The following is a 57671-nucleotide window of genomic DNA, read 5'->3' as shown; positions in this document are numbered from 1 at the left end:
GCCACAGTTTAACCTTGTTCTGATAGCGCTCAAACACGCTACGAGCATAGCGTTCAAAGAACCCAATCAGCTTACGGCTTGCCCAACCATCATAGTTTTCTACCAACGCATAAGGCATCTCGTAATGAGACAAGGTGACAAAAGGCGTAATGTCATGTTTCGCTAGTTCGTCGAAGATACGATCGTAATACGCCAATCCCGCTTCATTAGGCTCTGATTCGTCACCATTCGGGAATATACGCGTCCAAGCTATGGACAAACGCAAACAGTTGAACCCCATTTCATTAAACAGAGCGATGTCTTCTGGGTAACGCTGGTAAAAATCTATCGCCAGATCTTTGATACCATCAGTGCGTTGCTGACGCGTCTGATGCGGACTGAGAATCCCATTGGGTAACATGTCAGACGTCGATAGCCCTTTGCCATCGAGGTCAAAACTGCCTTCCACCTGATTCGCCGCAATCGCGCCGCCCCACAGAAAATGCTTAGGAAAAGTTGTCATCATATTCTCTCACTTCGAGCCTGAACTGAGTGTAACTCACATTTTAGGAACAAAATGAGGCTGAGGTGCCTGAGCATTATTTCCTAGTTTTACTGACTATCAATACGCGCCAACCAATGCAATTTGTCGCATTTCCGCGATCTCTTAGACAACATTTTTCGGTAATTCGCTCTATGATGAAATGAGTCAGTTCAATAGGAGGACATGGTAATGAAATATCGACATATTCTGGTCGCGCTAGAGCTTTCTGAAGAGAGCAATGTGTTGATTGAAAGAGCGGTATTTATGGCTAAGCAGCATGACGCGGAGATATCGCTCATCCACATTGATGGCACCCATGGAGAAATCTATCCAGAGCTGGTCGACATTCACGCCGACGCCAGCGTCAGACCACTCAATGAACACTCAATGGAATGGTTGCGAGCGTTCCAAGCCAAGCTAGATTTTCCTGTGAAGCATTTTTTAGTCGGGACTGGCGATCTGGGCGATAAGCTTAATGACACCATTACAGAAAACGGCGTTGATTTGCTGATATGTGGCCACCATCAGGACTTCTGGAGCAAGATCATTTCTTATTCAAGGCACCTGATCAACAAATCTCCGGTCGACATTTTGGTTGTGCCAATTCCAGATTAAATCAACGAGTAAGAGAACCAAAAAGCCATCCTTCACGGATGGCTTTGTCATTTTATGTGCGGCTACACAAGGGCTTGCTCAGTATCGATATCAAAAATATGACACTCAGAGACATTAAAATTCAATAACGTCTCTTCACCATTAAACACCATGCGATCTGCATCAAACGGCACACGAGCAATCAATTTATCTCTGCCAACTTGGAAATAGAGGTATAGTTCATTGCCCATCGATTCCACAACGTTAATAGAGTGGTGCTGAGTGTTAACATCTGAGAGTGGCGCATCATGGTTCGCCAATTGAATATGCTCTGGGCGAATACCAAACCACACCCACTGGCCGATTTTTTGCCTTGCTAAGTCTTGCTTACTTTCTGGCAACGTCCATCGAGTACCGCTTTCTGCGAGTACATTGATGACACCATCAATTTCCTCAATACGCGCTTTAATGATGTTCATCGCCGGAGAGCCAATAAAACCTGCCACAAATTTGTTGGCTGGATAGCGGTATAAGTTCATTGGGGTATCCACTTGCATGATTTCCCCCTGATTAAGCACACAAATGCGATCCCCAAGCGTCATAGCTTCCACCTGATCATGGGTCACATAAATCATGGTTGCATTCTGCCCCTCCGCTTTGAGATCAGAGTGCAGCTGAGCAATGCTCACTCGGGTAGACACTCGCAATTTAGCATCAAGGTTCGACAACGGCTCATCAAACAAAAACACATCTGGCTTGCGCACCATCGCACGTCCAAGTGCAACACGCTGTCTTTGACCACCCGACATCTCACCGGGTTTGTTTTGCAACAAGTGTTCAATCTCTAACGTTTTTGCCGCCTCAAAAATACGCAGTTCAATTTCTGACTTTGCCAGTTTTTGCTGTTTAAGCCCGAATGCCATGTTTTCATACACTGACATATGTGGGTATAACGCATAATTCTGAAACACCATTGAGATACCACGATCTTTCGGAGGTAAGTCGTTGACGCGTTTGTCACCGATATAGACATCACCGTGAGAAATCTCTTCTAGGCCAGCGATCATTCTTAAGGTCGTCGACTTAGCACAGCCAGACGGCCCAACAAACACCATAAACTCGCCTTCGCGAATGTTCAGGTCAACACCATGAACCGCTTTGAATCCATTGGGGTAGGTTTTTTCCACCCCTTTAAGCGTGACTTCCGCCATAGCTTATCCTTAAATCAACTCGTTAAATGCGTGTGGGTCAAAATGGGCTACCGATGGAATCACCAGATCTGCAACAGGCGTCAGTTCGCTTTCCAATGCGGTTCCAGTTAGAACACCGATTTTCTTCGCGCCCGCATTGGTGCCAAATTCCATATCTGACACCGTATCGCCAAACATGATCACTTCGTGTGGCTCAACACCGCATTGCTGACAAAAAGCATTCAGCAGTGCAGGGGCTGGCTTTGGTTCGATGTCACCATCCGAGTAACCGACATAATCAAACATCTCGCTCAAACCAGATTGCTGTAAGGTGTAGAGTGTTGAGTCCTTGGTATCCGCGGTAGCAATGCCAAGAATCATGCCCTGCTGCTTAAGTGAATCCAGTTTTTCTGTTACCCCTGGCAGTGCTTCAACCCATTCGGGATGATTAGCGACATGATGGTTAAACGCCTCTTTGGTCACACGCGTAAACATTTCCAGAGAAACGACTGGGCGTAGGATCTCGAACCAAGCTTTGGCCGTGTCTTCCACCGGATTGGACGCCAACAGACCATGGTTGTCGACTGAGTCGCCCTCTACGCCGATGGCTAAGAGTAACTCCGTAACTGTGACGTTTTGATGACCCTGGTTTGTGTCACTGAAATCCTTTACGGTCTGGCACGCACTGCGTGAAGCGTTGAGCCACATATTGTGGAATTCCAGCAGAGTGCCATCTTTATCAAACAATAGTGCTTTAAACTTCATCACTATTTAATCGCTCCATAAGTTCACCCCAGGTTTTGACCAGAGGCGTAGTAAAAATGGGTTGGTCGCCGTCATAAACGGCGTTAATACAACCTTCAAATTCATCATTCTCGGCGCGGCGGATATCGATGCGGCACCAAGAGTAGCCTGCTTCTACAAACAGCATTTGTTCGGTGTTGTGCAGCGTGACTTTGGCAACAACAACGCCATCGACAACACATTCGGCGTAATAAGTATGCTCAACATCGTCCACAGCTAACTGGTAGCACAATGCCTGCCCTTTAGAATCGCAGCCGGGTAATAATTCGTTGCTGTTGATGGCAAAAGATAAACCGCAGCGACGCTCTAAATAGACATATCCGTTCCGAAGCCCAGCGAGAATGCCTTCACCACACAGTCCATGACTAAACACAAAGGTCGACGGGTCACCGTAGAGTGAAGGCTCCGTCGCTTTCGGATTGCGCTCATGAGGCTCTAGGTGGGAATCACTGCCGCCAATGGCGCTGATTCTATGGCCGCAATTCCACATTTCGCTCAATACGTTAAGCGCTGAGTTTGTCGCTTTAGGTGATGTTGACCAAGTCGGATCGCAACACACCTCAAACGTCGACACTTTGTCGAGTTCAAGCGGTGCATAATGCCAGTGCCATGGCTTCATCATCGGGTGGTTAACACTAATAGAGCTATGAGAAGCGTTGGCCAATGCCAGTCCTGCTTCCATCACACTTTGGCTGCTATGCTCAACATCACGCAAATCCAGCGCAGATTGTGGACCATGAACATTGAAGTGCCCAAGGTCTGTAGTCACCTCAAGGGCAGGCATAAACAGGCATTGCTCAGACAAAGGTAATCTTGGCTGGCAGATGTTGTGTTCAGTAAGGAAGAAGAAATCTAAGCCCTGCGCTTCGACTATCTGCTTGGCTGCCGCAAGGGTGTTGTGTCCATCAGATAACTGAGTATGTGCATGCAGATCACCTCGATACCAACGAGAATCTGAGCTCAATAACCGGCTGTAATCAAAAGAAATCTGATGATCCAACCCTACAGTTGCGACACTGTCTATAGCTAGAGTATCAACCGGTTGATCAAACGCGATAATCACCTGATACTGCATCGCCCGCTCGGAACGAAACTCACCTTCAAAGTTGTACAGCTCCAGAGACCATTCTCCAGCGGCCAAATCTCCATCAATCGCGCCAAACCCTGACTGCTCTGCACAAATATTCAGCGACTTATGCGCTTTTTCAAACAATACCTTTCCGCGAAAATGACCATGACTATCGTACGCCGCTGCGTATAAGAACCCTTTGGTCACGGTCGTGCCCGTAATTTGAACGGCCTCAGCACCGTGCGGAACCATAAACGACAACGACACTCTGCCGAAGGTCAGTTCACCTTGAAATTCTGTCATCGGTTTCACCAATTAAACCCACTATAGGATGGAGCCTACCCAGGCAGGCTCCTTATCAAGATTAAGAGCGGTTGACTCTGTCCAGCGCACGCTGCGCTTTCTTCGCCGCTTGTTTCAGCGCTTTCTCAGCAGGTACGTTCTGAATTTGAATCTGATCGGCGGCCACTTTCAGCGCATCCATGATCTTGCCATTGGTTGGGTCTAGGAAATCCTGGCTGGCGAAGCTTGCCTGCTTTAACGGAATCAGCGCTTGTGGGTTATCTTTGGTGAACGCCTGATACTCAGGCACGCTTTCTACACTCATACGTACAGGGATGTAACCTGTGAACATAGACCAGTTCGCGGTGTTCTTAGCGTTGGTATAAAACTCCATAAACTCAAACGCACCTTGTGCTGCCTTGTCGTCGGTCCCCTTAGGCATCACGTAGACAAGAGCACCAGCTTGAGGTGCGGATGGGTGAGAGCCCCATCCAGGCTGCGTAGTTGCAGCAAGTTTAGTGAAATCGAGATCACCCTGATCACCCGATGAGCCTGTATAACCAAGGGCGTTGTCTTTCATAACATCATCAATGGTCTTGTACCAGTACTCCCAGCCCTGACCACCGTGGTGAATACGCATGATTTGGTCTTCGTGAATCCATTTGCGGAAGCTGTCCCACACTTCAACCCATTGCTTTGAGTCAATCAGTACTGTTTTGCCATCATCGCTGATCACCTTAGCGCCATTAGAGAAAGCGGCGTCGATCATATTGTCCTGACCCCACATCGGTTCCCAGCCATAAAAAGTCGTGTTGCCTTTCGCATCTCGCTGAGTCACTTTCTCAGCAACTTTAGCCACATCCTGCCAGGTACTCAGGTCTTTCTCCGTAAAGCCATTGTCTGCCAACACTTTCTTGTTGTAGTAAAACACCTGGGTCGTACCGTAAGCTGGTAAGCCAATCACTGTTCCATCTTCAGCCGTCACCTGATCTTTAAACGCCCCGACAAAGTCCGAGAAGTTGAACTCTGCATCCATATACGGTTTAAGATCACGACTCAAGCCACGCTCATACATCGCCTCAGCTCGGACTGAATCAAGCAGAACCACTTCCGGAGCGGTTTTTGAAGCCAAACCTGCCTGCAGTTTCTGATACGTTTCGGTGTAGTTTCCTTGCAATGCTGGCTTGATGACATATTCATCTTGGCTGGCATTAAACTCTTCAATCAGCTGAGTCATCAGCTTCTGAGGTTTTGTACCGCCGGAATACCAGAAATTCACTTCCGTTTTTGCCAGAACGCTACCCGAGACCATTGAAGCGCTCGCTGCGCCAGCACACACTAGTGCGAGAGTTTTTAGTTTCATTTCCATTTACTCTTTTACGCCGTTATCGGCGATACCTGAAAGAATCGTCTTTTGACACAAGACGAATAGAATCAACAAAGGCAATACGGCAATCGTGCTGGCTGCCATAATTTGCGACCAGTTAAGACCGTAATTGCCTTCGGCTATGAAGTAGTGGCGAATCCCGGTTGCAATCAGGTTCAGCTCTTGTGAAGTGATCACCAGACTCGGCCACATATAACTGTTGTAGTTCGTGATAAAGGTAATCAGGAACAAGGTTGCGACCGCTGCTCTGCATTGAGGCAGCAAAATCGCCCATAAGATTTTCAACTCACCGGCACCATCAATGCGTGCCGCTTCGATCAGTGACGGATGGATTTTGATGAAGACCTGACGCAGGTAGAAAACGCCAAAAATAGACGCGGCATTGGACACTACTAGCCCCATGTGTGAGTCGAGCAGCCCCAACTTCGCCAGCGTGATGTAAGATGGAATGTAAGTCACCGCCCCCGGCAACATGTAACAGCCCATCACAACAAAATAGAGCACCGTCTTTGAGCGGAACTTCAGCTGAGTCAAGGCATAAGCGAACATCGCAGAATTGATGATCACTAGCAATGTCGTAAAAAGCGCGACACTGAAGCTGTTGAAAATGTATAAACCAAATGGTGCACTTTGGAACGTCTCAACAAAGGTCTCCCAGCGAAATTGCTCCGGAATCAAATTCAGTGGGCTGGCGAAAATCTCATCGTTCGATTTCAGAGAACCAGACAACATCCAGAGAAAAGGGAACACCATTAATGTGCCGCATGCAGCGAGAAACAGGTGTTTACCTATCGAAGTCAGTGTTTGTATTTCCAATCGCTTGCTGGTCTTTTCCTGAGTAGCCGGTATTGAATTGTCAGTTATCACCGCTTGAAGTGATCCATTTGTCTGGCGTAATCGTGGCGCGCTACCCATAACTTGTGTCGTCATATTCCTATCCTCAGTAGTAAACCCAGCGTTTACCAATGTAGGTATTTGCCAAGGCCAATAATCCAGTGATCAGGAAAATCACCAATGATGTCGCCGCTGCCGGCCCCATTTCATAACGCTCAAAAGCTTGCTGATAAAAGAGGTAAAGTAGTGTGCGAGTCTCACCACCAGGCCCGCCTTGTGTCAGGATCTGGAACTGGTCAAACGCCTGAACCGCATTGATGATGTTGACCACCAACAAGAAAAAAGTGGTCGGCGACACTAGCGGTAACGTGATTTTGAAAAAGCGAGTCAGACTGCTGCAACCGTCAATCAGTGACGCTTCATAAAGGGAACTGGGGATTTTGTTGAGCGCGCTGATGTAAAACAGCATGGTCCAGCCGATGGCCTGCCAAATAGTGACAATAATCACCGCGACCATGGCAGTATCGCCCTGCTCCAGCCACGCAATCTTGTCGAACCCCATCGACATCAGTATTTGATTCGCCAGACCGGATTTGGACTCAAACACCCAAGACCAGACAATCGACACCGCAACCGTTGGTGTAATCCAAGGTGAGAAGATCACTGCACGATAAAACTGGCTGCCCGCAAAGTTTTTATGCAGCAGTAAAGCAAAGATCAGCCCCAACACCACAGTCGGAATAACCACACCAAGAGAAAACCAAAATGTGTTGAGTAACGCCTGAGTGAACTCAAAGTCCTCGATCATATACTGATAGTTTTCCAAGCCGATGAAATCGTATTCAGGCGAAATGTAATCCCAATCTGTAAAGCTTATATAAATGGAGTAGCCGAACGGCACTAACCAAAAAGCCACCAGTGGAATCAGCAGTGGTGCAGTGAACAACAGCACTTTGAGGTGGCTCGATATTTGTTGTGAGATGGTACCCATGGTTTGACCTTAGTACTTCCGTGATATGTCAATAAACTAAGTGCGCTATATGACAAGCCTGTTGGAGTGCCCCTCATTTTTTTTATGGGCACTCATAAGAAAATCTTTAAGCCAAGCCATCATCTTTGATCTGATGGTGCAGCCAGTCACAAAAGAAATTAACCTTGGCATTACGACTGTTTTTGGTGATCAGATAATGGCCCGATTCCGCTGGCATAGAGGCATCCACCGCCAATACCAGCTCTCCACTCTTTAACAGTTCTGACACCGCCAGCGACCTTACCAACAACACACCGACACCATGTTTGACCGCTTCCAAAGCATGCAGAGAGTTACTGATTTCGAGTTGAACCTTAGGCAGCACGGCATCGAACTGATTGTGACTGAGCCACTGAAGCCAATTCTCCTGATACCCCTTTACTTGCACGGCAGGAAGCTGTGAAAAATCACGCTCATCAAGCTGAGTTTGATAGCCACGTTTGAACTCAGGACTGCACACCAGTTGCCAGTGTTCCTGAAACAGTCGCTCAGCACTGGTGTCTTCACTTTCCACTTTGCCATTGGTCAATTCGATATCAACGTTCTGGCAAGGGGTAGTTGAAGGCCAATCGACCAACTGAATATCAAGGCGAATGAAAGGGTATTTGTTGTAAAAATGCGGTAAGCGCGGTAGGAGCCAGTTATGGCAAAGGGTGTGGTTTACTCTGAGGCTCAGTACGTCAGTTTCCTTTTCACCAAACAACAGTTGAGTCTGAAGTTTAAGGTGAGCTAGGGAGCCGGAAACAATCGGTTGGTACTGCTGAGCAGACGACGTCAACCTGACGCCCTTTTGTGTTCGCTCGAACAACGTCGTATCAAGAAACGCTTCCAGACTTTTCAACTGTTGACTCACAGCGGCCTGCGTAACACACAGCTCCCGAGCGGCAGCGCCAATTGAGCCAAGCCGGGCAACTGCTTCAAAAGCGACCAAAGCACGTAAAGGAGGTAACATGGCGTTCACCTGATTGAAATAAAAGTGAAAATTACTTCAATCAGGTTGCAGATTTTCGACGCTAAGATGACAGATTAATGACTAATGGAGGTGGAGAACAGATTTATGATCACCGTCCCGCACAGGATAAAGCCGATACCAACCAAAGCATACACATCCAATTTTTGCCCATAGACCAGCCAAGAAAGTGCTGCGACAAGAACAATGCCAGCCCCACACCAGATCGCATAAGCCACGCCTAACGCCATGCTCTGCACCGTCAACGAAAGTAGATAAAACGCTAATCCATAACCCACTAACACGCCTAATGTAGGATACAACGCCGTAAACTTCTGCGTTTTTGGCAACCAAGAAGTAGCAAAGACTTCAAGGACAATAGCGATAATTAGGGTCATTACAGGTGGTAAGGACAACAACATATTTAACCCGCATTTATAGTGTAAATAGCACAGGGTAATGACTTTGCATGTCATTACTGTGTCGAAACTCAATAGAAAATATAAGCCAAGTACCTAAGATTGCTTAGATTAAAATAACACGAATCATACAAAAAGCTCATTTGGTGTTGAATTAATTAATGAACCAATCTACATTTATGAACCATAACATCAAATAAACCATAAATTTCTTTGTATGACTGTGTATCTTTACTCGCGGTTTTCTCCAAAAAACCAGGCTTATGCGCAACACCTAGAGCAAATGCAAGCTACCGCTCCTGAAGCTATACATTTTCAGGACAAGGTATATGGGTATATTCCACCTATGGAAAGACCTGAATTCGTCAAACTTTTCAATGTATTAAAAGCGAATGATACGGTTGTAGTCTGGTGGCTAAGTGTATTTGGTCATGATTTTAGTCAAGCGCTTCATGTCGTAGAACGACTTTATAAAAAGGGCGTTAATGTACAAACCGTATGTGAACCATTACGACTTGAACCAAACACAATACAAGGCCAAACCGTACTCTCCTTGTTGTCTGGTTACGGACAAGTACAGACTCAACACCGCTTATTTGCCGCAGAGATGGGGCGAAAACAACTCAAAGAAAACCCTGAATTATGGAAACAAAAATTCCGCGGTCGCCCTGCTGATAAGCAGAAACACCGACAAATCGCTGAACTCTTGATGCAAGGTGAAACCCTGCAAAACGTCGCCGAACAATGTAGTGTGAGCCTATCAACAGTAAAAAGAGTCAAAGCCAAGTTACAGAGCCATGATGACGAAGGCTGTCTTAAACGTCGTGTAAAAGGCCAGCCTGCTTGTGGAGAGAATGATGAGTAACACAATCCAACCAAGAACCATTCTACTCGCCTGTTTGATCATCAGTATCGGCCAATTAAGCATGGGGTTGGTATTCCCATCCTTGCCTTGGATAGCTCGCGACTTCAATATTTCTCTCGACCAAGCTCAGTTATTAGTCAGTGTGTACTTACTCGGCTTTGGACCTTCACAATTCTTATATGGTCCCATTTCTGATTCACTGGGCCGCAAGAAGGTGTTGCTGGCAGGGCTACTACTCGCGCTAACGGGCTTGATACTCATCCTCTTACTCAGCGACTCCTTCACTGGAATGGTATTCGGAAGGCTACTTCAAGGTTTGGGAACCGGTTGCTGTGCAGTGTTAGCACGCGCTTCGACCAGAGATCGCTACAATGGAGCTCAGTTGCCTACCGCCCTTTCTTATATAGCCATGGTAGCGTCAATCACGCCTTTGATCGCTCCTGTTTTAGGAGGCTTCATCAACTTCCATTTTGGCTGGAGTATGGTGTTTGTCTCATTACTCGGTTATGTGGCGATTGCTTGGGCTACTTTGGCGATATTTTTCGATGAAACATTAAGTCACACTAAACCACTGCTTTCACCGACCAGCATGCTGAGACAATATCGTGAACTGCTCACCTCTCGGTATTTCATAAGTTTCGCCAGTATTGGCTGGTTAAACTTCAGCCTGATGATCACCACAGTCTCCGTGATGCCCTTTATCATGCAAGATCAGATTGGAATGACATCCGATGAATACGCCATGTGGGCGTTAATTCCAGCGTTAGGCATGTTAACGGGGACCAGTATCTGCAATCGGATAAGGCCCGTGACGGGCAGTAAGAAAATGCTCCTGTGTACACCTGTATTGCACCTTGCTTCCGCACTATGGTTTTTCTTCTGTCCGCTTGAGCCGCTCTATTTAATGCTTGGCCAGCTACTGATGATCTTAGGCAATGCAATAGCCCTTCCCTGTGCGCAAGCGATGGTGATGCAGCCATACAAAAAACAAGCAGGGGTCGCCGCCGCTATGTCTGGTGGCGGTCAAATGATCATCTCATCTATCGTCAGCATGGCGCTGGTAACATTGGGCTTGAATCAAGCATGGCACTTGAGTTTTGTCATTATTGCCTTCGCTGTCATTACCCTGAGCAATATAGTGCGTGGATTCAGCACTCAGGAGGCCGTAGCTCAAAATGAGGATCAACTGGCTTAAAATCAAAACGCCCAATGAGGGACATCGGGCGTTTTAGTCAATAATATCAACCCATAATAAATGGGTCATTCTAAGCAAAAGCACTTATTCTTGCTCGAGCGCTTCTTCATCTATAGCGTAAGCACAACGGATCTCATACTGGTTAAAAGAAAATGTACTCGCACCATGTACTCGCTTAGTGATGACTTTTTCATCACCAAACTGAACGGTAACGTGAGTAAAAACTTTACTTTTCACCTCAACAACATTCTCTTCAAGAGCTTGCTCAAACTCTAGTTCATGTCTATCTCGCGCCGCTTTCACTTTCTCTAACCGAGCATTCGATTCTGTCTTGAGTTTCTCGATGTTGGCTTCTTCTTCATCACTTCGTTCAGATTTCGGTGTTTTCTTGAACTCTAACTCCTTGCGAACCACATCCATGGTCGCCTCTTGAGCAAGCTTATATTGCTCTTTGTACTTTTGCTGACGCTCTTTGAAATTTTGATAACGAGCAAAGGCATTGACATAAGTCGGTGTATCACCTTCGACACCAAGGTTTACACAGGTAACTTTGCCACCCACCTTGGCTTGCCCCCCACTTAAGGTGCCTTGCTTCTCTGCCTCATCTGATACCATTAGGTCTTTGCCACAACGGATTTCGTTATTCATGCAATGTACTGACAGGTTAATATTTTCCGCAGCTTGCAGTTCTGAGAATTGAGCATAGTTTGCAGTAATAGAGCCGCCCGCTTTTACATGGCAGCTTTTGGCTTCATCTTCTGAAACATTGTGGCCAATAATACCTTTGGCAACATCAATATTGCCCTGCGCCTGAACATCCGCAGACTCTATAAATCCACCCACAGTTAAATTACCGGTAGCTCGAACCATCATGTCAGACTCGATATTACCCGTAACAACAACATTGCCTTTGAATTTTATGTGCCCCGTAGCAACGCCTATGGTCGGTAAACAAAGCGCATCTTCAACTTCGACGGTACGCTCTTTAATCACAGGCATTCCTGACACCGCTGCAATCAGCACATTCGGGTCATCCGGAGAGATTTCTGAGCCTTTGCCGGCTTTGAGCATTGCATCATTACCAGCTTTGGGAGGAATAGGTTTGCCTTGAACTGTGACACCAGGTGTACCTTTTGTGGCCGGAATGCGCTTCATCAAACGAGCTTTTTCTTCGACCGTTACGGTTCCTCCAAGATCAAGCATATCTACTTTACCATTCTGATCTTGTGTAGGAGCGAGAACTTGCTTGGTGACGTCTTTTACGAGTGGAATAAATTTGGCGTCTTGCCCTTGAACAGGATCCTTACCTTTTGCAACAGGTTGTGTAAAAGTTTCTCCCGGTTTTAGCTGATGGCTCATCATTAGCACTTTTTTGAGGGCTAATTTATTGATTCCTTTCGTGACGTGCGCTTGAGCTAAGGCGTGTACGATCTGAGGGCCTTTAAGTGGTGACCCTCGATAAGCACCGGTGACAACCATACTGGCCAACATGTCATGCTCAGAGAGTACGACTTCGACCATTGCATCTCTGACTTCAGCGATAGGAAAACCTACCTGAGCTTCACTCTTACCTTCCTTTGCACAATTAATAAACCGAGTAATTTCTTCCTCTAATATGCAAAAGTCCGTGGCACCTATCTGCTCTAATGCCTCTTCAACACCCTTACTGTCAAAACGACCGTCAATGTTCATATCTGGTCTTAATTTAGCAATAACCTGTTGATTATCATCAGATAAGCTGACTAATTTTTCCCACATTTACAGCCTACTTAGTCAAATCCCTATAACTTTAGTTTATATAATCCTCACGAATTACAGTATCAAAATTGTGACAAAGTAGGGCGTAGGTCACTTCTAGGCTCCGTTTACAGTGTAAATGTCATCAAACAGAGCTCGGGAAGTGATGCTGAGCATCTAAACTATACACCGCTGTCACGCATTTCCCTTGTTTTGAATACTCCAAAGAGTCACATAATTCAGAAGCAAGAACTATTCCTCTCCCATGAGTGAGTGTTTTCTCATCTGGTTCACGATTTATTTCTTCATAATCGAAGCCAGTACCGTTATGCTCTAAATTCATAACCAACTGCTTCTGCTCTGGCTTATAGTCAATAGCCAAAGAAACCCACAGATCTTCAGGCAACTCTTTCAATTTATCTTCACGCATCTGATAAAAAGTAAAAAATCCGTCCGGTTCCTCCTTAATCTTAGAATCAAGTCGCAATAGACCATGCTCTATCGCATTAGCAAAGAGTTCAGAAAGAACTGAACAGACCAAATCTAAATGAGGTCCAGACATTACTCCTGTTAATATCTGACGAACTTCCGTCATGATCGTTACCGATTTTAATACTGAAGCTGGAAATTGCATCTTAGATTGAGTCGGTGTTTTACTCAGGTAAAAGCTATTTTGCTTAACAACGTGATCATTACTATTAGAGATTGGGAATTCCATATCCAGAATAGAAAGATCATCACCGACATTGCGATTAGCAAATTTTCTCACAGATTCAAACAGGGTAGGAATGAGAGCTCGCCCAGAGGTGATCGCTTCTTCCAACCTTTCTTGACCAAACTGCTCCCCAGTACCATTCCCTGCCTCAATAACACCATCTGTATAACAGACGATTTTCTGATCAGGCTCCATTTTTAAATGAATAAGGTCTGTTTCAAATTCATGAGCTTCGAGCACCCCCAGCGGCATATGCCTAGATACCAACTTGCGGACAATTGAGCCATCTTTATCAAGAAGGTAACCGTCAGGAAGACCGCCCCCCCACCAAGAGACTTCAAATCCATTAGCCCTGACCTCAAACACACTCGCGGCAAGCATCATTCCCATAGGAAGAAAGCGCACCAGTACATCGTTAAGTTCTCGCACAATCTCCCCTAACGATAAACCTTTTGATGCCATTGAAAAAAATGCTCTCGTAGCAGGTATTGCTGATATCGCGGCAGGTAAACCATGCCCGGTTGCATCGGCGATCATGACGTAAACGCCACCATGCGGGCGATTGGCGACAACAATCAGGTCCCCGTTAAAAATCGTAGAGGGTGTAGAAATGTAGTTGACGCCATAGATGCTTTTCACTTGGGCGCTCATTTCATCCATCAAATTGGAGAAAATGGACTCAGCGATGGCATAGTCATAGCGGACCTGTTCATGGAATTTACTCAACTCATCCCTTTGCTCCTTAACCTCATTGTGCATCTTCACGGTTCGATAATGCGCCTGCACTTTAGCTACAAGTACACTTCTTTCGACAGGTTTAGGGATAAAGTCTTCACCTAAGGTCAGGCAACGCTCAAACGAGTCGTGGTCATCTAAAACGGTCAGAAAAATAATAGGGATATGTAAATTTGGAAATGCATCTCGGATTTCCTGAGCAGTAGTAAACCCATCTTTGACTGGCATCATTACATCAAGCAAAATAACGTCAGGAAGCGATGACATCTCCTGCATCGCCTCAACCACACCTTCGCCATTTTCAAATGTTGTGACTTCCTCAGCCATCTCACCAAGCATGAACCGACATAATTCTCGATTTGTCGCGTGGTCGTCAACTATCATGACATGCATACGACCCTCCTTAACCGCTATTCAATAGCAAATTTTTTATCAAAACGAGAAATTGTCAGTATCTTTCGTACCTGTGGTAGCGTATTAGTAATACGGATCATCCCATCATCCTGTTCGAGATAGTTGTGCATATTAAGCAGCATCCCTAGCCCGGCGCTGTCGATATAGTCGACTTTGCGCAGATCGATAGTAAATTGAAAATCTCGTTTATCTGAATAACAGCGACGAAACTCCTGCACTAAGTTAAAACCAAAAGCGCCCTCAATCAGGATGGTAACGTGCTTAGCATTCACATCGACTTCCGACTCTACTGACATAGTATCTCCTTGTTTACGACAAGAGCCTTACTGGCTCATGCACACTCAAACTCACTTGCTTAAAAAAGTTCAACTTCACCTTCTTCAATACTTTCTTGGGAAGCGGCAGGCGCCCCTCTATTCTCAAGGCTGTTCTTTAGCTCATAAACCGCTAGGTTAAATTCTTCACCGCTAATTTTTCCATTGGCGTATTCCACAAAGAGATGGGCCATTTGCTCAAGGAACCCGACACTCATCTTGGCATAATCGCCTTGCTGAACAATAATATCGGTAAACTGAAGAGCTCGGACACCATCTCCAACACGGCGGTGAAGGGTGACACCAATGGATTTAATTTTTTGCACTTCTTGCTCAACGGACTCATTCGCTCTTTGCACTCCCTTCAACATATCATCGACCTTATCTTTAGATTCGATGGCCTCTGTCATGTCGATGGATGCCATTTCACCAACCGTCTTATTCGCTTCCTCGACCGTGTTCTGAGCAATGTTAATCTCTTTCTCAATCTGGCTATTAAGCTCCTCGGCTTTAACAGACAGATTTCTCACTTCTTGAGCGACGACAGCAAACCCTCTCCCAGCTTCCCCCGCCCTTGCCGCTTCTATGGCTGCGTTCAGTGCAAGTAAGTTGGTTTGTTCAGATAACCCTCTAACTTGCGCTAATAATTTGAAAACCGAGTCCAACTTTTCGGACATATCATGGATACTGTGCACCGCAGAGATGCTCTTTTCTGACACATTGATTAGCGTATCGACAAATTGGCGAATAATGCCTTCAGTTTTAGGTAGGACTTGCGCAATGTCGTAATCCCCTTGCTTATTCCCAACCATGTTGCTGACGAGCGCCTCAGCTATCTCATTCTGTCCTTCAGCAAGCTTTTGCACCTCAAAGAAGCTTTCATTCAACGTTTCAACGGACTCATCCACAACGCTATGCTGGTGATCAAGTGGTTCATTAAGCTGCAAGGAGATTTTGCCGAGAAGTTCACTAATATCCTTAGCGGCTGTTTTGGTATTTTGGACCGGTTTAGTCTGTTGAATAGACGGCTTATCTTCATTGTGCTGCGCTTCTCGGCGAGGAATCACAAACCATGGAACCGCAGCAGCCAGTACCATGACAGCGACATGTGCGATCGAGGAAGAAAGGGTCATTCCAATAGACAGCAATATGACCTGCGTGCTAATCGCAATACCATATCGATATTTTGGTGCCCTTATTATTTTGCTCATAGTTCTTTCCTGACGTTGTTTCTCATCACTCAATCGCTTGCTTTAAACAGTCACAAATCTGTTGAGGTATTTTTTTCAGGCCTAATACTTTTTGCGCAGCATTAAGCTCAACAGCGACTCTGGGCATTCCCCAAACAACAGAAGAGGCTTGATCCTGAGCAATGGTCACTGCTCCTGCTTGCCTCATTCTCAGCAAACCTTTTGCTCCATCCTGCCCCATCCCTGTCAAAATGATACCAATCGCATTACTCCCCACCGTCTCTGCCACGGCATCAAACATGACATCAACTGAAGGCTTGTGCCTGTTAACCGTGGGTCTATCATCAAGCTGGCAATACAGGTGCACACCTTGCTTGACCACCACTAAGTGCTTATCTCCAGGCGCCACATACGCACAACCATTAACTAGTGGTGCTTTACTCACAGCCAGCTCCTTGACTTGAATATTGCTGTTGTCATTTAGCCGTTGTGCAAAAGGCGCGCTAAACATAGCGCTAATATGTTGCGTGATCACAATTGGTGGTAATCCTGCGGGTAAGGCTGACAAAACCAACCTGATAGCTTCAGTTCCTCCCGTTGACGCGCCAATGGCGACTAACTCAAACTTGGTTTTTCCACTATGGGCATTCACAAGCTTCGAAGGCATAAGCCTCGCTTTGTCTTGGAGCACATTCGCCCCTGCCGCCATTTTTATTTTGTCATTAACCAAATCTTTATAGGTGACCATCTCACCCGTGTTATAAACCGAAGGTTTAGGAAAGTAATCAACCGCCCCGAGCTCTAGAGCCGTCAATGTTGGTTCCGCACCATGTTGCGTCAAGGTTGATATCATCACCACTGGCATAGGGCGTAAGCGCATCAAATTCTTGAGAAACTGTACGCCATTCATTTTGGGCATTTCTATATCTAAGGTTAGTACATCTGGGTTATGAACCTTGATTAAATCACGTGCTTGATAAGGGTCTCCGGCCATCGCAACTACTTCAAGTTCAGGATCCGAGTTAATGATCTGTTCAAGCAATGATCTAAACACTGGGGAATCATCGACGATCAACACCTTAATTTTTTTCATGAAAACAACTCCACATCGTCGTCATGAGGGCGATGGCTTTCTTTATCCAATTGACTGGCATACTTGTCTTCTTCTTGCTGAAGATGATGAACCTCGGTATAAGGGATTCGCTTGAGCCAAGCCTGACCTGTTAAGGGATTAAAAATAATCTTTCGGGGCTCTAGCCCACCGAGATCTTGAGCAATAACATCTAGGTTCTCCTGCTTTACGTAATTTAAAATGAATGCGATGTTCTTCTCTCCAATCATAGAATGATGTCCCAGCATCTGAGCCCCGCCAAACAGCTTAACTTTGAGAGATGAGCGCGTTGCCCCATAGGCAATCAATGCGTTAATTAACATTTCCATCGCATGGCTGCCATATCGAGAAGCGGTAGACACAACTTCATCAGGGCTCCACGAGTTGATTTCTGAGTGATTATGAAATGGCAGCAGAAAGTGATTCATCCCTCCGACAGCAGCAGATTCATCCCAAATACAAGCTGCGATGCATGAGCCTAACCCCGTTGCAATCAATTCATCTTCTTGTGTCCAGTAGACCCCTCCAGGAAATACCTTAATCATATGCCTCTCTTTTTGAGGGTGATAAAAGCGATTGAAATGGCTATTTTCATATTTTGGTTTCGAATCTTTTAGCCCAATCATAATTCCCCCTACTGTTTCACATAGATGGTTTTGCCTAAGTGACGGAAGATATTGCTACACGAGCCGACACTTTCCGAATGACCAAGAAATAAAATACCATTAGGCTTAAGCTGTTGGTGAAAGCGTCGAATCAATTTCTCTTGGGTAGGTTTATCAAAATAAATCATGACATTACGACAAGAAATCAAATCAAAAGGCCGTTGCCAACCCCATCCATCTAACAGGTTTAACTGCTCAAATTGAACGTACCTCTGCAGGCCATTGGCAATTTTGATTTTTCCTTCCTGAGCCCCCCTTCCTTTAAAAAAACAGCGCTGTAGATACTTAGCCGGAATGGTAGAGATCGCCTCTTCGCTATAAATGCCCTGCTTCGCATGAGACAACACTTTGGTATCGAGATCTGTCGCAGAAATTTCAACTTGCTGAAAACGGCTGAATGCATTTGCACAATACAAAGAAGACACAAAACTGTAGGGCTCCTCTCCAGTTGAACACCCTGCCGACCAGATGTTCACTCTATCGAGGCCTTGCTGCTGCCACTCTTCTAACAAAATTTTTTCGAGAAACTCGAAGTGATGATATTCGCGGAAAAACTGCGTCTTATTAGTGGTGAGGCTGTTGATAAACCTAACGCGCTCTTTATTGTCTTGCTCTATCAGCAGCTTATATTCAGAGAATCGCGTCAGGCCTAGCCGCCTAAGCTGGCGACTAATGCGGCCGTACACCATAGTTCGTTTTCGATCAGAAAAGTAGATACCGGCGTGTTTATGCATGAACCACTGGATAAACTTGAAATCTCTATCCGTCAGTTCAAATTCTTCACTCGGTAGCGCCCCCTCGTCTCGGCTTAGAACTCTTCCCATTCGTCCCCTTCCTCACTGGCCTTAAATCCTGAGTTTGCTACACGCGGTGTTCTTATCTCCCTCACATTACTACTCTGCCCAGAGTCTGCCGTCCTTCTGGAGTCAAATGTCGCGACGTTATCATCTGTCGCGAAAAAGTTCATTAGACGAAGCAGCTGTTTGCCTTCATCTTTCAAGGACTGACTTGCTGCCGAAGTTTCTTCAACTAAGGAAGCGTTCTGCTGTGTCATTTCATCCATCGTCGTGATGGCACGATTTATCTCATCAATCCCCGTCGACTGCTCTAAGCTAGACGAAGCAATCTGAGCAATCAGCTCTGTGACTTTCTCGACGGCATCGACAATTTCATTCAAAGTTTCGCCGGACTCATCAACAAGTCGTGAACCCTCATCGACTTTTTCTACGCTGTCTTTAATCAGCCCTTTAATTTCTTTGGCAGCTGCGGCACTTCGTTGAGCCAAGTTACGAACTTCGCCTGCTACAACCGCAAAGCCGCGCCCTTGCTCACCCGCTCTTGCTGCTTCTACCGCTGCATTCAGAGCTAATAGGTTAGTCTGGAAGGCAATTTCATCAATTACACCAATAATATCGGCAATTTTCTTACTCGCGGTGTTAATTTCGGACATAGCCGACACTGCCTGACCAACCACTTCCCCACCTTTGCTGGCTTTCTTGGTTGCATCCTCCGCTAGTTTATTGGCTCCTTTAGCGTTGTCAGCATTCTGGCGTACAGTTGCCGTCATCTGTTCCATGCTTGCCGCGGTCTCTTCTAGGTTTGAGGCTTGAGCTTCGACGCGCTGACTCAAGTCATTGTTTCCCTCTGCGATCTCAGTAGAAGCAGTGGCCACCCGAGCCGAAGAATGGGTGATTTTTTCAACCATATTGCGAAGGTTAATGATCGAAGTGTTTACCGCATCAGAAAGCCTGCCGAACTCCCCTTTGTTATCGGACATGTTGGTATTGAGATCGCCGTCTGCGACGCGACTCATAACATCAATACACTGACCAATAGGTTCTACCATGGTATCCAGCAAATTATTGATACCATCACCTAGCTCTTTCATAAACCCACTGTAGACTGATGTATCAATGCGTTCATTAAGCTCACCAGAGATGGCACGTTGGATCAAAGCCTCAACCTGACGCTGGCCATCTTGTTGCTCGGTAATGTCCTCCCATTGCAGAGCTGGTCCAATATAATTGCCCTTAGTATCATGCATCGCAATGCAAGTAAGATTAAACTCAAGCCCACCGACAGCGATATTAGAACTAAAAGGAAGACGTTCAGGATTGTTGATGATATTGCGCTGATGGCTTGGGTTCTTATGGAAGACGTCGATGTTTTTCCCTACAAGGTGACTCGCATCAAAGCCTGGCAAGGCTTTTTGTAAGTCACTTTCTCGCGATTTCAATAAACTGGATAAGGCAGGATTAATATATTGGATAATGCCTTCTTTATCCGCCATCATCAGGTTGGTCGTCATACCTTTGACCGCTGATGCTAAACGCCCTACTTCCTGCTCTTTCGCTCTCTCTTCAGTGACATCACGCCATTCCAACGTGTTACCTATATAGTTACCTTTTGCATCGGTGATCGCGGCAACGTTGAGCTCAATTTTTATATCGGCAATGTCAATATCCGTTTTGTAAGGTAAGTTATTCGGCGTCGATAATAGCTGTCTCTGATGAGCAGGATTTTTGTGGAACTCATCTATACACCTACCCATTAGCCACTCTTCTGAAGCTGTAAATCCTGACCAAACCGTACGTAAGGTCGCTTCATGCTTACTAAATAATTGGACTGTCTCTTGGTTGACATATGTGATTTGAAAGTCACGATCAATCATCACCATCGCGGTTTGAGCTTGATCAACCGCCGCCTGCAACCTTGCGATATCATTTTGTTGAGCGAGTTCAGCTGTCACATCAGACCATTCCAATGTATTGCCGACATATTGCCCTTTTCCATCAATGATGGCTCCCACGTTAAGCTCAATTTTGACGTCTTTTACTGTAATCGTTGTGGTATATGGCAGATTGGAGGGGTTGGAAAGCATATGGCGTTGATGCGCCGGGTTGGCATGAAAACCGTCGATGCAAAACCCCATTAGAAACTCTTCATCAGCTCGAAAGTTGGGCCAGAGCGATTGAAACAGAGCTTCATGTTTTTTCAAAAGTTCGAGAGACTTTTGGTTGATGTAAGTAATATTGAAGTCTCGGTCAATCATCATCAAGGCTGTTTGCGCTGCATTCAATGCAGAAAAGAGCTGATCCTTCGATAACCCTTGCTCACTTGTAGGCTCATATTCTTCCATTAGGCTATCCTGAGCAGAGGCGGAAAATTGTTCCGCTGCATCAGGCTGTGGTTTCCGATTCCAAAATGCCATGAGTCACCTCTCACTGGTTGCTTTGTCTGATTTGCTAGGCCCAACTCTCTTCAGCTCGGTCAGGTACTGCTAACTCTGCCACGTCGAACAGAGCTTCAAGTTTTATTAAAATCAGATGGCCATTTTCTACAGAAGCAATACCTCTGATATAGCTATGGTCAACTGAATGCGATACGTGTGGCGCCGGCTTTATTTGTTCATCCAGCAATGAATAGACTTCTGAAACGCCATCAACGATGATGCCTAATGGATGCATCTCAGCATCATTGAGCACAATAACAACCGTGGTAGTACTTATTTCAGCAGGCGGTAATCCAAAACGCGCGCGTAAATCAACAATAGGCACGTACTCCCCACGAATTTCCAACACCCCGAGCATATACTCTGGAGAGTTCGGAATTTCCCGAATAGAGCTCCAGCCACGAACTTCTCGGACATCAAGAATAGGCACACCGTATTCGTCATCGCCGAGAACAAAACTCAAAAACTCTTGTGGCATGATCATGTCTCTCTCCTCAAAATTCGGTCGATATTGAGAAGCTCTTCCGTGTTCAGCAAAGACATAACCTGATCACCCACATTCATCAAACCTTGTAGGTAAGGGGTAACTAGAGACTCCCCAACGCTTGGGTAGAGCTCATTTTGTCCCTGACTGACTACATCGCTGACAGCATCAACGACAAGCCCCATCAGTCGCTCACTTTCTTCGGCCCGTAGACGAAGCACAATCACAACGGTCGTAGGTAAATATTCACATGTACCAATCTCAAATCGGCAGCGTAAGTCAATCACAGGTACTATCATGCCCCTTAGATTAATCACCCCTTTCACATATTGAGGCGCACGTGGTATTGGCGTCGGTCGCTCCCAGACACGAATTTCTTCTACATCCTTTATTTCAACGCCATACAACTCATTTTCAAGTTTAAAACTTAAAAAATCGGCACTTTGCGAAACACCTTCTTCACTCACTTGTTCAAGAATAGCCTGAGTTTGCGCTTCAATAACCTGTCGCGAGTCGGTGGTACTTCCTGTCACTAGAGCTGTTTCCATCCATCCTCCCTACGCTGCTAAGCCGCTATGAGCTGAATCCGAGGTACGTTTGAGAAAGTTCGTAATCAACCCCTGAATATCGAGAATCAATGACACAGAGCCATCACCAAGAATGGTCGCACCAGATATCCCAGAAACTTTACTGTAGTTGGACTCAAGGCTTTTAATCACCACTTGCTGTTGATCAAGCAACTCATCCAGCAAAAGCCCAACTCGATTACCGGCAGCTTCAACAAAGCACAGAATTCGTTCATCTAAAGCGCCGCTTTTCCCCATTTCTAACTCTTCTTGTAAGCGCAATATAGGAATGTTTTCCTCACGCAGTCGATACAACTCAATGCCTCCAGAAGCTAACTTGATACAACTTGTATCAATCTGGATGGACTCCACTATGGTTAATAACGGGATCACATACACTTCCCCACCAACTTTGACCAGTTGGCCATCCAGTATTGCCAGAGTTAAAGGGAGGTTGATCGTAAAGCAGCTACCAACGCCCAGTTCAGATTCAACTTCAATGTGCCCACCCAGTTCTTCAATGTTTCGTCTGACCACGTCCATACCCACACCACGTCCAGAAATATCTGACACTTCCTCTGCTGTAGAAAAACCGGGAGCAAAGATCAGATTCATGATCTGTTTGTCGCTGATATCTTCTCGGCGAGCATCTGGCGCTAATACGCCTTTCTCTGTCGCTTTGTTCCACAACTTGTCACAATCAAGTCCAGCACCATCATCCTTAATTTCTATCACTATGGCGCCACCTTGATGGTAAGCATTGAGTTTAATGACACCTTGTTCAGGTTTACCGCGTTCTAAGCGAGTTTGAGGTTGTTCGATACCATGGTCGATACCATTTCGGACTAAGTGCACGAGAGGATCCACAATGCGTTCCAATACGGTTTTATCCAATTCGGTCTGTTCACCCTGAATTTGTAAATCGACCTGTTTTTCAAGACGGTTAGATAAGTCGCGAACAAGTCGTGGAAAACGACTAAACGCAAAGCTCATAGGTAACATTCGGATATTAAGAACATTCTCCTGAAGATCTTTACTATTTTGTAGTAACTGCGCTAAGCCGACTTTGAGTTTTTCTAGCTTATCAATCGTAAAGTCGTTGCCAATTTCGGTAAGCATAGATTGAGTAATAACAAGCTCTCCCACTAAGTTGATCAGGCCATCGACCTTATCGATATCCACTCGAATAGAACTCACGCTGGTTTCGGATTTGGCGACTTTGGGTGACTTTGGCTCTGCTGTCGCCAGTGATGGCGGTGCTGCTTGTTGAGCCATAATTTCTGCTTCTGGTGAGCTTTCAACAGAATCGGGAGATCGCGAGACAAGTTCAATCCCTAGTTCGCACTCGTCTTCAACCCATTCAAATATTTCTCGGATACTCTCCTCTTCAACCGCTGCATCAAGGCTCGCTTGCCATCGCAGGTAACACAATTCAGCTTCTATCGCCTCGATCTCAGGTAAGAAATCAGTATTTACGGTAATAACGCACGAAGGGTGAAGATCTTTGAGTTCACGTAAGATTCTGAGGGGATCGTTGCCACTGAAGAACATTTCTGGGTGAGGCTCGAAAGTCACAAGCCAGTCACCTTCATTTCCAGAAGCACCAGATAAAGCTTCGTCATTATTCTCCAACGAAGGCATTAATCGGCCAGATTCTGGCTCTGAATTTATCACTTCTGCACCCAATAATCTTTGGAGTTGCGCGCTGACTTCTTTTTGCAGCTCAGTATCTACGGCCCTACCAAGCTCGTGCCCTTCCAGCATGCTTTGAATGCAATCGCCACTTTTGAGGAGTAAATCCACGGTTTCTGCGGTGAGTTCTCGTTCATTATTTCGAACCAAATCGAGATAAGCTTCTACAGAATGGGTAAATTCACTGATATCGAACAAGTTGAACGTAGCTGCACCACCTTTAATGGAGTGAGCGGCACGAAATATAGTATTAATCGACTCCTGCTCGAGAGACGTAACATCCAGATTGAGCAGTACATTTTCCAACACTTCAAGATTTTCACGACATTCTTCGTAAAACATCTTGCGCAATTGTTCCATATCTAAAGCCATAAGCTTTTCCTGCCAGACGACGTTGTAAGTGAATTATTGTTTTATTTGTGTCTTAAATAACGCGTTTTAGCGTTTTAAGTAATGTTTCAGGATTAAACGGCTTGACCAGCCAACCCGTTGCACCGACTAATTTTCCTTGCTGTTTTTTCTCAGTGCTGGTTTCTGTCGTAAGCATTAAAATGGGAGTAAATTTGTACTGTGGTTTATCTCTTAATGCTTTGACCAGCTCAAAGCCCCCCATAATGGGCATATTGACATCCGAAATCACCACATCAAACTTATTACTGGCAACCTTGTTTAGTGCTTCTCGTCCATCATTCGCGGTTTCCACATCGTAGCCAGCATCACGTAATGTGTGACTCACCATCTGACGAATGGAGACCGAATCATCTACTGCAAGAATCTTAGTCATTTGGATTACTCTCCGACTTTAGGTTTAACTCAAACACCTCTTGCAAACCTAGCGTCTCAATTCCCTCGAGAAGGACATCGCTCGGTTTTAGCAATTGGATCGTTCGTTGATTCTTCTTTGCGGAAATAAAAAGAGAAGAGAGGAGCTGTATGCCAGCGGCATCCACTCTGGCAACGTTATCTGCGCCGAGATGGATAGCCTCATGAGTGGCAAGCCATTCTTGATATTGAGTCGTAGCATCTAGTACCGTCGAAATGTCTAGAGACTCAGGAAGTAAACATTCCATGTTTCAACCTACACTTTTCTTATAGTTTCCTAGCCGTTATGGAAGCTTTTCGCTTAATTTTGAGTGTAGGAAGGAATAGATATTTAGCAAACAAACCCTGACATTTTATGAATCCAAAATCATATCTTCATCATTTGATAAAATTTCAATACTTTGTTTTTTAAACACTTAAAGCTGAAATACTCACCCAAAAAAATTTCCATACTTTTTTCAGGTCAATAGCATTTTTTATGCAAATCAAAAGCATTATTTAAGTTTGTCATCATTAACTGAACTCAAGTATCGAATGTTTACACTGTAAATAGCACATTCATAGCGAAGAGGTTTCAGCTTTATGAACACAAAAACCTCAAAAAGGAATAATAAGAGGATGAATGAATAAGATGATTAATCACGGCAAGCAGGAAGGTGACATCAATTATTTTTACAGTGTAAATTATCGCACACTACACTAAGGTTGAATCAAGCAACGATTGAATATCGGCTCTTAACTGGAGTTCCGTTTGCTTTCTACCACTCAACTCAAACTCTTCACAGCACATTTGCCAACTACGTTGCTGTATCAATTTACGAATCATCAAATCTGAACTATTTTGTAGCGCGGCTGGGGAAGATAATAGCCATGAGGCGATAAAAGAGGCAACGCTCTCGTACCCAACTCCACCTTCACAGTAACGACGAATTAGAGTAAAAAACTCACCAATCTCAACGGAAGCATCTTCTTTACGCAATAGATTACGTACAATGTCAGTTTCAATGTCATTGAACACATTGCCTAGTAGGTAAGGTATCGAAAGCTCAAAATGACGCTCTGCACTTTCCATCCAATCAGGACTGCCCTTTATCATAAGCACAGAATGGCATCCACTCGCTTGATCACGCTGAACACCAAGCCTGACTGGAGAGAAGCCATTCTTGCGCCAAAAATGAAGTAACTCTTTAGTCGCACCAAAGCTGGTGGAGATAAATGCCTTATCACAGTGCAGAGACAACTGCTCCAACATAGCGGAGCCAATCCCTTGGCCCTGGTAATTTGGGTGAGTCGCTATACGCATAATACGTAAACTCATCTGCCGAGCAGCATCACTCAAGCCAAGTTGTGCGGCCAACATAACAGGCACGAGATGCCCTTTAGGTCGACGAACGCCTTGTTGAATGGAGTCAATCAATGATTGCTCTAATCCCCCTTCAGTAATGGTGAGTATGCAGCCAAGGCAATCCTGATGACTAAACGCAGCAAAAAGTGCAATGGAATCATCTTCCAATAACAGCATTAAATCATTAGGCGATGTTTGATAGTGCGCGTTAACTAACAAGGCAAAACAAGTACGCAACAAATCAGAGTTATTTAGGAGTTGCTTTTTATCGAGCTTTCGGAGCATTATGCGCGCTGTCGAGGCAACATTAACTGGCGCGATTTCCGTATTGAGGAGAAAAGTGTCAAACAGCCAGCTTTCCAAAGGGTCATTCGCATTCCAACGAATAGGCTGTTCTAGATGGTAAAACACTGAACCAGCTCTTTTCTGCTTTAGCCAATGCTGAAACTTGAGCGTGAAACCTCGACCACAGCCCTCATAACCATGAACTGTCGTCGAAAATACGCAGCGATGATGGCGCTCAACCATCTTCTGCAACATAGGAATGGGAATTGCCGATGCTTCATCGACTAAGAGGAAATCACACTCTGGCCCCTGTCTGAGTAGCTCATCAGGAGCGATGAATTCGAGTGAAGCGGCATTAAAGCGAACCAGGCCTTTTTTGTGCAACGCATCAGGTAACAAACGCCGAGCATGTTCAAATACAGGCGCGACAGTAGCCAAGCTTGGTGCCGTGACCAAGATACGAATATCACGGGATTGCATCAGTTCAGCAGCTGCAATCCCCAACGCACTACTCTTCCCTCTTCCTCGGTCAGCAGTCATGACCAAAGGTCGTTTACGATGGCCTTCTACCACTTTACGAATCTTCTCCACAGCAAGTTTTTGCTGAGAAAAAGGCTCTGCGTCAAAACTATCAACTAAAGGAGGTGGAGGTAATGGCCGAGTTTGATCGATATTAATTAGACGCCTCAATGCGACACTTAACCATTGCATGGATAGCGATAAAGGGTTGGAGGTCGAAGGCAAAATCACAACTATACCTCCACCTTTGACGCAGCCTAGTGCTGCACTAAAAGAATTAGCATCAAAGCCAGAAGAGAAATCGCAAATCAACAACGAACATTCTTGACCAAGTAAACGCTGACCATGCTTGTAAGGAACACTATAGATATTGTCATCACAACTTTCTCCGCCAAGCTGAAAAATACTCGAGTTAGCGTACAAGTCTTTAATGATGGACAAGGCATTGTCTTGCCATGGCAAGTCACCATTAAGTACGACGCCAAACCTATGATTTGCCTGACTAGCAGAGTGAACCAACTGAGAGAAATAATTGTGCATGACCGGTGTCAGATTTCGGGATATAAGCGAATTATAACAATTCAGAGCGATAAATGAGAGATAGAAAAAAAGCCGCTCATCGCGGCTTTCATCTACTGATTCTGATTACTTCAACTTAGACGAAACAAAGTCAAGAATTTCCTGCATAGTGGCGTCGTCCACTTTCTTTAGATTGAGCGCTAAATCAGCCCCTTTACGACTATAACTGACTCTTCCCTTGATCAGCTCAACCTTACGGGTTGTCGAACGTTTACTTGGAGAAAACTCTTCAATCCATTGTTCGATCGTTTCAGACACATCTTTGGTGATGCGTGCCACGCCTTGAGCTTGGCTGCGTTGCCAAACAAAACCGTCAGTTGACTGGCATTTATCCAGAAGCTTAGCTCGATTTTCATCACTCAGCGCGTTAAATTGTTTATGTAACTTCACGATGGTAGGACGACCTAAGTCTGCGACATTGGGGTAGGCCTGAAGCAGAGTTAAAGGCAAATCCGCCGCTTTCAATGCTCCGCTGACCAAAGCTTCGCTGCATTGGAACATCTTCGCCAAAGCTTTCTGATCTTCAGCTTCACCACTTTCCAGTTTCGCTTTCATCTCTTTACCTTTTTCGTACAGAGATAGGGGCTTATGCGCGTTTGCAACATCTGACAGGAACTTGGCATGACCGCTATTGATGTTTTCGGCAACGTAAATCAGGAAGTCTTTTTCAGCTAGAATACAAGACATGCGACGACGACTACCATCGAGCACTTCGATCTTGCCATCTTCACGTTTGCGACCCACTGCTGGATACTGCTGCCCACGCTCTTTTAGCGTAGCAAGAACATCCGATAGAGCATGTTCATTCAAGAACGACTGTTCGCGTGCGTTTTCAGCAAATACTACGGTTTCATCAGCAACTTGGCTAGCGGGAATACGCAATAGCTCAAAGGTCACCATCTCTTCGCCCGCAACGGACAATTCAATCACCTGAGCCTGCTCTTTCGCTGCTTTCAGTGCTTCCTGCGGGGTCGCCACATGGCGCTTGTTCGTTTTACCAAACAGTCTTGCGTTTAAATCTGAAGTCTTAATTGCCATAGTCTAATTACCCCTGATTGAGTGATGACCAGTTGCTATGAAGGACACGCTCAAGCTCTAAAGCACTCTTTTGTACCGCATCTTGCGCTGTGGCTAATGTCTTTTTACCACCTTCAAAATCACCTGTCGTCAAATCAAAAACAGTGCTATAGGTATCAGCACAGGTTTCAAATGCACGGCTACGCGGAATCGTGGCCATTGTCACCTGATCACCCAACAAATAGTTCATTTCCGTCAATACAGCGACCTGCTTCTTGTTGTCATCTTCAAACATAGTAGGCATCAAGCGAACAAACTCAAGCCCCTGCCAATCGTCTGGGAACATCTCATACACTGTCGGCAAATGCTGGAAGAAGTTAACCGTTGATGCCCAGTCTAAGCGTTTCGCCGCACATGGGATCAGCAGCGCATTCGAAGCATACATCGCATTCCACACCAATGGATCAACGTGTGGACCAGTATCAATCATGATGATATCGAAATCATCAGCAATTTGGTCGATGAGCTTCTCTTTTAGTAGCTTTACGATATCAAGTGATTGATTTTGCGATAAGTTCTGCCAAGCCTCAGCATTAAACATTGCATCTTCAGGGAATGCCGATACTGTTTTCAGGTTTGGGTATTGAGTTGGTAACAAGACATTTTTATGTAGAAACTCTTTGTCGACTTTCACACCTTCAGGCACGTTGTCGAGCATAACATCTACAGCTGAATAAATGTTATCGTGGTCAGTCAGACTGATTTGTGGATTAAGGAATAAACGCAGAGAGCCTTGAGGATCCAAGTCAATCAAACAAATACGGTAACGTTTATCAAGATTTAATGCTAAACAAGCGGCTAAATGTACCGCAGTCATGGATTTTCCTGTTCCCCCTTTTTGGTTTTGAACATTGATAATCCATGGTTTATTGTCATTATTCTTCTTGCGCTCATGGAACTTTGCAACTCCAGCAGCATCCATTAGCATATGAGCTTCTTGCAGTGAGATCGAATAGTGGTTTGCATTATTCTTAGTAAACTGGTGACCCCCTTCTTCAAGTTTACTAATCGCATCATCCAACTTACGACGAGTCAGACCAGAACGAGTCTCCATCAAAGCTTTCGACATTGGCGGGAAATGCTCATCGCTGCGCTCTTCTAAAACAATCTCAATTCGATCGGCCTGAACCTGAGCAGTTTGCTCAGCCAGTTGAATGAGACTTTCAATTGTCTGTTCTCTTTTCATTGCCAAGTTCCATTATTAGTGACTGAAACCAATTGTACAGCATAACAAGCCAAAAACAACAAAAAGGTGAACGTACATTCACAGACGGCAATCACATTAATAAGAGAATTTTTTATCAATTAAATGAATTTGCAATTAATTCATCATTATTCGTCTTGCTAATTTTGCGCATGTCACCCTCTAAAATAAATTAGATTTAAAGTGTTACAACATCACTTATTTACAATGTAAAGGAGATGTCTCCAAGAAATAAGAAATTGACTCGGAACGATTGATATCTGCCCATAATTTACGGTCTGTGTCATTTCAATTCGTGAGCCCTTAATTCAGCGCCTATCTTACATACAATAGGACTGACCTTAATCGGAAAGCTTGGAAGTAACTTTTGCTAAGAAATACGCTAGGAATCGAAACGATGATCAAGGCGTTTACTTTGATCATGCTTTCAGGGGGAAACCATCTTCAAAGAAGCATGATCAAGGAAAAATAGTGCTTCTTTAAAAGTTTGAAGCTCTCACTTTCAAAAGATCCTTACTCGGATCAATGATCAAGTGATTCTATGCTTCGGAAGCATGTAAAAAAGGAGAGAAATTACGGAAGAATGCAGACCAACTAAGGCATTGAGTCAATAAAGCAAATCAAGAGTACAAATCGAGGGACAAAAGTCATAATATTCTAAGCTGGTGTTCCTACATGATCATGCTTTCGTTCGATAGGCTAATCAATCAAAGTAATGCCAGTGGAAAGGAAAGATGTCAAATGGATTTCAAATTGATGAATAAACCAACAAGTTTAATCGTATTCGGTCATTTTCTTCCTACATCTTGATCATCGTTTCGTTGTTAAAACCAAAAATACACACTAAACAGGGCTCATTACTTACAGCAAATCGCTTTTCACTGTGGATAAAGTGTGAGTCTATGATGATCATGCTTCAGACGTAGTAATGATCATGCATTCGCTAGACTAATGATCATAGTTCTGTAAGTATCTGATCATGCTTTCCTCTTTTTTATGATCATACTTTCGTACATATCATGATCATGCTTTCAGATGTGGATAAAAAAAGTTCATTAATAACATGAGCTTGCAATGAAAACTTGGTTCAGATCATTAGATCATATAATCAATAAAGATCATTTAAATCAGAAAGATCAGTTATTCAAAACAACAAGTTTTCTCTTTATTTATAAGGCTTTTTTCTTTATCCTTTCGGAACCATAGCAATATTACGGCTAACGTGACACGGATCATAATAAATGAGCTCAGAAGAAAAAGTATTGATCAAAGCTCCTAGGAGTCATAAAGATGGACATATGTTTGAAGTGTCCGAAGCCGCCGTAAATTGGATCGAGCAATATCAGCATTTCAAAGGCGTGACTAAAAGCATCGTTGAGCTTTTGAATCTAATTTCATTACAAGGTTTTAGTAGTAAAGATGGTTTAGTATCTACTACAGAACTGATTGAGGCGACAGATGGTCAACTGACTCGAGCCGCCATTCAACAGCGTTTGCGTGCAGCTGTAAATATTGGCCTCTTTCAGCAAATTCCGGTCCGTTTTGAAGAAGGCCTCGCCGGGAAAACCATGTTGCACCGCTTTGTAAACCCAAATCAGTTGATCTCTGTTCTTGGAGCCACCAGCTTGATGACAGAGTCGGTAAAGCAAAGCGAGAAACAAAAACGATCTAAAGCTCTGGCACAGACACACGTCAATAAACGGTTATTGAATGAGCATGGCCTAAATACACCACCAGCGATGAAAGATGAAGCAGACCAGTTTGTGGTTTCACCAACTAACTGGGCGGGTATTATTGATCAAGCTTTAGCGCCTCCACGTACTCGTAAACAATATCAAAAGAGTATGGTTTTGATCTCTGGCACCAAAGCTGTGATCGAAACACGTTCTTCGAAGAACATCATGACCGTCGATGATCTTATGACGCTGTTTGCGCTATTCACTTTGACAGTTCAATATCATGATCATCACCAACATCAGTACCAGCTGGACGCAAAACAAACCCCTAATAAAACCCCACTGTACATTACTGATATCTTGTCTTTACGGGGTAAGAAAGACAGTGGACCGGCTCGTGATTCGATCCGTGACAGCATTGATCGAATCGAATTTACCGACTTTCAATTACATGAGCTGACAGGCCGTTGGTTGAGTGAAAATATGCCAGAGGGTTTCAAGAGTGATCGTTTTCGCTTTTTGGCCCGCACTATCACGGCATCGGAAGAAGCACCGACAGAGGGGGCTGACGGCGAAATTCGTATTAAACCCAACTTATATATATTGGTATGGGAACCTTCTTTCTACGAAGAGTTGTTGACTCGTGACTATTTCTTCCTTTTCCCTCCAGAAATCTTGAAACAGCACACTTTAGTGTTCCAGCTCTATAGCTATTTCCGAAGCCGCATGTCTCGTCGTCATACCGACGTGATGTTGCTTAGCACACTCAATCAGAAGTTAGCGCGTAATATTGAATGGCGCCGATTCTCGATGGATTTGATCCGCGAATTGAAAAAGTTATCGGAAGGGGAGGGCACGGACGATCTGTTTAAGGTCAATCTATGGGGTTATCACCTAACGATCTCCACGATCGTAGAAGGCGGTAAGATCAAAGACTACCAGTTTGACATCAAGTGTGATGCTGAAGAAGTGCTTCGTTACTCACGTGCTCGCACGACTAACGCAGGTAAACGTAATATGGCCCCTACGTTGCCTAACCCACTGCGTAATGAAATGGTCACTAAGCAGCAGTTAGATGAAATGTCGCAGATTATTGATGGCGAGTTCGAACCCATCCAGCGTAAAGAACGTTCTCCAAAAGGAAAATTGGGACGTAGAGTTAAAATCCGTAAGCATTTAGTCGAGATCAATGCAGACGAAATCACCATTACCTTATCCAAGTATACCTCTCCAGAGGCCCTAGAACGCTCTATAATGGCTTTGGCTGCGATGACAGGGCATTCACACAACTCGATTCAGGAAGAGTGTCAGGAGCTCATAGAGAAGCTTGATTTCCTTCGTGTAGGAGACGAAATCATTCCGTACGAGACACTAAGCAAGTTGATTGAACTTTACAACGGGCAGAGTGAAAATAAACACTTATCCATTGAACGTCTAATTGCTGGTCTCGCAGTGAGACGCAAAGTGTGTAAACAAGTTCATGAAGGGCACCTTGATGAAGGTGTGTTTAGAGTACTTGATGAAGTGGCGGTATAACCCTAGATACTCGTACACATAATGAATTGCCAGCATGTGCTTGCTGGCTTTTTGATATTATTTCTCTGTGTTACATACCTAGTGTGAATAGACAAACCTACTACATTCCCCTGACAGTGAACTGACATTGCTCACCGGGGAGTTGGATATTATTTATCCCGAATAGACAACCTTTTGTCCTTTCTGATGAATAAGGGATTTGGATTATCCCTGATAGATTGGCTCATATTGTTACATTCATTCTGAATTGTTTGCGAGTTCTTTTGAACTCGCTTTTTTTTGTCTAAATTTCTTCAAGTATTGAAAGCATGATCAAGGGGGGCTCTTGATCATTGTTCCGTCAATCAAGGATCTTTCATTTCTGTAGTTCTAATGACAAAAAACAACAGTTTCTCTCCCTAAAAGATTCGTATTGTAAATGTAACTTTATTATTTAAATCAGATCCTTATTCCATCTATTTCCTCATAAATATTAATTAGCTCTCGTTCATTTTTTGTTAATGGAAATGTCATTTCTTACTTCAATGATATCCCCGCACTACGTGTGCAGTGTTTCAATTTACTTATTGGATATTAAGAAAAATATGATGGATTTTGCCAGATTGGTACGCATAGTACTTATTGCACTCAGTTGTTTAGTATTGAGTGCATGTGATGAAACAGACAGTGAAATAGAGACAGAAATTACTGAGACCGTTCGCTCCCATTCTCATAATGACTACTATCGAGAAGAGCCTTTTCATGGTGCAGCCGAGTTGGGCTTTGGTAGTTTTGAGGCGGATGTTTACTATAAGGCTGGTTATGAGGAGGTTCTCATTGCTCATGATGAAGACGATTTGGTCAATGAATGGAAATTTGATGAGCTTTATGTCCAACCGATTGTTAACCATGTCAGAAATAACCAACTGCAAATGTATGATGGCTGGGACTATACGGCTGTTCTTCTGATCGACATCAAAACACAAGCTGCTTTCACTTGGCAGGCGGTAGAAAAGGTCCTTAAGCAATATCCTGATGTGTTTAGTCGCTACGAAAACGGTAAAGTATATCAAGGCCCTGTTACTGCGATCATTTCTGGTAACCGCCCAATAGAGTTGATGCAGCAGCAGCAAACTCGTTACTCGTTTGTCGATGGGCGTTTAAGCGATCTTGATAAAGGGTATTCTCCAACTCTTATGCCGCTGATTAGTAATAATTTTGATCATTTTGATCAAGAACAATTTGGTAATTTTGATGGGACAGGGGAATGGCCAGAAGAGGCCCTTGCGGAACTGGAGAGAATCATCACAACAGCTCATGCAAATAAGCAGAAGATTCGCTTTTGGGCGACACCTGAGGACGATGCCGAAACACGCGACACAATATGGGGTGAACTAACCAAAGCTAATGTGGACTACATCAACACTGACCTATTGCAGACCCTTCATGATTGGTTATTGGTTAATGATCCACACCCAGATATGCCGGGGTTGAATTGGCTAGATCATCCTGATTGGCAGCCGATGGATTAGTAAAAATGACGTAGTAGGGAGATTATGGCAGCGTTACTCGCTGCCATATTATGAGCGTTCAATGGCATAGTGTGGATGAACCTTGATCATTGTTCCGTGACTCATTCCAACTTTGTGCCGCCATAAACTGCACATGAGCATCTACCCATTGATGTGATGTCTCTAGCCAACGGCTATGAGTCTGTTGGCGACAAAACTCCAAACCTATTACTGTTAGGTGTTGCATTTGCATCATACACCAATGTTTCAATACCAGCTCACTGGTCGAGTTAGTAACCACTTTTTGTAGCTTACTGTAGGCAAGTTGTAAGAATTGGTAGGCCTTGTTAGGGCAGGTGTACCGCTCGTGCTCAAAGATACGCAAGCAACCATCAAACCAGCACGCAATAGCTTTACTTTGTTGTTGTGTGATGCGTGGTCCCCAAATTTGCTCTGGTGGTGATAGGATCAATGACTCGAGAAGCTCTCCTTGATCATGCTTTCGAGATTGATACCAGAGTCCCATTTGCTTCACCCACGTATCTAATTGATTCATGTCGCCCTCGCTCAAGTGCTTCAACTTATTTGATCTACCTTTTCGATTGCAATTTTCTCGCAGAGCAGATCAACCTCTAGACAATAGTGTGGTTCATGGTTGAGTTATTAACCAAGTAGCAGGGCAGAAGAATGTGTTATTGGGTGGGCTGAAGTCGTGGCTTGATAAACATGTTTGAGGAGTAATTGTAGTTAATGAGTATCAAGATAGAGCGATTGTTTACCCAGTAAAAATGAGAGCTTGATCGCCTTAAAATTCTTAGGGGTAATCCCTTAAATGTACTTCGCCAGTTAGCTATGCGCAAAGCTTATTTATACAAAAAACACTAACTGTGTACGAACTATTAGCGTAATCACATTATGAAGCTAAAATTCTTAACAAGGGCAGTCAGCTTTTGCTACAGATTAGCTGTCCCTAGCATGGTTTGTTCGGAGGTTACAATGTCCATTAATTCTATTGACCATGATGAAATGACTAAAATCACAGACAAGTGGGATTTCACGGAAGAAGTTGAGTCACAAAAGCCAACCAAAAGCGTTAAGTCAGCGGAAGCTCGTCGTCGTATTGAAGCATTAAGAGAGATTCGCGAAAGTGGCTTAACTATTGAGGAAGCGAAGGATCTAGGCATATTACACTAGTCGTGATAACAGTAATAATTGACTTAAGGGTGGCTCAAATAGCCACCCTTAATTTTTCTTTTTTTGATCTCAATTAAGTCACTGTGTGTGCTTTGAGTGCCCATTTAACTTACGAGTGTGTTATATTTTCTCCCCATATTTTTACAGATACAGAACCCTTGTATGTCTATTAACCTATCGACACTCCCTGCCAATGAGAAAAATAAAATTGAGCTTGATAAGCAAGCGTCTTTCTTAGTTTGGAAAATGCGTGAAGCAAAAGCAGGTCCTGATGAGATAGATCAGCAGGCAAACAAGATCCAAAATGAAGAAGAGCGAACTGCATTTCTTGAATCTGTAGCCAAATACAAACGAGTAATGGGCGTCGCCTGACCCTTTTTCTCAGCAAAGCGAGAAATTGAAATGGTCTCGTTTTTTGCTAAAATCCTTCGCGTTTAATTGAATTAGAGAGAACATCCCGATGGGAAGAAGTTTTGAAGTGCGCAAAGCCTCTATGGCGAAAACAGCGGGCGCAAAAATTAAAGTTTATTCCAAATACGGTAAAGAAATTTACATGTGCGCGAAAAATGGTGGTGCAGACCCAGACATGAACTTGTCTCTTAAGCACCTGATCGCAAAAGCGAAAAAAGACCAAGTTCCTGCACACGTTATCGACAAAGCGATCGATAAAGCAAATGGTGGTGGCGGTGAAGACTACGTTCCTGCGCGCTACGAAGGCTTTGGTCCTGGTGGCACAAGCGTCATCGTTGATTGTCTAACTGACAACGGTAACCGTACTTTCCAAGATGTGCGCCAGTGCTTCGTTAAAACAGGGGCGAAAATTGGTGTTGAAGGTTCTGTTTCACACATGTTTGATCACCAAGCAGTATTCCAGTTCAAAGGCGACGATGATGAAATCATTCTAGAAACGCTGATGATGGAAGACGTAGACGTGACTGACGTTGAACTTGAAGATGGCGTGATTACGGTTTTCGCTCCTCACACTGAGTTCTTCAAAACTAAGACTGCGCTAAACGGTGCCTTCCCAGACCTGACTCTTGATGTAGAAGAGATCACTTTCGTACCTCAAACTCACACGCCTGTTGCGGGTGAAGATGCAGAGAAATTCCAGAAGTTCTTAGACCTTCTTGATGATTGTGATGACGTTCAGCAGGTTTACCACAACGCTGAGTTGTAATCGCAGCGCTGAAAATTAGATAAATCAAAAAGGGATCGATTCGATCCCTTTTTTTGTTTTCGTGTATCGTCCTAAATATGGTTGATACCAAACTCGAAAGAGCATTCATTCTGCTCACTTTGTTATTGATGGATCAATAATGACCAAATTTATTCCGATTGTATTAGGTTGTAGCTTGGCTTTTTCCGCTGCTTCAACCGAGCTGGAGCTCGTGACGAAAGCGCAGCAGCTCTATGAAGCAGGCGATAAAAAACAAGCGCAGACTTTGTTTATTCAGGCGGCTGAGCAGGGCAGTGCAGAAGCGCACTTTAGACTTGCTTACCAATACGTTTTACCAGATGAAGAGAGTGTCTATCATTTGCAGCAAGCCGCGGCGCATGGTCACCAAGAGGCACTAAAATACTATCTAGATAAGGTCTTTTTCCGCGCTGGTAGTATTAGAATGTCTGACCCTAAAAGCGCATTAGAGACTTACTATAAAGCCAAACAGAAAAATCCTCGTTTGTCCCTCTATGGCGAACAAGAAAAGGTGCAAGTACTGACTTACGCTGCTGAAGTCCCTGAGCGTGACCCTGATACGTTCTTTAAAACTTTTCAGGTAGAGGATGAAGACGGAGATTGGCCCTTCTACGATGTATGGGAGTTAGCTGAGCAAGCTTCAAAAGAGGGAGGAAAGTTTGGTAAGCCCGATCCAGAGCTGGTGTTTTGGTTGATCACGCGTGGTGGTGATGTGCCTGCAGAGCTCTCATTCGCGGTGACCGATTACTATAAACATTGGAAAAATGATCAAGTGGTGCCTTTTAACCTTTGTCATTACGTGACCAGTGGCGCGGGGGCAGGGTATTGCGCTGATAGGGATGCCGTAGAGCAGGAGAAACGTCGCCAAAGTGAGCTTTCAGCGTTAACTGAAAAACTGCCTGGGGAGAGCCTAGCTCTGTTGAATCTCGCCTATAAAGAGATGGAAGATTATGTCACGCTCAAAGCGCAGCAAGAAGAAATGCATGGTGGTACGGGGCGTACTGCTTGGATTATAGACTCGATTCAATCGCAGAAGGATCTTTACCTTTCAATGCTAGATAAAGCCATTCAAGGCGATATAGAGGCAGTTTCCACGCCGCTCAGTGAAACAGACAGCCAATTAAATGCGTCATACAAAAAGCTCATGAGTGCGCTTAAACTGCCAGCTGAAGACTATGCGGTGCTAAAACCACAAGCTGATGATGTAAGAGAAGTGCAAAGGCAGTGGATTAAACATCGCGATGCGACATGTCGCCTGATTGCGTCAGTCGAGCCAAGGTTAAAAGAGCAATGCCTCAACTGGATAACGGCTAAAAGAGAGCAAGAGTTGCAAGGTATTATCACGCCATAATGGCACCAATAAAAATGAAAGGGGACGTGAGGTCACCTTTTTGCTTTTTAAAACGCTTTAAGCCTGCGAGACAGCGTTTGCGCCAGCTAACCAGTTAGACAACTTTCTAATTTGCGGTAAGACCGTCAAGTTAAGTGTTAGCGCTGCTGGCCATGCCAGAAGAAAGCTATCTAGCCAAATTGCTGGCCACTCGTTACTAAACCCCAGTTTATAGCCAGAAATTAATCCCGACATAATGATGGCCATGGTCAAAGACGAAAGTAGGGTGGAAATCCAAAAATGTTTGCGGCTCATAAATTCTCCTCTTGTTGTTGTTGTTTTGATGCTTTAAAGGATATAACTATCCATAAGTGAAAAAAATAAGCAGGTTTAGAAGTATGGATTCCATATTTGGAAATGTTGATGATCTCTATCTGTTTTGTTGTGTTGTCGAAGAAGGCTCTTTGCTTGCTGCTTCTAGGAAGCTTCAGCTGCCGGTTTCCACCATGTCCCGCCGGCTTTCAGCCTTAGAGCAACGTCTGAATATTCGATTGCTTGAGAAGAAAGGCAGGGAGCTAGTTGCTACGCAAAGTGGCTTACAGGCGTTTGAGTTGTTGCAGAGTGGTATGGAGTCTATTGAGTCTGGCTTTGGACAAATTGTCTCTGATACTCAACAAGTCTCAGGTAAGATAAAACTCGCGATACCACATAACTTTTATCGTGCTTTTGTCGGTGATGTCGTTGAACAGTTTTTGGTTGATTATCCACTGGTTTCGCTCGATTTAGTCCTTAGTCAAGAGCAAGCGGTACCACAAACAGATAGAGATTTACTGATTACCTTCGATTTGGCAGATATGAACGACATGATTGCCAGACCTTTGTTTAAAGCACGACATGCTTTCTTTGCTAGCCCCGAATACATAGAAAAAGTGGGTAATGTGGAAGATTTACAACAACTCAGCAAACTGGATTGGATCAGTGTGGATCACGCATTGGATATCTCGGTTTACGACCAAGACCGCTTAATCGATGTGATGAGCGTGAAACCTAAGTTGATTGTTAACGATATTCTGGCGGTGTGCGGTGCGGTTGAAAAAGGACTTGGAGTAGCTTCTTTGCCGTTCAGGCATGTTCATAAAGAAATGAATATTGTACGGGTTCTGCCTCAGTATCAACGCAGTGTTAGACAAGCCTACTTGGTTTATAAGCAAAGGCGCTATCAGCCTAAAGCGCTGAGTTTGTTGGTAGAGCGTTTAATGGCTGGCGTAGAGAAGATGCAAGAGCCAACGGATTTTACACTGTAAAGTCACCTCAATTGAAATTGAAGAGTAAAGGAAATCAAATGGATAAAGTAGTCATCGTTACAGGAGCGGGAAGAGGGATTGGAGCTGAAACCGCCAAGCTACTTGCGAGCCAAGGCTATGCCGTCGCTGTCAACTACCTTAGAAACCACCAGCGCGCTTATGAAGTGGTTGAGCAGATTACTTCCACAGGCGGAAATGCGTTCGCTATTCAGGCTGATGTTTCAGACCAAAAGCAAGTTGAAGCTATGTTTGCCCAAGTTACCCAGCGCTATGGCACGGTCACTCATTTGGTGAACAATGCAGGTATTCTGTTTACTCAATCAACCTTGAGCGAGATTGACTTAGAGCGATTCAAGAAGGTAATGGATGCCAATGTCATAAGCTGTTTTTTGTGCTGTAAGGCGTTTATCAATCAGCTTGATATTGATGGGGCTATCGTTAATGTTTCATCTGCGGCTTCAAGAACCGGAGCTCCGTTTGAATATGTAGACTATGCAGCGTCAAAAGGAGCGATGGACTCATTAACTAAAGGGCTGTCTCTTGAGCTAGCAGAGCGCAATATTCGAGTGAATGGGGTTCGACCTGGTTGCATTTATACTGAAATGCATGCGGATGGCGGCGAACCTGGACGTGTAGACCGACTCGCTTCGCAAATTCCGCTTGGAAGAGGAGGAACGGCATTAGAGGTGGCTCAATCGATAGCCTGGCTATTGTCCGAAGAAGCATCGTTTGTGACTGGTTCGTTTATCGATATAGCGGGTGGAAAGTAGGAGAGCCTTGTTGATCCACGTTGGTGTTTACATTGTAAAGTGAAACGCCATGTTGATGTCATGGCGTTTGTTTTTTACCACTCAACTCGATTTACATTGGGTGGGTGATGGCTTGTTCTGCCGTAGTGCCAAGATCGCTTGAGGAAGAAGAGACATCACAATCATGCCAATCATTAAACTGTATTGGAAGGGCGTGAATGACTCACCAAGCAATATCAGGCCGGTTACGATGCCTGCGATTGGGTTGGCGATGCCACCAAAGGTAAAATCCACCACTGTCATGCGCTGCAGAAGCCATACATACATGCCATATCCCAACGCTGTGTTGAGACCGACCACCCACAATAAACCTAAGCTATTACGCAGTGAGAAGTTATCTAGTGCGTTGCTGTATTGAACCGGATCGATGAAGGCTTGGAATCCTGCCGCGACTGACAAAATCGCGCCACCGAGAATCAGTTGCCACGTCAATACAGTCCACCAGTGCATGCGATTTCCTAGTGATTTCGTCAGAGAGCTACCAGCAACAATACACATGATGGCAGCCAGCATAGCCCCCAGCCCAATCGGATTGAGGCTGATAGAGCCCGGAGAGAACAGCATCCATGCAAGGCCAATCAGTGCGGCGCCACAGACGGCTTGTATGTAGTTAGGACGGTGTTTATTCACCACCCAATGATACACCATGGCAAACACAGGTACCGATACCATACCGACACCCGAAATTGCTGAAGGCAGAGTCAATGCCATCACAAATATTAAGCCAAAGAAGGTCGCAATGTTGATCAATCCAAGGCTGAATAAAATTTGCCAGTCCCCTTTTTTCGGTAGGGACGGCTTAATCATCAGTAACAGCAGTCCGGCAGGCAGTGCTCGAATTGCCCCCAAAAGCAGAGGAGGCCAATCGGACAAAGTGAACTGTGTTACCGCATATGTTGTTCCCCAAAAGAAGGCGGGGATCATTGCCAGTAATATATTCATAATTATTTATCTTTACATTAAGATATTTTGCGTGAATGTACGCCTAAAAGTTCTGTTTGTAAAGTATCTTTATGTTAAGATACTTCGACACGTCATTTTGTTAGTGGAGAAATCTGTTCATGGACGCTATAGATAGAGTGGTCGATCAATGGGCAAAGGAAAAGCCCGAATTAGATACTGAGCCGATGGCCATCATGGGTAGGCTACTTAGAATTGCCAAATATATGGAAACGGAAGTCACGCAATTGCATAAGCGCTATGATTTAAAGCTGGGTGAGTTTGATGTATTGGCAACTTTGCGTCGTAGTGGATCACCGTTTCGTTTGACTCCTTCCGAGTTGATTGATTCTATGATGCTGACTTCTGGTGCGATGACTAATCGACTGGATAAATTAGAATCTAAGAACCTTATTGTGCGAGAGCACAGTAAAGAAGACCGCCGTAGTGTCACTGTGCAGCTCACAGATGAAGGTTTTACCTTGATTGATAAAATTATCGAGGAGCATGCAGAAGTGCAGCATAAACTGGTCAAAGGTATGAACTCAAACCAGAAGCGTCAGATTAATCAGATCCTCAAAGGTTGGCAGACTCAGTTCGAGTAATGTCATATTGTGCCCATCCAGTGGTGATTTTGCCGCTGTAGGTAGAAACCAAATGACAAAGAAAAACCAAGCCCCTACAAGTCAATAGGGGCTTAATTTTCTAGCTCGGGAGTATCTCCAAGGTCAACATGGATGGATAGCTGTGGCTACAGTGAATGGTGTTTTTGGCCACTTGTTTGGTATACGCTTCACCTTCGGGTTCGCCGCTATTTGGGTTGACGTCAAACTTAGGGAAATTGCTGCTGGCAATGTCCAATCGCAATTTGTGCCCTTGCGCGAAGCAATTCTGAGTGGCAAACGCTTCAACCTCAATTTCGTAAATCACCCCACGGCGAAGCAGCCCTGGCTGCTGCCAGCTTTTGTGGTAGCGACAACGAAAGATGCCATCGGAGATGTTCATCGCGAAGCCTTGCGGGTAGTCCTCGCTTGGCGGATAAACATCAACTAGTTTGATGGTGAAATCCGTATCCGGCGCGTCGGATTCAATAAACAGTTTCGCCGATACTTTTCCTGATACAACCAAATCTTCAGCGAGTGGTTCGGTTTCAAACACCAGCACATCCGAACGGGCGGCAAGGGGGAGATGGTTGCCTTTGGTACCATAAAAGCGAGCATCTTCGCGTTGATCGTACGCACCACCTTCAAACACTGGCTTACCCGAGGTTAACGCACCGCCAACAGTGGGGACTGGGTTACTCGGATCGGCCAGATAGCTGATGTGATCGTCTGTGACCGGTGCTTGCTGAGTCAGTTGGCCCTGTCGGTGCAGATACCAGTTCTGAGCTTCGGTGTTTTTCATCGGCCAGCGATCACTGCTTAACCACTGGCCTCCGTGTTGAAGCCTGCCCAGTTCGCTTTTTTCACCTGAACCGCCGCCCATTTGGAACACCTGCACGTTGGCAAACGTATGACGGTCATCATTGAGCAGCCAGCGCTGGAACCACTTCACACGAAAATCCAGCCAGTTGCTGTCAATGTTGTCGTCAAATGAGGCGTCCTGACCGAAATCTACGTCACCGCTATGCGTGGTATTTCGGTCTCCATGAAGCCACGGGCCCATGATCAGTGCTGTCTGAGAGCGATTCTTTTCACTCAACACCGTGTAGTTTTCCAGCGTACTTTTAACGTATACGTCGTACCAGCTCGACATCAACAACACCGGAATATCAGCAATGTTCTGATAGCTATCAAGCGCGTAGATGCCGGACTTTTTCCAGAAATCACTGAAACTGCCCTGTTTCCACTGCTCAAGTAGATACGCTTCATATTCAGGCACATGGCGCAGTGGCGACTGGCCCGCTTTCCACGGTAAGTACTTAAACCATTCGCGAATGTCTTCCTGCTCCAGCGCTTTTTTTACCACAGGATCTTGCTCGGCCTTGGGGCTCACCAGTGCCTGGCGATAGGCCCATGTCGCCTGCTTGAGCTCAAACGCTCCGCCCTGACGAATACCGCACTGATAGGCATTGGAGAATCCCCCTGAATCCATCACCATACTCGCCAGCCCCGGAGGATTGAGACACGCCAGTGCCAGCTGAGTGTGGGCGGCGTATGACAGCCCCATGGTACCTATTTTTCCATTGCACCAAGACTGCTCAACTAGCCATGCACACGTATCGTAGCCATCTTCGGCTTCGTTGATGTACTTGGTAAAGGTGCCGCTGGACTGATAACGTCCGCGACAGTCCTGAAAGACACACACAAAGCCTTTATCAACGAACGCCTGCGCCATTTCTTCTCGTGAGACCTTATGCCCTTGCAGCGTGACTTCAGAACGAGAAGGTGCTGTTTTGTCGTAAGGTGTTCGCTCCATCACCACGGGCCACGGGCCTTCACTGTTGGTTGGAAAGTAAATATCGGTCGCGAGTGTTTCTCCGTCTCGCGTACGGATTTTGACATCAGTTACTGCTTTCATGAGATGTCCTTAGGCGTAAACGTGTAGGCTGATGGATAGGAATACCAGAGCACACGCAATGGTGATGAGGAAGAATGGGAAGATGTATCTTGCCCATTGTCCCCATCCGACTTGTGCCGTCGCAAGGAAGATCAGTAGCCCGCTGGAAGTCGGTGTAATGATGTTTGTCGCCCCGTTACCCATCAGGAAGGCCAGTACCGTGGTGTGTGGGTCGACACCGGAAAGCTGTCCGAGTGGGCCAAGGATTGGCATGGTGACGGCGGCTTGCCCAGAGGTGGATGGAATCGCCACGTCGATGACCAACTGAGAGAAGAACATGCCATAAGCGGCCAGCGTTGGTTGGCCTTCACCGATGACTCCGGCTAAGTGGTAGATGATGGTATCCAGCACTTTACCTTGCGCAAGGACAATGGCGACAGAGGTGGCGAGCCCGATCAATACGCCTGCGATGAGAACCTTTTTCATACCGCTGATGAAAGCGTTGATGGTGTCATTGGCTGACAAGCCGCCGATGACAGCGAAAATCACGCCAAGAGAGATGTAATACGCAGATAACTCATTGTATTTCCACTTCCACGTTTGCGAAGCATAGACTAGAAAGGCGATGCCCAGTCCCAGAACCGTTAGTACAAGCGTATGGCGAATTGGCAGAGGTCTGTTGTCCCATTGTGCGACGATTTCCGTTGTGCGCGCTTCTTTGCGAATACTGTGCAGCACGTACGCCACACCAATGATCATCAGTACCACGTAAACGAAAATACGCATCCCCATACCGCTGAATATCGGCACATCAACCAGTGGCTGAGCGACGGAAAGAGCATAAGGGTTAGTGATCGACGCTAAGTAACCGACTTTAACCGGAATGGTGACAATCGCCAGACCGATAATTTTTGACAGCCCCAGTCTTGTTGCCATGGCGACGACCATAGGTATCACGAGCAAGAACTCCTTCGCCATGCCCATGAAGGTACTGCCCATGGAAAACACCACCATCAGGATGGGTACCAATAAGTAGACGTTACCTCGAGTGGCAGAAAGTGTGCGCTCAAGGCCAGTTTCAATGGCGCCCACTTTGTCGAGTACGCCAAACATGCCGCCAATAAACAGCACCATGAAAATCATGCCAGCTTGTTTGGTGATGGCTTGAGGAATACTGACTAATGCATCAAGCAAACTGACGGCTTGAGCTTCGCCTTCTTGAGGGTAAATACCAATCAGGTTGAGCGGGGAGACGTCTTTTTCCAGCACTTGGTAGGTGCCGGGAATGATCAGTTTGCCGTTACGTTCAAACTGTCCGGAATCAAAAAAATAGGTCATCAGTACTGCTACCACAACGACAGACAGCAGGATGATTACAGGGTTTAAGTTACCTTTCTTCTTTGGTTGTTCAGTAACATTTTGTTGAGCTGGTGATATAGCTTCACTCACTTTAAATCTCCATTTCGTCACATTCTATCCTACAACATTTCTGCAACATATTTTTTTGTGTTAGGGTTTTCAATTTAATGACAATTAATCATAGATATATGACAGAAATGACTTATTTAAATGGAACCTGATGAATATAACGGCGAAACAACTTCGGGCGCTTAAAGCCATCAGCCAAGCTGGAACAACAAGTCTGGCGGCAGAGCAGTTGAACTTATCTCAATCTGGTGTGAGCCGAATGTTGGCTCAGCTGGAAAAGGAGCTTGATCTGGATCTCTTTGAACGAGACAGAGGGCGCTTGAAAATTAAGCCCGAATCGCTCAATTTGTTATCAAACGCACTGCACGTTTTAGAGGGTATGGAGCAGCTCCAGACTCAGGCGTCGGAAATCAAAAGGGGACGCAAAGCAAAGCAAGTATTCAAGATTGCAATGCCTTATACCTTTGCCAAGTCACTGGCCCCCAAACTTATCAAGCAGCTGGTGGCGCTATTTCCTGACGTGTCGGTTGAATTGTTTTCCAGCCATTATCAGTCGATTGAAGAAAGCGTCTATTCCGGTCAGGCCGATGTTGGGTTTACCCGCATCAGCAATCACTCTAAGTTTCGCTCCACGGCACTGGATTCAGGGATTGCGATGTGTGTGTTTCCCGAGGGCCACGAGTTCGAGGCATTCCATTCGGTCAACGCTGACAACTTGCGCGATCAGAAACTGGTTATGATCGGACGTAAGAGCAGTACTCGTCATGATGTGATGAACTGGTTTACTCGCAGTAATTTGTTTCCGGAAATCGTCGTTGAAGCGCACTCTGTCGATGTCGCTTGTTCACTGGTCGCGGAAGGGATTGGCGTGTCGATTGCCAACAGCACCATGCTCAAAGGAATGGACAATCACAAGATTCGAGCACTGCCGATCTTGGATTTGCCTCGCTATCAGTACGGCGTGATCCAGCGGCCTGATGACATTGCTAATGAGCGCAAACAGCCAGTCATTGATGCGTTTTCGGATTTACTTCAGGAAATGTTGACAGAACTGCCCGTGTTGGGCCGTTAACGGTAATAAAAAAGCGGCCGGAGCCGCTTTTAATGAAGGGTTATGCCGCGTTCTCATCACAGAACAAGTCGGCGTGAGTAATACCACGCAGGGCGCAGCTTTCGTCGAGGTCAGAGATATCTCCACTGACACCGACCGCGCCGAGGATGTTCTGCTCAGCATCACGGATAAGTAAGCCACCAGGAACGGGGACCATATTACCGTGTGCCAGAACGTTTACGGCGGAGATAAACGCGGGGCGGTTGTCTGCGTCTTGAGCGAGCTTTCTGGAGGAGCAGCCGAGCGCGAGAGCACCCCAGGCTTTTGCGATTGCGATGTCTGGCCGCATCATGCTACTGCCATCTTGTCGTTGCAACGTAATCAGCTTTCCTCCGCTGTCGAGTACAGCGACCGTCAGAGGGGCGCTTTGGCTCTTTTGTCCAGCCTGAAAAGTACCGTCAATGACGGCTAGTGCTTGTTCTAGAGTTAAACTTCCCATGTTATCTCCTGATTTTTTTGTTTACGCGGCTCCTTGCAGAAGCTCGTAACTAGGTAAGGTCAGGAAGGTGGCGAACTCTTCTGCGGTAGACAACTTATAGAAAAGGTCAGCAGTTTGTTCAAAGCGGCCTGCCGCATAGCGAGCCTCACCCACTTCCTGTTTGATAGTGTCGAGTTCCTGATACAACCACGTGTGGAATAATTCTTTGTTGAAGGTTTGGCCATCATCCAGCTTGACGCCGTGATGAATCCACTGCCAGATGTTTGCGCGTGAGATTTCTGCCGTTGCCGCGTCTTCCATCAGACCATAGATAGGCACACAACCTGAGCCCTGAATCCATGCCTCAATGTAGTAAAGAGCAATGCGAATATTCTTGCGTACACCAGCTTCATCACGCGAGCCTTCACATGGCTTGAGCAGCAGGTCTGCGCCAATCTCGTGCGTAGGGCTGACAAAATCGAGCTGATTGACTTTGCCTTCAAGGTTTTTATCGAACACAGACATCGCCAAGTCGACTAAAGCAGGGTGAGCGACCCAAGTACCGTCGTGGCCATTGCGTGATTCACGTTCTTTATCTTCAATCACTTTAGCGGTGACGCGTTCCATCTCCTGCGGGTCTTTGGCAGGAATAAAGGCCGACATGCCGCCCATTGCCAACGCACCACGCTGGTGGCAGGTTCTGACTAGTAACTGGCTGTAAGCATTGAGGAATTCTTTATCCATACCAACCACATGACGATCTGGCAGGATGCGATCTGGATGGTTTTTCAACGTTTTGATGTAGCTGAAAATGTAATCCCAGCGGCCGCAGTTCATCGCCACGATATGATCGCGCATGGCGTAGAGCATCTCTTCCATTTGGAATACTGCTGGCAGTGTTTCGATCAGTACGGTCGCGCGGATGGTGCCACGTGCCACGCCGAAGTGATCTTCAGTGAAAGCAAATACGTCATCCCACCATTTTGCTTCTTCCATGCTTTCTAGCTTAGGAATGTAGTAGTAAACGCCCAGACCATGTTGCGCTCGGGTCTGGTAGTTGTGATAGAAGTACAAAGCGAAGTCCATTAAACAGCCCGGAATCGCTTGTTGATTGAATTGGATTGATTGCTCTGGCAGGTGCAGGCCGCGTGGACGAGCGATCAGTAGGGCAGGGTTAGCATTCAGCTCATATTGCTTATTTTTTTTGTCGTCAAAGTAGCTGATGGTGCCTGCGTTGGCGTCTCTGAGGTTGATTTGCCCTTCGACCATGTTTTCCCATGTCGGTGAAGAAGCATCTTCAAAGCAGCACATAAAGACTTTCGCGCCAGAGTTCAGCGCGTTGATAACCATTTTTCTGTCTACCGGACCGGTAATTTCTACTCGGCGATCCAATAGCTCTGGCGGTGGTGTTGCCACTTTCCATGATTTGTCATCACGAATCGCCTGAGTGTCAGCTCTGAAATCTGGTAATGCACCCGCATCGTATTGCTTTTGCTGTTCCTCGCGTGCTTGCAGCAAAGCGTCACGACGGGCGCCAAATCGGTTTACCAATACTGTCAGAAACGAAAGGGCTTCATCTGACAGAATCTCCTTATAGCCTGGGCTGTCTGTATGACCGACAACCTCCAGACAGGCAGTTTCTTCTCTTTCGGCTAGATCGTTCAAATTCATTGTTCGTCTCCTTTAAACAATATTGATCGATTTTGTGTACAAAAATTATTTACACGAATACTTATATGGGAAAATTTGTAAACAATCAAAGGGTATTTAACATTTATTTTTCATTTGCTCGTCTGAGAAATTATTTTTACGTAAAGATATTTTATGTAAAGCAATGATTTCTTTGTGTTATGGGGTTAGCAACCACTTAGGGTAAATGTTCTATGTTGAAAAAATGTTGCAAATGGGGGTTGCTATATTTAGAAATTGATTCATAGTACACAAAGTATCTTTGGATTGTATACAATTGAAATGGAGGTTCGCATGGCAAAGATGAAGGCAATCGAAGCAGCGGTAGAAGTATTGAAAAAGGAAGGCGTAGACATTGCCTTCGGCGTTCCAGGCGCTGCCATCAACCCTATGTACGCGGCAATGAAAAAGCTCGGTGGTATTGATCATGTGTTAGCACGACATGTGGAAGGTGCATCGCACATGGCGGAGGGTTACACCCGTACTAATCAAGACAACATTGGTGTCTGTATCGGTACATCTGGCCCAGCAGGGACAGACATGATCACTGGCCTGTATTCAGCGTCGGCGGATTCCATTCCAATCTTATGTATTACGGGTCAGGCGCCAAGAGCCCGCCTGCACAAAGAAGATTTTCAGGCGGTGGATATTGAATCCATTGCGAAACCAGTCACCAAATGGGCGACGACGGTTCTAGAGCCCGCTCAGGTGCCGCGTGCTTTCCAGCAGGCATTCCATCTAATGCGTTCTGGTCGTCCGGGTCCGGTTCTAATCGACCTTCCACTTGATGTTCAGTTAACGGAAATTGAATTCGACATCGACACCTATGAGCCGCTAGAAGCGTATCAACCAAAAGCGACACGTGCGCAGGTTGAGAAAGCGATGGCGATGATGTGTGAGTCACAAAACCCAGTCATCGTATCAGGTGGTGGTGTAATCAACGCTGGTGCGGAAGAATTACTGCAACAGTTCGCTGAAATTACTGGCGTGCCTGTTATCCCAACCTTGATGGGCTGGGGTTCCATTGCGGATGACCACGAACTGATGGTCGGTATGGTGGGCTTGCAGACTGCGCACCGCTATGGCAACGCGACTATGCTGGAATCGGATTTCGTGTTCGGTATTGGTAACCGCTGGGCGAACCGCCACACCGGTTCACTGGATGTCTACACCAAGGGCCGCAAGTTTGTTCACGTCGATATTGAACCAACTCAAATTGGCCGCGTGTTCTGTCCGGATCTTGGTATCGTTTCTGACGCCAAAGCAGCGCTGGAATTGCTGGTTGAAGTCGCTCGTGAGTGGCGTGATGCCGGCAAACTGCCTAATCGTGGCGCTTGGGTGGCGGAATGTCAGCAGCGTAAATCGAGCATGCTGCGTAAGACGCACTACACTGACGCGCCAATCAAACCAATGCGTGTTTATGAAGAGATGAACAAAGCCTTTGGCCGCGATACGTGCTACGTCAGCACTATCGGTTTGTCCCAGATTGCGGCGGCGCAGTTCCTTCACGTTTACAAACCACGCCACTGGATCAACTGTGGTCAAGCAGGTCCGCTTGGCTGGACAACACCAGCAGCATTGGGTGTACGTGCCGCGGATCCAAACCGCGACATCGTGGCAATCTCGGGAGACTACGACTTCCAGTTCATGATTGAAGAGTTGGCAGTAGGCGCTCAATTCAACCTGCCATACATCCACGTATTGGTGAACAACTCCTATCTAGGTTTGATTCGTCAGGCACAGCGCCAGTTCGATATCGACTACTGTGTTCAGTTGGCGTTTGAAAACCAAAATGCGCCTGAGCTTGATGGCTACGGTGTTGATCACGTGACTGTGGTTGAAGGCTTAGGTTGTAAAGCGATTCGTGTAACTGACCCAGAACAGATGCAGGCCGCGTTTGCACAAGCGAAAGAGCTGATGAACAAACACAAAGTACCTGTTGTGGTGGAAGTGATTCTTGAGCGCGTGACCAACATTTCTATGGGTGTAGAGATTGATGCCATCAACGAGTTTGAATCTCTGGCAGACAGCATCGATGACGCACCAACCGCGCTAGCCAATCAATAATCTGTTTATCGCAAAATACTGAAGCAGCCCGAAAGGGCTGCAAGAAAAAGGACATCACTATGGCAAAGTTTGCTGCAAATTTATCCATGTTATTTACCGAGGTTGATTTCCTTGAGCGCTTTGACGCTGCTGCTCAGGCTGGATTCAGCGGTGTGGAATACCTCTTCCCTTACGCATTTGATGCTGAGCAAATCAAACAGAAGCTGGAGCAAAACAACCTGACACAGGTGCTGTTCAACCTTCCAGCGGGTGATTGGGATGCTGGCGACCGCGGCATTGCGTGTGACCCGTCACGCATCGAAGAGTTTCAGTCAGGCGTTGCGTTAGCCATTCAGTACGCCAAGGTGCTGGGCAACACGCAGGTCAACTGTCTGGCGGGGATTATCCCTGCTGGTGTCAGCCAACAGGATGCGCATGCAGCCTTTGTCATTAACCTCAGATACGCCGCTCAAGCATTGCAGGAAGCGGGGCTTCGACTGGTTATTGAAGCGATTAACACTCGTGATATTCCGGGCTTTTTCCTCAACACTACTGAGCAGGCCAAAGCAGTGATTAAAGAAGTGGGCAGTGACAATCTGTTCATTCAGTACGACATCTACCACATGCAGATCATGGAAGGGGATTTAGCGCCAACCATGAGTGCCAACATCGGCCAGATCGCCCACGTGCAGTTGGCAGACAACCCAGGTCGTCATGAACCGGGAACTGGTGAGATTAATTACCCATTTGTCCTCAAACATCTGGATGAATTGGGTTACCAAGGTTGGGTGGGCTGTGAATACAAGCCAAAAAACACCACAACTGAAGGCTTAGATTGGCTAAACCTATACCGCTAAGTGCGGTTAACGTTACGGAGAACATATTATGAAAATTGCATTTATCGGTACAGGTATCATGGGTAAGCCAATGGCGATCAACCTGCAAAAAGCGGGTCACGACATTGTGTTGACTGATCACTTCAACCCGCCACCGGTTGAACTTGTTGAAGCTGGTGCGCTGGTTTGTCATTCACCAGCAGAAGCGACTCGCCTAGCGGACGCGATTATCCTGATGGTGCCAAACACACCGCAGGTAGAAGACGTACTGTTCGGTGAGAACGGTGTTGAAGCTGGCCTAAACGAAAGTGGCGCAGCAGGCAAACTGGTTATCGACATGAGCTCGATTTCACCAATCGCCACCAAGGCGATTGCGGCACGCGTCAACGAAAGTGGTGCGCAATATCTCGATGCGCCAGTATCAGGTGGTGAAGTGGGTGCTATTAATGCGTCATTAAGCATCATGGTCGGTGGTGAGCAATCGGCGTTTGATAAAGCGCTTCCTCTGTTTAAGGTGATGGGCAAAAACATCACATTAGTGGGTGAAAATGGTGCGGGCCAGACGTGTAAAGTCGCGAACCAAATCATTGTTGCGTTGAACATTGAAGCCGTATCTGAAGCCTTAGTGTTTGCGTCAAAAGCGGGCGCCGATCCAGCGCGTGTACGTCAGGCACTGCTTGGCGGATTTGCCAACTCGAAGATCCTTGAAGTGCATGGCGAGCGCATGGTGGAAGGCACATTCGACCCAGGTTTTAAGATTACATTGCACCAGAAAGATCTAGACCTTGCATTGTCTGGCGCTAAAGAGCTGGATGTAGCACTACCAAACACCGCAAATGCTCAGGAGCTGTTTGAAGATTGTGCAGCAATGGGCGGCCAGAACTGGGACCACTCTGCGCTGATTAAAGCGATTGAGAAACGCTCTGGTCACTCAATCAGGGACTAATTCCTGTCGGGACGATGTGGATTCCTCTCCCGCATCGTTCCATGGTGTAGCGGTCCTGCTGATTCTCTCATGGCTTGAATCCGTAGTCGCTGCCCCTAAATGATTCATTACTAAATCGCGTAGTTTTTCGTCTCCTTTTATACGCGTTCCCGTCGTAAGACAGCAGGTTGGAGTTACACCTTCCTCGGGCTCCATATTGCAGGCTCCTGGTGTGCTTACTTCGGGATTTTTTATCCTCATCACTTTGTCTCTCTTAACATATTGTTTAGTATGTCGTTACACCAGATGTATAGGGAATAACAATGTCTCGTATCAGGCAGAAAAATCAGGGATTGATTATCGATGTCGCGAGTGAACAATTTGCCACCCATGGCTACGCAGCGACAAAGATGGCGGATATTGCAAAAGCCGCAGATATCCCTAAACCTAATGTGTTCTACTACTTCAGCAGTAAAGATAAGCTCTATTATGCCGTGCTCCAGACGGTGACTCAGCCGTTGCTGGAGGCCTCACGCCCAATTGAAGAACTCGACGATCCAGTCGAAGCCTTAACTCAATACATAGAAGCTAAGCTGCGTATTTCGCGCGACCACCCACACGCGTCTAAAGTGTTCGCTAATGAAGTGATGTCAGGAGCTAAGGTGTTGCCAGAAGACATCAGGCAGGAGCTGTTTAAGCAGTCACAGATGATTTTGGATAAGTTCGCGACCTGGAGTGAAGAAGGGCTGATGGATAAAGTCCCTGCACACCACCTGATGTTCACCATCTGGGCAGCGACGCAGACTTACGCAGATTTCAGCTGGCAGATCTGTAACGTTATGCAGAAAGACACGCTGGATAATGGCGATTACCAACAAGCCGCTGAATTCATCACCCAGCTAGTGATTAAGGGTTGTGGGGTGACGGGTAAATCCTAACTATTATCATCGCAGTTTTTATCGCAGTGGTGTCCGATATTATCTCTGAGGCCGATTTGACTGCCTCCTCTTTTGATTCCTCAATGTTTTATAAAACATATTGCTTATGGGGTTATTTGCGCTACTTTAGAAGTAGGGAATTAAATTTCCCAAGTTAAGTTATGTATCCAGATAGGCTGAGAGTCATTTGGATCTCCGAGGCTATCAGGAATAGCAGTCACAGGTCAGTTGGTAGGAGAAATGTTATGGATAACATAGCCATTAGTCGTAAACAGTTAGGTGGTGAGTCCCCCATGGTGGCCTCTGAAGTGTTTGATAGCTGTATTTATACGGGGTTATTTGGAACGATAGACTCAGCTCGGATGGAAGCGATTACTGCTAAGCTGACGGATATGGTTGAGTCATCAAACAGCGACTTTGTTGTTATAGACCTGTCCAATGTCGATGCAATAGACACATCGGTAGCGTCACAGCTAGTGCGTGCGGCTGATACCATAGTTTTAGTTGGGGCGAAGCCCGTGTTCTGTGGCTTAAGAGGCGTCATCGCAAGAACCATGTCAAGCGCTGGTGTTGCTTTAGGCCGCCATCTGATAGTACGAGATTTAAAAGCGGCAACGAAATTTTGCATCCAAGAATCTGGTTACGCTCTGGTACAGACGGCCCCTCCTCGTAGTAATGAAGAATATTGAGCAATGCATTTATCCATTCTCAAATGAAGTGGAAGCGTACCTTATCGCATCGCATTGTAAGATGCATGCGTTAGAAATTGGAATCTCTGATTACCAAGCCAGCCTTTTTAATGCAGCGGTTTCTGAAATAACCATTAATGCGGTTCGTTACGCTTCAGGTGGGTATATGTTTATATCCAGTACTTCTAACCATTTAGGAATTGAGGTCACCATTGAAGATCACGGTCAAGGTATTGCTGATCTCTCACAAGCGCTAACGGATGGCTATTCAACGTTTAAAGACCAAAGCTTAGGCCTCGGTCTAGGGGTGGCGAAACGCTGCTCTGACGAAATGGTCATCAATAAATCAGACGAAACGGGAACCTCGATTACGCTGCGAAAGTTTTTACCTGTCTCAGAAGATGACATTTTAGTGAGGGCGATCTCCTATCCTGCAGTGAATCAGATTCACAATGGCAATGCTTATGTTGTAAAGCAATATCACGGTGATACCTGCCTTATAGCCCTTATTGATAGCCATGATGATAACGACTCGACTCAAGAGCGTGGACGTTTGGTTGCCAATAAGCTTGCAGAGGAAATCACCCAACATATGGCTGAGCCGCTCGAAATGATCATGGATCAGTGCCTGAGCATGTTTGACCACAACGAAGACATCACCGGGCAGTTGAAACTCAGCCTGATGAGAATATGCCGTGACAATCTTGACTTCCTCGTGATGAATACCCCCCCTTTACATTGGCTGAGCTATGATGAAAGTACCTTAGTAAGTGCACCGCTCTGTGAGACCAAACACTTTACTCATGGGGTGGCGAGCCATCTTCGCATTCCAAGGCCTAATCATTTTACCTGCCTGCTTCACTCTTCTGGGGTGAATATTGAACCATTAACTAACCAAGATTGGCACGAGTGGGATGTATATAACATCGCCACTACTATTTTCAACGACTGTGCATACGAAGATAAGGATGCGACTGTCATCGTTATAAGAGGGAATCGTTATGCCTAACCCATCAAAACAAACCGCCACGCTACTTGAACTCATGTCCGGTATTGTTGGTGCAATACCTAATGGCTTGATCACTTTTTCTGAATCTGGTGAAGTTAACTTAGTAAATACGGCAGCGCTGAGCTTACTCGGGTTAGAGAATAAGAGCCCCAAAGACTTCTTGGATCGTCATTACTATAGCTTGCTTGCAGATGTTCCAGATGTAAGAGATAAAATTGATCGATTACTCCTGAGTGGTAAGCATAGTGAACTGGAAGTTAGAAACGTCGTTGTTGATGGACAAAGTCTGAATATACAGTGTTATAGCATGCTCAAAGGCGTACTTATTGTTATTAGTGAAATAAGCGATGAAACCGCTCTGCTGTATCGAGAAAATAATGATATGTTGACGCAGTTGAACAACCGACAGTTTTTTGAAACACAGTTTTTGGAACTGGTCAGTCAAACCAATCACCTCCATCAGAATGCAGCGCTGGCTTTTTTTGATATTGATAATTTTAAAACCATCAATGACTCTTTTGGTCATTCTCTGGGTGATGAAGTGTTATGCAAAATTGCCAATATCCTTAAAAGCCGAACATCAAAAGGTCAGCCGATTGCTCGTATAGGGGGCGACCAATTTGCCGTGTTACTTGATGACTATACGGTACACGAAGCGCAAGGCTTCGCCGATGACGTTAGAAAGCATATTGACGCCTATGCTTTTAACTTGGATGAGAACTCGGTCAGAATAACGGTATCAAGTGGTATTGCCCCTTTCTATACTAACGCCGCCCCTGAGCTCACTAAGCTACTGAGTATTGCTAATACGGCATGTAAGGCAGCGAAAGACCATGGCCGCAATCGTACTCATATCATTGACGCGAAAAATGATGAGTTTGAAAGTTATATTCGGGGGGTGAAGTGGATAGAAGAGATAAACAAAGCCATCCAAGAAGAAAGATTTGTTTTATATTGCCAAAAAATCTCACCCATTTCAGATAACACTGTGCCTTTTTACTATGAGGTACTGTTGCGTCTGAAAAACGAACAAGGGGAAGTTATCTCTCCTTATGCTTTTCTGCCTATCGCTGAACGTTATCATATGATGCCGGATATTGATCGCTATGTGATGACTGCCCTGTTTAGTTCGATGGGAAGCCGCAGTGATCGAACCTATTCAGTCAATTTGTCGGGACAGACCATTTCGGACTATAGTCTGGTCGATTTTGTCAATAAGATGCTCAACCGTTACGTATTTAACCCTCGCTGTATTATCTTTGAGGTCACTGAAACTGCTGCGATGCGTGATTTTCATGGCACAATAGAAGTGATGCACTCATTACGAGCCCTTGGCTTCCAGTTTTCACTGGATGACTTTGGCACAGGCCTTTCGTCATTCACCTATTTAAAAGAGCTTCCCTTAGATACGGTCAAAATTGATGGTTCATTTGTCCGAGATATTGAGCATGACAAGATCAGCTACCAAATGGTGAAATCTATCCATGAAATAGGCCAAGCGATGGGCTTAAAAACGGTGGCAGAATTTGTGGAAAATAAAGCCATTTATCAGTGTCTATCAGATATAGGAGTGCATTTTGCACAGGGATACTACATTCATAAGCCTGAGCCAATCACTGATATAATGAAGGTGACGGCTGCAGTCAGTGAGTAACATGCCTCGCCACCTTCAATAGAGTTGAGCTTCCCTTACTTGGAACAAGCGTATGGCTTAATTAACTCTGATACTTATCCAGCTTGTTGTAGAGCGTTTTTATGCTTATTCCTAAGTCCTCTGCGGTTTCTTTTTTGTTGCCTTCATTTTCTTCAAGAGTGTTAATAATAGCGGCCTTTTCTATTTCTTCTAGAGTCACACCAGCTGGCACTCTCTCCTCTAATGTTGTCCCTGTTTCTAAAGGAGGAGTATCAAAAATGAGATGTTCATCTTTAATCGTATCGTCCGCCAAAATGAACGCTCGCTCGACACAGTGTTTTAATTCTCTAACATTGCCAGGCCATGTATGCGCTGCGATTTTTTCTAGTGCTGAGGCTGTAATCGCTTTTGGAGCGGCTTCATTCGCATTCCGGTAAGCGATAAAATGTTTAGCAAGGCCGACAATATCACTACCTCGTTCTCTGAGAGGGGGAATATTGATAGGGAAGTGAGCTAATCTAAAATAGAGGTCTTCTCGTAAAAATTGCTCTTCAATAGCCACTTGTGGATCACGGTTGGTGGCGGCGATGATACGGGTGTTGGCAATACAGAGTGTGTTACTGCCGACTGGGCGATACTCGCCTGTTTCAAGTACTCGCAGTAATTTAACTTGATGTTCAAGGGGCATTTCGGTGACCTCATCAAGAAATAATGTCCCGCCCTCTGCTTGCTTAAAAACACCTTGGTGCGTTCGGTTAGCGCCTGTAAATGCGCCTTTTTCATGACCAAAGAGTTCACTGTCGACTAATTCTGGGCTGATGGCGCCGCAGTTAATGGCAATAAAAGGCTGCTCCTTTCTATCACTGGCAAGGTGGATAGTCTGCGCGACGAGCTCTTTACCAGCACCGCTTTCACCAATGATCAATACGTTGGCCTCTGTTTTCGCCACTCGTCTGAGGGTGCGATACAAGTTATGCATTGGCCTTGAGGAGCCGACTAACATTCCAAACTGGTCCAAGTCGCTTGTGGATATTTTTTTCCCCTCTTCCTGCTTTTCTAGGAAGTATTGACTAAAGTCCGCTAGAGTATCGGCCAAAATTTGGATATCAACTGGCTTTCTATAATGAAAAATGGCGCCGCTTTTCATCAT

At 45.5% G+C, this 57671-nt stretch carries 53 protein-coding genes (1 of these 53 running past the window's edge); 20 read left to right on the top strand and 33 right to left on the bottom strand.

Going from position 1 to position 57671, the window contains the following annotated elements; genetic code table 11:
- On the bottom strand, positions 1-502 hold the 5' portion of the coding sequence (ascB, locus tag L1D23_RS17750; RefSeq protein ID WP_239869636.1) for a 6-phospho-beta-glucosidase. It extends 890 nt beyond the left edge of the window; only the first 502 of its 1392 coding nucleotides appear in the window; its start codon is at positions 500-502; its stop codon lies off the left edge, out of view.
- Positions 503-712: 210 nt separating this feature from the next.
- On the opposite strand from ascB, the gene L1D23_RS17745 reads away from it, so the two are divergent.
- On the top strand, positions 713-1138 hold the full coding sequence (locus L1D23_RS17745) for a universal stress protein (RefSeq protein ID WP_239835736.1): 426 nt from the start codon (positions 713-715) through the stop codon (positions 1136-1138).
- Between the two features lie 62 nt (positions 1139-1200).
- On the opposite strand, the gene ugpC is transcribed toward L1D23_RS17745, so the two are convergent.
- From ugpC to L1D23_RS17705, 8 genes are all read right to left on the bottom strand, one after another.
- Positions 1201-2328, bottom strand: coding sequence for a sn-glycerol-3-phosphate ABC transporter ATP-binding protein UgpC (gene ugpC, locus L1D23_RS17740; RefSeq protein ID WP_239869220.1), 1128 nt, complete (start codon positions 2326-2328; stop codon positions 1201-1203).
- Between the two features lie 9 nt (positions 2329-2337).
- On the bottom strand, positions 2338-3072 hold the full coding sequence (locus tag L1D23_RS17735; RefSeq protein WP_021457371.1) for an HAD family hydrolase: 735 nt from the start codon (positions 3070-3072) through the stop codon (positions 2338-2340).
- Complete coding sequence (locus L1D23_RS17730) at positions 3062-4483, bottom strand: CehA/McbA family metallohydrolase (protein WP_239869190.1); 1422 nt, start codon at positions 4481-4483, stop codon at positions 3062-3064. The genes L1D23_RS17735 and L1D23_RS17730 overlap by 11 nt, the downstream gene beginning before the upstream one ends.
- A gap of 61 nt (positions 4484-4544) precedes the next feature.
- The gene (locus tag L1D23_RS17725; RefSeq protein ID WP_239869173.1) at positions 4545-5825 is read right to left on the bottom strand and encodes an extracellular solute-binding protein; all 1281 of its coding nucleotides are present in this window, start codon (positions 5823-5825) and stop codon (positions 4545-4547) included.
- 6 nt (positions 5826-5831) lie between these two features.
- Complete coding sequence (locus L1D23_RS17720; RefSeq protein WP_239869163.1) at positions 5832-6779, bottom strand: carbohydrate ABC transporter permease; 948 nt, start codon at positions 6777-6779, stop codon at positions 5832-5834.
- Positions 6780-6789: 10 nt separating this feature from the next.
- Positions 6790-7674 (bottom strand): sugar ABC transporter permease, encoded by an 885-nt coding sequence (locus L1D23_RS17715; RefSeq protein WP_239869161.1) that lies wholly within the window; start codon positions 7672-7674, stop codon positions 6790-6792.
- Between the two features lie 106 nt (positions 7675-7780).
- Positions 7781-8665: a LysR substrate-binding domain-containing protein gene (locus tag L1D23_RS17710; protein WP_239869159.1), complete on the bottom strand. Its 885-nt coding sequence runs from the start codon at positions 8663-8665 to the stop codon at positions 7781-7783.
- 74 nt (positions 8666-8739) lie between these two features.
- Positions 8740-9084: a multidrug efflux SMR transporter gene (locus tag L1D23_RS17705; protein WP_239869157.1), complete on the bottom strand. Its 345-nt coding sequence runs from the start codon at positions 9082-9084 to the stop codon at positions 8740-8742.
- A gap of 214 nt (positions 9085-9298) precedes the next feature.
- Between L1D23_RS17705 and L1D23_RS17700 the strand changes: the two genes are divergently transcribed.
- Together L1D23_RS17700 and L1D23_RS17695 are read left to right on the top strand one after the other, a co-directional pair.
- The gene (locus L1D23_RS17700) at positions 9299-9946 is read left to right on the top strand and encodes a recombinase family protein (RefSeq protein ID WP_239869148.1); all 648 of its coding nucleotides are present in this window, start codon (positions 9299-9301) and stop codon (positions 9944-9946) included.
- On the top strand, positions 9939-11141 hold the full coding sequence (locus L1D23_RS17695; RefSeq protein WP_239869146.1) for a multidrug effflux MFS transporter: 1203 nt from the start codon (positions 9939-9941) through the stop codon (positions 11139-11141). The genes L1D23_RS17700 and L1D23_RS17695 overlap by 8 nt, the downstream gene beginning before the upstream one ends.
- Before the next feature lie 84 nt (positions 11142-11225).
- Here the strand turns inward: L1D23_RS17695 and L1D23_RS17690 are convergent, their stop codons facing one another.
- The 16 genes from L1D23_RS17690 to L1D23_RS17615 all read right to left on the bottom strand — a co-directional run bounded on the left by L1D23_RS17690 (position 11226) and on the right by L1D23_RS17615 (position 29809).
- Entirely contained in the window at positions 11226-12899 is a 1674-nt protein-coding gene (locus tag L1D23_RS17690) for a FapA family protein (protein WP_239869144.1), read from the bottom strand.
- A 124-nt stretch (positions 12900-13023) separates the two neighbouring features.
- Positions 13024-14721, bottom strand: coding sequence for a fused response regulator/phosphatase (locus tag L1D23_RS17685; RefSeq protein WP_239869143.1), 1698 nt, complete (start codon positions 14719-14721; stop codon positions 13024-13026).
- Between the two features lie 17 nt (positions 14722-14738).
- Positions 14739-15038: an STAS domain-containing protein gene (locus L1D23_RS17680; protein WP_239835725.1), complete on the bottom strand. Its 300-nt coding sequence runs from the start codon at positions 15036-15038 to the stop codon at positions 14739-14741.
- Positions 15039-15097: 59 nt separating this feature from the next.
- Positions 15098-16267 carry a methyl-accepting chemotaxis protein gene (locus L1D23_RS17675; RefSeq protein WP_239869140.1) on the bottom strand — a complete coding sequence of 390 codons (1170 nt, stop codon included), beginning with the start codon at positions 16265-16267 and terminating at the stop codon, positions 15098-15100.
- A 25-nt stretch (positions 16268-16292) separates the two neighbouring features.
- Positions 16293-17339: a chemotaxis response regulator protein-glutamate methylesterase gene (locus L1D23_RS17670; protein WP_239869131.1), complete on the bottom strand. Its 1047-nt coding sequence runs from the start codon at positions 17337-17339 to the stop codon at positions 16293-16295.
- On the bottom strand, positions 17336-17983 hold the full coding sequence (locus tag L1D23_RS17665; RefSeq protein WP_239869129.1) for a chemotaxis protein CheD: 648 nt from the start codon (positions 17981-17983) through the stop codon (positions 17336-17338). The genes L1D23_RS17670 and L1D23_RS17665 overlap by 4 nt, the downstream gene beginning before the upstream one ends.
- An 8-nt stretch (positions 17984-17991) precedes the next feature.
- On the bottom strand, positions 17992-18846 hold the full coding sequence (locus L1D23_RS17660) for a protein-glutamate O-methyltransferase CheR (protein WP_239869127.1): 855 nt from the start codon (positions 18844-18846) through the stop codon (positions 17992-17994).
- Positions 18831-21233, bottom strand: a complete 2403-nt coding sequence (gene aer2 / locus L1D23_RS17655; RefSeq protein ID WP_239869125.1) for an aerotaxis transducer Aer2 — start codon at positions 21231-21233, stop codon at positions 18831-18833. The genes L1D23_RS17660 and aer2 overlap by 16 nt, the downstream gene beginning before the upstream one ends.
- Positions 21234-21267: 34 nt before the next feature.
- Positions 21268-21738 carry a chemotaxis protein CheW gene (locus tag L1D23_RS17650; RefSeq protein ID WP_239835719.1) on the bottom strand — a complete coding sequence of 157 codons (471 nt, stop codon included), beginning with the start codon at positions 21736-21738 and terminating at the stop codon, positions 21268-21270.
- The gene (locus L1D23_RS17645) at positions 21735-22286 is read right to left on the bottom strand and encodes a chemotaxis protein CheW (protein WP_239835718.1); all 552 of its coding nucleotides are present in this window, start codon (positions 22284-22286) and stop codon (positions 21735-21737) included. Before L1D23_RS17645 ends, L1D23_RS17650 begins: the two co-directional genes overlap by 4 nt.
- Before the next feature lie 9 nt (positions 22287-22295).
- Positions 22296-24368, bottom strand: a complete 2073-nt coding sequence (locus L1D23_RS17640) for a chemotaxis protein CheA (protein ID WP_239869121.1) — start codon at positions 24366-24368, stop codon at positions 22296-22298.
- 52 nt (positions 24369-24420) lie between these two features.
- Positions 24421-24780 carry a response regulator gene (locus L1D23_RS17635; protein ID WP_239869118.1) on the bottom strand — a complete coding sequence of 120 codons (360 nt, stop codon included), beginning with the start codon at positions 24778-24780 and terminating at the stop codon, positions 24421-24423.
- On the bottom strand, positions 24773-25066 hold the full coding sequence (locus L1D23_RS17630) for an STAS domain-containing protein (RefSeq protein WP_239869116.1): 294 nt from the start codon (positions 25064-25066) through the stop codon (positions 24773-24775). The genes L1D23_RS17635 and L1D23_RS17630 overlap by 8 nt, the downstream gene beginning before the upstream one ends.
- Positions 25067-25512: 446 nt before the next feature.
- Entirely contained in the window at positions 25513-27507 is a 1995-nt protein-coding gene (locus L1D23_RS17625) for a GNAT family N-acetyltransferase (RefSeq protein ID WP_239869110.1), read from the bottom strand.
- A 105-nt stretch (positions 27508-27612) separates the two neighbouring features.
- Positions 27613-28584 carry a ParB/RepB/Spo0J family partition protein gene (locus L1D23_RS17620; protein ID WP_239869098.1) on the bottom strand — a complete coding sequence of 324 codons (972 nt, stop codon included), beginning with the start codon at positions 28582-28584 and terminating at the stop codon, positions 27613-27615.
- A 7-nt stretch (positions 28585-28591) separates the two neighbouring features.
- Complete coding sequence (locus L1D23_RS17615; protein ID WP_239869096.1) at positions 28592-29809, bottom strand: ParA family protein; 1218 nt, start codon at positions 29807-29809, stop codon at positions 28592-28594.
- A gap of 1259 nt (positions 29810-31068) precedes the next feature.
- Between L1D23_RS17615 and L1D23_RS17610 the strand changes: the two genes are divergently transcribed.
- The gene (locus tag L1D23_RS17610) at positions 31069-33039 is read left to right on the top strand and encodes a replication initiator protein RctB domain-containing protein (RefSeq protein ID WP_239869094.1); all 1971 of its coding nucleotides are present in this window, start codon (positions 31069-31071) and stop codon (positions 33037-33039) included.
- A gap of 584 nt (positions 33040-33623) precedes the next feature.
- Positions 33624-34550, top strand: a complete 927-nt coding sequence (locus L1D23_RS17605; protein ID WP_239869092.1) for a phosphatidylinositol-specific phospholipase C/glycerophosphodiester phosphodiesterase family protein — start codon at positions 33624-33626, stop codon at positions 34548-34550.
- Between the two features lie 58 nt (positions 34551-34608).
- On the opposite strand, the gene L1D23_RS17600 is transcribed toward L1D23_RS17605, so the two are convergent.
- Entirely contained in the window at positions 34609-35085 is a 477-nt protein-coding gene (locus L1D23_RS17600; RefSeq protein ID WP_239869089.1) for a transcriptional regulator, read from the bottom strand.
- A gap of 440 nt (positions 35086-35525) precedes the next feature.
- On the opposite strand from L1D23_RS17600, the gene L1D23_RS17595 reads away from it, so the two are divergent.
- The 4 genes from L1D23_RS17595 (at position 35526) to L1D23_RS17580 (ending at position 38269) form a co-directional block, all read left to right on the top strand.
- Entirely contained in the window at positions 35526-35723 is a 198-nt protein-coding gene (locus L1D23_RS17595) for a hypothetical protein (RefSeq protein ID WP_239869087.1), read from the top strand.
- 162 nt (positions 35724-35885) lie between these two features.
- Positions 35886-36095, top strand: a complete 210-nt coding sequence (locus tag L1D23_RS17590) for a DUF3283 family protein (RefSeq protein ID WP_239869078.1) — start codon at positions 35886-35888, stop codon at positions 36093-36095.
- 88 nt (positions 36096-36183) lie between these two features.
- Positions 36184-36900, top strand: a complete 717-nt coding sequence (locus L1D23_RS17585) for a YebC/PmpR family DNA-binding transcriptional regulator (RefSeq protein WP_008074122.1) — start codon at positions 36184-36186, stop codon at positions 36898-36900.
- Positions 36901-37039: 139 nt separating this feature from the next.
- On the top strand, positions 37040-38269 hold the full coding sequence (locus L1D23_RS17580) for a lysozyme inhibitor LprI family protein (RefSeq protein ID WP_239869068.1): 1230 nt from the start codon (positions 37040-37042) through the stop codon (positions 38267-38269).
- A gap of 57 nt (positions 38270-38326) precedes the next feature.
- Here L1D23_RS17580 and L1D23_RS17575 read toward each other — a convergent pair whose 3' ends face one another.
- Complete coding sequence (locus L1D23_RS17575; protein WP_239869065.1) at positions 38327-38563, bottom strand: DUF2798 domain-containing protein; 237 nt, start codon at positions 38561-38563, stop codon at positions 38327-38329.
- 83 nt (positions 38564-38646) lie between these two features.
- Between L1D23_RS17575 and L1D23_RS17570 the strand changes: the two genes are divergently transcribed.
- A complete protein-coding gene (locus tag L1D23_RS17570) occupies positions 38647-39552 on the top strand; it encodes a LysR family transcriptional regulator (RefSeq protein WP_239869063.1) in 906 nt (301 codons plus the stop codon).
- A gap of 38 nt (positions 39553-39590) precedes the next feature.
- Positions 39591-40322, top strand: coding sequence for a glucose 1-dehydrogenase (locus L1D23_RS17565; RefSeq protein WP_239869061.1), 732 nt, complete (start codon positions 39591-39593; stop codon positions 40320-40322).
- 81 nt (positions 40323-40403) lie between these two features.
- On the opposite strand, the gene L1D23_RS17560 is transcribed toward L1D23_RS17565, so the two are convergent.
- Positions 40404-41303, bottom strand: a complete 900-nt coding sequence (locus L1D23_RS17560) for a DMT family transporter (protein ID WP_239869059.1) — start codon at positions 41301-41303, stop codon at positions 40404-40406.
- A 119-nt stretch (positions 41304-41422) separates the two neighbouring features.
- Here L1D23_RS17560 and L1D23_RS17555 point away from each other — a divergent pair, with 119 nt between their 5' ends.
- Positions 41423-41905 carry a MarR family transcriptional regulator gene (locus tag L1D23_RS17555; protein ID WP_239869058.1) on the top strand — a complete coding sequence of 161 codons (483 nt, stop codon included), beginning with the start codon at positions 41423-41425 and terminating at the stop codon, positions 41903-41905.
- Positions 41906-42005: 100 nt separating this feature from the next.
- On the opposite strand, the gene L1D23_RS17550 is transcribed toward L1D23_RS17555, so the two are convergent.
- Complete coding sequence (locus L1D23_RS17550) at positions 42006-43820, bottom strand: CocE/NonD family hydrolase (protein ID WP_239869056.1); 1815 nt, start codon at positions 43818-43820, stop codon at positions 42006-42008.
- Positions 43821-43829: 9 nt separating this feature from the next.
- A complete protein-coding gene (locus tag L1D23_RS17545) occupies positions 43830-45248 on the bottom strand; it encodes an AbgT family transporter (protein WP_239869055.1) in 1419 nt (472 codons plus the stop codon).
- A gap of 130 nt (positions 45249-45378) precedes the next feature.
- Here L1D23_RS17545 and L1D23_RS17540 point away from each other — a divergent pair, with 130 nt between their 5' ends.
- Positions 45379-46299, top strand: a complete 921-nt coding sequence (locus L1D23_RS17540) for a LysR family transcriptional regulator (RefSeq protein WP_019277434.1) — start codon at positions 45379-45381, stop codon at positions 46297-46299.
- A gap of 40 nt (positions 46300-46339) precedes the next feature.
- On the opposite strand, the gene L1D23_RS17535 is transcribed toward L1D23_RS17540, so the two are convergent.
- Positions 46340-46777, bottom strand: coding sequence for a heme-binding protein (locus tag L1D23_RS17535; RefSeq protein WP_006959844.1), 438 nt, complete (start codon positions 46775-46777; stop codon positions 46340-46342).
- Positions 46778-46798: 21 nt separating this feature from the next.
- Positions 46799-48427, bottom strand: a complete 1629-nt coding sequence (gene aceB / locus L1D23_RS17530) for a malate synthase A (RefSeq protein ID WP_239869044.1) — start codon at positions 48425-48427, stop codon at positions 46799-46801.
- A gap of 312 nt (positions 48428-48739) precedes the next feature.
- Here aceB and gcl point away from each other — a divergent pair, with 312 nt between their 5' ends.
- The 7 genes from gcl (at position 48740) to L1D23_RS17495 (ending at position 56542) form a co-directional block, all read left to right on the top strand.
- Positions 48740-50512, top strand: coding sequence for a glyoxylate carboligase (gene gcl, locus L1D23_RS17525; protein ID WP_239869042.1), 1773 nt, complete (start codon positions 48740-48742; stop codon positions 50510-50512).
- A 59-nt stretch (positions 50513-50571) separates the two neighbouring features.
- Positions 50572-51348: a hydroxypyruvate isomerase gene (gene hyi, locus L1D23_RS17520; protein ID WP_239869040.1), complete on the top strand. Its 777-nt coding sequence runs from the start codon at positions 50572-50574 to the stop codon at positions 51346-51348.
- A gap of 25 nt (positions 51349-51373) precedes the next feature.
- Positions 51374-52273, top strand: a complete 900-nt coding sequence (locus tag L1D23_RS17515) for a 2-hydroxy-3-oxopropionate reductase (RefSeq protein WP_239869634.1) — start codon at positions 51374-51376, stop codon at positions 52271-52273.
- A gap of 302 nt (positions 52274-52575) precedes the next feature.
- Positions 52576-53190, top strand: a complete 615-nt coding sequence (locus tag L1D23_RS17510) for a TetR/AcrR family transcriptional regulator (protein WP_239869038.1) — start codon at positions 52576-52578, stop codon at positions 53188-53190.
- 245 nt (positions 53191-53435) lie between these two features.
- Positions 53436-53879 (top strand): STAS domain-containing protein, encoded by a 444-nt coding sequence (locus L1D23_RS17505; protein ID WP_239869028.1) that lies wholly within the window; start codon positions 53436-53438, stop codon positions 53877-53879.
- Positions 53866-54888, top strand: a complete 1023-nt coding sequence (locus L1D23_RS17500; RefSeq protein WP_239869025.1) for an ATP-binding protein — start codon at positions 53866-53868, stop codon at positions 54886-54888. The genes L1D23_RS17505 and L1D23_RS17500 overlap by 14 nt, the downstream gene beginning before the upstream one ends.
- Positions 54881-56542 (top strand): EAL domain-containing protein, encoded by a 1662-nt coding sequence (locus L1D23_RS17495; RefSeq protein ID WP_239869023.1) that lies wholly within the window; start codon positions 54881-54883, stop codon positions 56540-56542. The genes L1D23_RS17500 and L1D23_RS17495 overlap by 8 nt, the downstream gene beginning before the upstream one ends.
- A gap of 61 nt (positions 56543-56603) precedes the next feature.
- On the opposite strand, the gene L1D23_RS17490 is transcribed toward L1D23_RS17495, so the two are convergent.
- Positions 56604-57671 (bottom strand): sigma-54 dependent transcriptional regulator (locus L1D23_RS17490; RefSeq protein ID WP_239869021.1); only part of this gene is annotated, 1068 nt, incomplete at its 5' end.

Source organism: Vibrio sp. Isolate24, assembly GCF_022398215.1.
Taxonomy (GTDB): Bacteria; Pseudomonadota; Gammaproteobacteria; order Enterobacterales; family Vibrionaceae; genus Vibrio; species Vibrio coralliilyticus_A.
The sequence above is the reverse complement of the archived record's forward strand: the minus strand, read 5'-3'. Positions and strand labels throughout refer to the sequence as shown.

Excerpts from the sequence above, each read along its gene's own strand:
- L1D23_RS17745 (WP_239835736.1), top strand. The coding sequence starts at position 713 with ATGAAATATCGACATATTCTGGTCGCGCTAGAGCTTTCTGAAGAGAGC.
- ugpC (WP_239869220.1), bottom strand. The coding sequence starts at position 2,328 with ATGGCGGAAGTCACGCTTAAAGGGGTGGAAAAAACCTACCCCAATGGA.
- L1D23_RS17735 (WP_021457371.1), bottom strand. The coding sequence starts at position 3,072 with ATGAAGTTTAAAGCACTATTGTTTGATAAAGATGGCACTCTGCTGGAA.
- L1D23_RS17730 (WP_239869190.1), bottom strand. The coding sequence starts at position 4,483 with ATGACAGAATTTCAAGGTGAACTGACCTTCGGCAGAGTGTCGTTGTCG.
- L1D23_RS17725 (WP_239869173.1), bottom strand. The coding sequence starts at position 5,825 with ATGAAACTAAAAACTCTCGCACTAGTGTGTGCTGGCGCAGCGAGCGCT.
- L1D23_RS17720 (WP_239869163.1), bottom strand. The coding sequence starts at position 6,779 with ATGACGACACAAGTTATGGGTAGCGCGCCACGATTACGCCAGACAAAT.
- L1D23_RS17715 (WP_239869161.1), bottom strand. The coding sequence starts at position 7,674 with ATGGGTACCATCTCACAACAAATATCGAGCCACCTCAAAGTGCTGTTG.
- L1D23_RS17710 (WP_239869159.1), bottom strand. The coding sequence starts at position 8,665 with ATGTTACCTCCTTTACGTGCTTTGGTCGCTTTTGAAGCAGTTGCCCGG.
- L1D23_RS17705 (WP_239869157.1), bottom strand. The coding sequence starts at position 9,084 with ATGTTGTTGTCCTTACCACCTGTAATGACCCTAATTATCGCTATTGTC.
- L1D23_RS17700 (WP_239869148.1), top strand. The coding sequence starts at position 9,299 with ATGACTGTGTATCTTTACTCGCGGTTTTCTCCAAAAAACCAGGCTTAT.
- L1D23_RS17695 (WP_239869146.1), top strand. The coding sequence starts at position 9,939 with ATGAGTAACACAATCCAACCAAGAACCATTCTACTCGCCTGTTTGATC.
- L1D23_RS17690 (WP_239869144.1), bottom strand. The coding sequence starts at position 12,899 with ATGTGGGAAAAATTAGTCAGCTTATCTGATGATAATCAACAGGTTATT.
- L1D23_RS17685 (WP_239869143.1), bottom strand. The coding sequence starts at position 14,721 with ATGCATGTCATGATAGTTGACGACCACGCGACAAATCGAGAATTATGT.
- L1D23_RS17680 (WP_239835725.1), bottom strand. The coding sequence starts at position 15,038 with ATGTCAGTAGAGTCGGAAGTCGATGTGAATGCTAAGCACGTTACCATC.
- L1D23_RS17675 (WP_239869140.1), bottom strand. The coding sequence starts at position 16,267 with ATGAGCAAAATAATAAGGGCACCAAAATATCGATATGGTATTGCGATT.
- L1D23_RS17670 (WP_239869131.1), bottom strand. The coding sequence starts at position 17,339 with ATGAAAAAAATTAAGGTGTTGATCGTCGATGATTCCCCAGTGTTTAGA.
- L1D23_RS17665 (WP_239869129.1), bottom strand. The coding sequence starts at position 17,983 with ATGATTGGGCTAAAAGATTCGAAACCAAAATATGAAAATAGCCATTTC.
- L1D23_RS17660 (WP_239869127.1), bottom strand. The coding sequence starts at position 18,846 with ATGGGAAGAGTTCTAAGCCGAGACGAGGGGGCGCTACCGAGTGAAGAA.
- aer2 (WP_239869125.1), bottom strand. The coding sequence starts at position 21,233 with ATGGCATTTTGGAATCGGAAACCACAGCCTGATGCAGCGGAACAATTT.
- L1D23_RS17650 (WP_239835719.1), bottom strand. The coding sequence starts at position 21,738 with ATGATCATGCCACAAGAGTTTTTGAGTTTTGTTCTCGGCGATGACGAA.
- L1D23_RS17645 (WP_239835718.1), bottom strand. The coding sequence starts at position 22,286 with ATGGAAACAGCTCTAGTGACAGGAAGTACCACCGACTCGCGACAGGTT.
- L1D23_RS17640 (WP_239869121.1), bottom strand. The coding sequence starts at position 24,368 with ATGGCTTTAGATATGGAACAATTGCGCAAGATGTTTTACGAAGAATGT.
- L1D23_RS17635 (WP_239869118.1), bottom strand. The coding sequence starts at position 24,780 with ATGACTAAGATTCTTGCAGTAGATGATTCGGTCTCCATTCGTCAGATG.
- L1D23_RS17630 (WP_239869116.1), bottom strand. The coding sequence starts at position 25,066 with ATGGAATGTTTACTTCCTGAGTCTCTAGACATTTCGACGGTACTAGAT.
- L1D23_RS17625 (WP_239869110.1), bottom strand. The coding sequence starts at position 27,507 with ATGCACAATTATTTCTCTCAGTTGGTTCACTCTGCTAGTCAGGCAAAT.
- L1D23_RS17620 (WP_239869098.1), bottom strand. The coding sequence starts at position 28,584 with ATGGCAATTAAGACTTCAGATTTAAACGCAAGACTGTTTGGTAAAACG.
- L1D23_RS17615 (WP_239869096.1), bottom strand. The coding sequence starts at position 29,809 with ATGAAAAGAGAACAGACAATTGAAAGTCTCATTCAACTGGCTGAGCAA.
- L1D23_RS17610 (WP_239869094.1), top strand. The coding sequence starts at position 31,069 with ATGAGCTCAGAAGAAAAAGTATTGATCAAAGCTCCTAGGAGTCATAAA.
- L1D23_RS17605 (WP_239869092.1), top strand. The coding sequence starts at position 33,624 with ATGATGGATTTTGCCAGATTGGTACGCATAGTACTTATTGCACTCAGT.
- L1D23_RS17600 (WP_239869089.1), bottom strand. The coding sequence starts at position 35,085 with ATGAATCAATTAGATACGTGGGTGAAGCAAATGGGACTCTGGTATCAA.
- L1D23_RS17595 (WP_239869087.1), top strand. The coding sequence starts at position 35,526 with ATGTCCATTAATTCTATTGACCATGATGAAATGACTAAAATCACAGAC.
- L1D23_RS17590 (WP_239869078.1), top strand. The coding sequence starts at position 35,886 with ATGTCTATTAACCTATCGACACTCCCTGCCAATGAGAAAAATAAAATT.
- L1D23_RS17585 (WP_008074122.1), top strand. The coding sequence starts at position 36,184 with ATGGGAAGAAGTTTTGAAGTGCGCAAAGCCTCTATGGCGAAAACAGCG.
- L1D23_RS17580 (WP_239869068.1), top strand. The coding sequence starts at position 37,040 with ATGACCAAATTTATTCCGATTGTATTAGGTTGTAGCTTGGCTTTTTCC.
- L1D23_RS17575 (WP_239869065.1), bottom strand. The coding sequence starts at position 38,563 with ATGAGCCGCAAACATTTTTGGATTTCCACCCTACTTTCGTCTTTGACC.
- L1D23_RS17570 (WP_239869063.1), top strand. The coding sequence starts at position 38,647 with ATGGATTCCATATTTGGAAATGTTGATGATCTCTATCTGTTTTGTTGT.
- L1D23_RS17565 (WP_239869061.1), top strand. The coding sequence starts at position 39,591 with ATGGATAAAGTAGTCATCGTTACAGGAGCGGGAAGAGGGATTGGAGCT.
- L1D23_RS17560 (WP_239869059.1), bottom strand. The coding sequence starts at position 41,303 with ATGAATATATTACTGGCAATGATCCCCGCCTTCTTTTGGGGAACAACA.
- L1D23_RS17555 (WP_239869058.1), top strand. The coding sequence starts at position 41,423 with ATGGACGCTATAGATAGAGTGGTCGATCAATGGGCAAAGGAAAAGCCC.
- L1D23_RS17550 (WP_239869056.1), bottom strand. The coding sequence starts at position 43,820 with ATGAAAGCAGTAACTGATGTCAAAATCCGTACGCGAGACGGAGAAACA.
- L1D23_RS17540 (WP_019277434.1), top strand. The coding sequence starts at position 45,379 with ATGAATATAACGGCGAAACAACTTCGGGCGCTTAAAGCCATCAGCCAA.
- L1D23_RS17535 (WP_006959844.1), bottom strand. The coding sequence starts at position 46,777 with ATGGGAAGTTTAACTCTAGAACAAGCACTAGCCGTCATTGACGGTACT.
- aceB (WP_239869044.1), bottom strand. The coding sequence starts at position 48,427 with ATGAATTTGAACGATCTAGCCGAAAGAGAAGAAACTGCCTGTCTGGAG.
- gcl (WP_239869042.1), top strand. The coding sequence starts at position 48,740 with ATGGCAAAGATGAAGGCAATCGAAGCAGCGGTAGAAGTATTGAAAAAG.
- hyi (WP_239869040.1), top strand. The coding sequence starts at position 50,572 with ATGGCAAAGTTTGCTGCAAATTTATCCATGTTATTTACCGAGGTTGAT.
- L1D23_RS17510 (WP_239869038.1), top strand. The coding sequence starts at position 52,576 with ATGTCTCGTATCAGGCAGAAAAATCAGGGATTGATTATCGATGTCGCG.
- L1D23_RS17505 (WP_239869028.1), top strand. The coding sequence starts at position 53,436 with ATGGATAACATAGCCATTAGTCGTAAACAGTTAGGTGGTGAGTCCCCC.
- L1D23_RS17500 (WP_239869025.1), top strand. The coding sequence starts at position 53,866 with ATGAAGAATATTGAGCAATGCATTTATCCATTCTCAAATGAAGTGGAA.
- L1D23_RS17495 (WP_239869023.1), top strand. The coding sequence starts at position 54,881 with ATGCCTAACCCATCAAAACAAACCGCCACGCTACTTGAACTCATGTCC.